The sequence below is a fragment of the Pseudomonas sp. LD120 genome (genome assembly GCF_009861525.1).
Taxonomy (GTDB): domain Bacteria; phylum Pseudomonadota; class Gammaproteobacteria; order Pseudomonadales; family Pseudomonadaceae; genus Aquipseudomonas.
Genome location: NZ_WVHL01000005.1, coordinates 1257591 through 1312172, shown reverse-complemented (window position 1 = coordinate 1312172; position 54582 = coordinate 1257591). Strand labels below are relative to the sequence as shown.

The 54582-nt window shown below is 62.5% G+C and carries 57 protein-coding genes and 5 pseudogenes (1 of these 62 cut by a window edge); 25 read left to right on the top strand and 37 right to left on the bottom strand.

The annotated features are described in order from the left end of the window. Window positions 1–36: 36 nt before the first annotated feature. Together PLD_RS20310 and PLD_RS20305 are read left to right on the top strand one after the other, a co-directional pair. Window positions 37–1488: a mannose-1-phosphate guanylyltransferase/mannose-6-phosphate isomerase gene (locus tag PLD_RS20310; protein ID WP_159895854.1), complete on the top strand. Its 1452-nt coding sequence runs from the start codon at window positions 37–39 to the stop codon at window positions 1486–1488. Between the two features lie 341 nt (window positions 1489–1829). Beyond that, on the top strand, window positions 1830–2105 hold the full coding sequence (locus PLD_RS20305) for a short-chain dehydrogenase (protein WP_159895852.1): 276 nt from the start codon (window positions 1830–1832) through the stop codon (window positions 2103–2105). A 65-nt stretch (window positions 2106–2170) separates the two neighbouring features. Here the strand turns inward: PLD_RS20305 and PLD_RS30765 are convergent. The 7 genes and pseudogenes from PLD_RS30765 to PLD_RS20275 form a co-directional block, all read right to left on the bottom strand. Then, a pseudogene (locus PLD_RS30765) lies at window positions 2171–2251 on the bottom strand (pyocin immunity protein); the annotation flags it as partial. A gap of 77 nt (window positions 2252–2328) precedes the next feature. Further along, entirely contained in the window at window positions 2329–3243 is a 915-nt protein-coding gene (locus PLD_RS20300) for a DMT family transporter (protein WP_159895850.1), read from the bottom strand. A gap of 48 nt (window positions 3244–3291) precedes the next feature. Further along, on the bottom strand, window positions 3292–4107 hold the full coding sequence (gene trpA / locus PLD_RS20295; RefSeq protein WP_159895848.1) for a tryptophan synthase subunit alpha: 816 nt from the start codon (window positions 4105–4107) through the stop codon (window positions 3292–3294). Next, a complete protein-coding gene (gene trpB / locus PLD_RS20290; RefSeq protein WP_178116194.1) occupies window positions 4104–5300 on the bottom strand; it encodes a tryptophan synthase subunit beta in 1197 nt (398 codons plus the stop codon). The genes trpA and trpB overlap by 4 nt, the downstream gene beginning before the upstream one ends. Window positions 5301–5454: 154 nt before the next feature. Beyond that, a protein-coding gene (locus PLD_RS20285; RefSeq protein WP_218575874.1) for an IS3 family transposase occupies window positions 5455–6569 on the bottom strand; the annotation gives its coding sequence in 2 pieces (ribosomal slippage) (window positions 5455–6362 and window positions 6362–6569; 1116 coding nt in all). A 29-nt stretch (window positions 6570–6598) separates the two neighbouring features. Beyond that, window positions 6599–7864 carry a type II toxin-antitoxin system HipA family toxin gene (locus PLD_RS20280; protein ID WP_159895844.1) on the bottom strand — a complete coding sequence of 422 codons (1266 nt, stop codon included), beginning with the start codon at window positions 7862–7864 and terminating at the stop codon, window positions 6599–6601. Beyond that, the gene (locus PLD_RS20275; protein WP_371929075.1) at window positions 7861–8139 is read right to left on the bottom strand and encodes a helix-turn-helix domain-containing protein; all 279 of its coding nucleotides are present in this window, start codon (window positions 8137–8139) and stop codon (window positions 7861–7863) included. Before PLD_RS20275 ends, PLD_RS20280 begins: the two co-directional genes overlap by 4 nt. A gap of 233 nt (window positions 8140–8372) precedes the next feature. Here PLD_RS20275 and PLD_RS20270 point away from each other — a divergent pair, with 233 nt between their 5' ends. From PLD_RS20270 to PLD_RS20260, 3 genes are all read left to right on the top strand, one after another. After that, on the top strand, window positions 8373–8837 hold the full coding sequence (locus PLD_RS20270; RefSeq protein WP_159895840.1) for a multidrug transporter: 465 nt from the start codon (window positions 8373–8375) through the stop codon (window positions 8835–8837). 35 nt (window positions 8838–8872) lie between these two features. Next, the gene (locus PLD_RS20265; RefSeq protein WP_159895838.1) at window positions 8873–9697 is read left to right on the top strand and encodes an SDR family oxidoreductase; all 825 of its coding nucleotides are present in this window, start codon (window positions 8873–8875) and stop codon (window positions 9695–9697) included. Between the two features lie 300 nt (window positions 9698–9997). Continuing rightward, a complete protein-coding gene (locus PLD_RS20260; RefSeq protein WP_256674699.1) occupies window positions 9998–11023 on the top strand; it encodes a sel1 repeat family protein in 1026 nt (341 codons plus the stop codon). 108 nt (window positions 11024–11131) lie between these two features. On the opposite strand, the gene PLD_RS20255 is transcribed toward PLD_RS20260, so the two are convergent. Genes PLD_RS20255 through PLD_RS20240 form a run of 4 tightly spaced genes read right to left on the bottom strand, consistent with a single transcriptional unit; the run spans window position 11132 to window position 15923 of the window. Further along, window positions 11132–11992 carry an HlyD family secretion protein gene (locus tag PLD_RS20255; protein ID WP_159895834.1) on the bottom strand — a complete coding sequence of 287 codons (861 nt, stop codon included), beginning with the start codon at window positions 11990–11992 and terminating at the stop codon, window positions 11132–11134. A 10-nt stretch (window positions 11993–12002) separates the two neighbouring features. Then, a complete protein-coding gene (locus PLD_RS20250; RefSeq protein ID WP_007930063.1) occupies window positions 12003–12203 on the bottom strand; it encodes a DUF1656 domain-containing protein in 201 nt (66 codons plus the stop codon). Continuing rightward, window positions 12193–14400, bottom strand: a complete 2208-nt coding sequence (locus tag PLD_RS20245; protein WP_159895832.1) for an FUSC family protein — start codon at window positions 14398–14400, stop codon at window positions 12193–12195. The genes PLD_RS20250 and PLD_RS20245 overlap by 11 nt, the downstream gene beginning before the upstream one ends. A gap of 11 nt (window positions 14401–14411) precedes the next feature. Next, entirely contained in the window at window positions 14412–15923 is a 1512-nt protein-coding gene (locus PLD_RS20240) for an efflux transporter outer membrane subunit (protein ID WP_159895830.1), read from the bottom strand. Window positions 15924–16192: 269 nt separating this feature from the next. Between PLD_RS20240 and PLD_RS20235 the strand changes: the two genes are divergently transcribed. Further along, a complete protein-coding gene (locus PLD_RS20235; protein WP_159895828.1) occupies window positions 16193–17149 on the top strand; it encodes a LysR family transcriptional regulator in 957 nt (318 codons plus the stop codon). Between the two features lie 330 nt (window positions 17150–17479). Then, window positions 17480–18454, top strand: coding sequence for a D-glycerate dehydrogenase (locus tag PLD_RS20230; protein ID WP_159895826.1), 975 nt, complete (start codon window positions 17480–17482; stop codon window positions 18452–18454). Here the strand turns inward: PLD_RS20230 and PLD_RS20225 are convergent. Beyond that, on the bottom strand, window positions 18429–19379 hold the full coding sequence (locus PLD_RS20225; RefSeq protein WP_159895824.1) for a DMT family transporter: 951 nt from the start codon (window positions 19377–19379) through the stop codon (window positions 18429–18431). The two genes, PLD_RS20230 and PLD_RS20225, sit on opposite strands and share 26 nt — an antisense overlap. A 156-nt stretch (window positions 19380–19535) precedes the next feature. Between PLD_RS20225 and PLD_RS20220 the strand changes: the two genes are divergently transcribed. Continuing rightward, window positions 19536–20411 (top strand): helix-turn-helix domain-containing protein, encoded by an 876-nt coding sequence (locus PLD_RS20220; protein WP_159895822.1) that lies wholly within the window; start codon window positions 19536–19538, stop codon window positions 20409–20411. Between the two features lie 32 nt (window positions 20412–20443). On the opposite strand, the gene PLD_RS20215 is transcribed toward PLD_RS20220, so the two are convergent. From PLD_RS20215 to PLD_RS20190, 6 genes are all read right to left on the bottom strand, one after another. Next, complete coding sequence (locus tag PLD_RS20215) at window positions 20444–22882, bottom strand: TonB-dependent receptor (RefSeq protein ID WP_159895821.1); 2439 nt, start codon at window positions 22880–22882, stop codon at window positions 20444–20446. Window positions 22883–23079: 197 nt separating this feature from the next. Beyond that, window positions 23080–24069 carry a FecR family protein gene (locus PLD_RS20210; RefSeq protein ID WP_159895819.1) on the bottom strand — a complete coding sequence of 330 codons (990 nt, stop codon included), beginning with the start codon at window positions 24067–24069 and terminating at the stop codon, window positions 23080–23082. Next, a complete protein-coding gene (locus PLD_RS20205; RefSeq protein WP_159895817.1) occupies window positions 24066–24644 on the bottom strand; it encodes an RNA polymerase sigma factor in 579 nt (192 codons plus the stop codon). The genes PLD_RS20210 and PLD_RS20205 overlap by 4 nt, the downstream gene beginning before the upstream one ends. 11 nt (window positions 24645–24655) lie before the next feature. After that, entirely contained in the window at window positions 24656–24982 is a 327-nt protein-coding gene (locus tag PLD_RS20200; RefSeq protein WP_159895815.1) for a DUF3325 domain-containing protein, read from the bottom strand. After that, complete coding sequence (locus tag PLD_RS20195; protein WP_159895813.1) at window positions 24983–26569, bottom strand: PepSY domain-containing protein; 1587 nt, start codon at window positions 26567–26569, stop codon at window positions 24983–24985. Further along, window positions 26566–26871, bottom strand: a complete 306-nt coding sequence (locus tag PLD_RS20190) for a DUF3649 domain-containing protein (RefSeq protein ID WP_159895811.1) — start codon at window positions 26869–26871, stop codon at window positions 26566–26568. The genes PLD_RS20195 and PLD_RS20190 overlap by 4 nt, the downstream gene beginning before the upstream one ends. Window positions 26872–27197: 326 nt before the next feature. On the opposite strand from PLD_RS20190, the pseudogene PLD_RS20185 reads away from it, so the two are divergent. After that, a pseudogene (locus tag PLD_RS20185) lies at window positions 27198–27841 on the top strand (TonB-dependent receptor domain-containing protein); the annotation flags it as partial. A gap of 206 nt (window positions 27842–28047) precedes the next feature. Here PLD_RS20185 and PLD_RS20180 read toward each other — a convergent pair. Continuing rightward, entirely contained in the window at window positions 28048–28455 is a 408-nt protein-coding gene (locus PLD_RS20180) for an HPF/RaiA family ribosome-associated protein (RefSeq protein ID WP_159895809.1), read from the bottom strand. A gap of 545 nt (window positions 28456–29000) precedes the next feature. On the opposite strand from PLD_RS20180, the gene PLD_RS20175 reads away from it, so the two are divergent. Further along, window positions 29001–29318 (top strand): DUF3509 domain-containing protein, encoded by a 318-nt coding sequence (locus PLD_RS20175; RefSeq protein WP_159895807.1) that lies wholly within the window; start codon window positions 29001–29003, stop codon window positions 29316–29318. Here PLD_RS20175 and PLD_RS20170 read toward each other — a convergent pair. Then, window positions 29315–29815 carry a phosphate-starvation-inducible protein PsiE gene (locus PLD_RS20170; RefSeq protein WP_159895805.1) on the bottom strand — a complete coding sequence of 167 codons (501 nt, stop codon included), beginning with the start codon at window positions 29813–29815 and terminating at the stop codon, window positions 29315–29317. The genes PLD_RS20175 and PLD_RS20170 overlap by 4 nt on opposite strands. 342 nt (window positions 29816–30157) lie before the next feature. Between PLD_RS20170 and PLD_RS20165 the strand changes: the two are divergent. After that, window positions 30158–30397 (top strand): annotated as a pseudogene (locus tag PLD_RS20165) (YebG family protein); the annotation flags it as partial. Window positions 30398–30589: 192 nt separating this feature from the next. Here the strand turns inward: PLD_RS20165 and PLD_RS20160 are convergent. The 3 genes from PLD_RS20160 to PLD_RS20150 all read right to left on the bottom strand — a co-directional run bounded on the left by PLD_RS20160 (window position 30590) and on the right by PLD_RS20150 (window position 32396). Beyond that, the gene (locus PLD_RS20160) at window positions 30590–31015 is read right to left on the bottom strand and encodes a hypothetical protein (RefSeq protein ID WP_159895801.1); all 426 of its coding nucleotides are present in this window, start codon (window positions 31013–31015) and stop codon (window positions 30590–30592) included. Next, window positions 31012–31278, bottom strand: coding sequence for a hypothetical protein (locus PLD_RS20155; RefSeq protein ID WP_256674697.1), 267 nt, complete (start codon window positions 31276–31278; stop codon window positions 31012–31014). The genes PLD_RS20160 and PLD_RS20155 overlap by 4 nt, the downstream gene beginning before the upstream one ends. Before the next feature lie 98 nt (window positions 31279–31376). Beyond that, complete coding sequence (locus PLD_RS20150; RefSeq protein WP_159895799.1) at window positions 31377–32396, bottom strand: Glu/Leu/Phe/Val dehydrogenase dimerization domain-containing protein; 1020 nt, start codon at window positions 32394–32396, stop codon at window positions 31377–31379. Between the two features lie 184 nt (window positions 32397–32580). Here PLD_RS20150 and PLD_RS20145 point away from each other — a divergent pair, with 184 nt between their 5' ends. From PLD_RS20145 to PLD_RS20135, 3 genes are all read left to right on the top strand, one after another. Further along, on the top strand, window positions 32581–33384 hold the full coding sequence (locus tag PLD_RS20145; protein WP_159895797.1) for a SirB1 family protein: 804 nt from the start codon (window positions 32581–32583) through the stop codon (window positions 33382–33384). 72 nt (window positions 33385–33456) lie between these two features. Continuing rightward, window positions 33457–34269 carry a class I SAM-dependent methyltransferase gene (locus PLD_RS20140; RefSeq protein WP_159895795.1) on the top strand — a complete coding sequence of 271 codons (813 nt, stop codon included), beginning with the start codon at window positions 33457–33459 and terminating at the stop codon, window positions 34267–34269. Between the two features lie 56 nt (window positions 34270–34325). Then, window positions 34326–34793, top strand: coding sequence for a GNAT family N-acetyltransferase (locus PLD_RS20135; protein ID WP_159895793.1), 468 nt, complete (start codon window positions 34326–34328; stop codon window positions 34791–34793). Window positions 34794–34805: 12 nt separating this feature from the next. Here the strand turns inward: PLD_RS20135 and PLD_RS20130 are convergent, their stop codons facing one another. From PLD_RS20130 to hmgA, 4 genes are all read right to left on the bottom strand, one after another. After that, complete coding sequence (locus PLD_RS20130; RefSeq protein ID WP_159895790.1) at window positions 34806–36182, bottom strand: aromatic acid/H+ symport family MFS transporter; 1377 nt, start codon at window positions 36180–36182, stop codon at window positions 34806–34808. A 139-nt stretch (window positions 36183–36321) separates the two neighbouring features. Next, window positions 36322–36960: a maleylacetoacetate isomerase gene (maiA, locus tag PLD_RS20125; RefSeq protein WP_159895788.1), complete on the bottom strand. Its 639-nt coding sequence runs from the start codon at window positions 36958–36960 to the stop codon at window positions 36322–36324. Between the two features lie 12 nt (window positions 36961–36972). Then, window positions 36973–38277: a fumarylacetoacetase gene (gene fahA, locus PLD_RS20120; RefSeq protein ID WP_159895786.1), complete on the bottom strand. Its 1305-nt coding sequence runs from the start codon at window positions 38275–38277 to the stop codon at window positions 36973–36975. A 3-nt stretch (window positions 38278–38280) separates the two neighbouring features. Then, window positions 38281–39585, bottom strand: coding sequence for a homogentisate 1,2-dioxygenase (gene hmgA, locus PLD_RS20115; RefSeq protein ID WP_159895784.1), 1305 nt, complete (start codon window positions 39583–39585; stop codon window positions 38281–38283). A 167-nt stretch (window positions 39586–39752) separates the two neighbouring features. Here hmgA and PLD_RS20110 point away from each other — a divergent pair, with 167 nt between their 5' ends. Next, window positions 39753–40553 (top strand): IclR family transcriptional regulator, encoded by an 801-nt coding sequence (locus tag PLD_RS20110; RefSeq protein WP_159898179.1) that lies wholly within the window; start codon window positions 39753–39755, stop codon window positions 40551–40553. On the opposite strand, the pseudogene PLD_RS20105 reads toward PLD_RS20110, so the two are convergent. The 7 genes and pseudogenes from PLD_RS20105 to PLD_RS20075 form a co-directional block, all read right to left on the bottom strand. Next, window positions 40535–40752 (bottom strand): annotated as a pseudogene (locus PLD_RS20105) (response regulator transcription factor); the annotation flags it as partial. The gene PLD_RS20110 and the pseudogene PLD_RS20105 sit on opposite strands and share 19 nt — an antisense overlap. 434 nt (window positions 40753–41186) lie before the next feature. After that, entirely contained in the window at window positions 41187–41543 is a 357-nt protein-coding gene (locus PLD_RS20100; protein WP_159895782.1) for a hypothetical protein, read from the bottom strand. 184 nt (window positions 41544–41727) lie between these two features. Continuing rightward, complete coding sequence (locus PLD_RS20095) at window positions 41728–42639, bottom strand: SDR family oxidoreductase (RefSeq protein WP_159895780.1); 912 nt, start codon at window positions 42637–42639, stop codon at window positions 41728–41730. A gap of 150 nt (window positions 42640–42789) precedes the next feature. Further along, complete coding sequence (locus PLD_RS20090) at window positions 42790–43692, bottom strand: alpha/beta fold hydrolase (RefSeq protein WP_159895778.1); 903 nt, start codon at window positions 43690–43692, stop codon at window positions 42790–42792. Beyond that, window positions 43692–44474, bottom strand: a complete 783-nt coding sequence (locus tag PLD_RS20085) for a class II aldolase/adducin family protein (protein ID WP_159895776.1) — start codon at window positions 44472–44474, stop codon at window positions 43692–43694. Before PLD_RS20085 ends, PLD_RS20090 begins: the two co-directional genes overlap by 1 nt. Window positions 44475–44619: 145 nt before the next feature. Continuing rightward, window positions 44620–45306: an LrgB family protein gene (locus PLD_RS20080; RefSeq protein ID WP_159895774.1), complete on the bottom strand. Its 687-nt coding sequence runs from the start codon at window positions 45304–45306 to the stop codon at window positions 44620–44622. Beyond that, window positions 45296–45682: a CidA/LrgA family protein gene (locus PLD_RS20075; protein ID WP_159895772.1), complete on the bottom strand. Its 387-nt coding sequence runs from the start codon at window positions 45680–45682 to the stop codon at window positions 45296–45298. The genes PLD_RS20080 and PLD_RS20075 overlap by 11 nt, the downstream gene beginning before the upstream one ends. Before the next feature lie 98 nt (window positions 45683–45780). Here PLD_RS20075 and PLD_RS20070 point away from each other — a divergent pair, with 98 nt between their 5' ends. Beyond that, window positions 45781–46677, top strand: a complete 897-nt coding sequence (locus PLD_RS20070) for a LysR family transcriptional regulator (protein ID WP_159895770.1) — start codon at window positions 45781–45783, stop codon at window positions 46675–46677. Here the strand turns inward: PLD_RS20070 and PLD_RS20065 are convergent. Further along, entirely contained in the window at window positions 46658–47113 is a 456-nt protein-coding gene (locus PLD_RS20065; protein WP_159895768.1) for a flavodoxin, read from the bottom strand. The two genes, PLD_RS20070 and PLD_RS20065, sit on opposite strands and share 20 nt — an antisense overlap. Before the next feature lie 154 nt (window positions 47114–47267). Here PLD_RS20065 and PLD_RS20060 point away from each other — a divergent pair, with 154 nt between their 5' ends. Both PLD_RS20060 and PLD_RS20055 read left to right on the top strand, forming a co-directional pair. Beyond that, on the top strand, window positions 47268–47735 hold the full coding sequence (locus tag PLD_RS20060) for a PAS domain-containing protein (RefSeq protein WP_159895766.1): 468 nt from the start codon (window positions 47268–47270) through the stop codon (window positions 47733–47735). A 55-nt stretch (window positions 47736–47790) separates the two neighbouring features. Then, window positions 47791–48396 carry a hypothetical protein gene (locus tag PLD_RS20055; protein WP_159895764.1) on the top strand — a complete coding sequence of 202 codons (606 nt, stop codon included), beginning with the start codon at window positions 47791–47793 and terminating at the stop codon, window positions 48394–48396. Between the two features lie 12 nt (window positions 48397–48408). Here the strand turns inward: PLD_RS20055 and PLD_RS20050 are convergent, their stop codons facing one another. Then, window positions 48409–49368, bottom strand: a complete 960-nt coding sequence (locus tag PLD_RS20050; RefSeq protein ID WP_159895762.1) for a MerR family transcriptional regulator — start codon at window positions 49366–49368, stop codon at window positions 48409–48411. A gap of 211 nt (window positions 49369–49579) precedes the next feature. On the opposite strand from PLD_RS20050, the pseudogene PLD_RS20045 reads away from it, so the two are divergent. The 6 genes and pseudogenes from PLD_RS20045 (at window position 49580) to PLD_RS20020 (ending at window position 52660) form a co-directional block, all read left to right on the top strand. After that, window positions 49580–50149, top strand: a pseudogene (locus PLD_RS20045) (antibiotic biosynthesis monooxygenase). 121 nt (window positions 50150–50270) lie between these two features. Next, window positions 50271–50981 carry a dihydromonapterin reductase gene (gene folM, locus PLD_RS20040; protein WP_159895760.1) on the top strand — a complete coding sequence of 237 codons (711 nt, stop codon included), beginning with the start codon at window positions 50271–50273 and terminating at the stop codon, window positions 50979–50981. A 22-nt stretch (window positions 50982–51003) separates the two neighbouring features. Next, window positions 51004–51564, top strand: coding sequence for a GTP cyclohydrolase I FolE (gene folE, locus PLD_RS20035; RefSeq protein WP_159895758.1), 561 nt, complete (start codon window positions 51004–51006; stop codon window positions 51562–51564). 2 nt (window positions 51565–51566) lie between these two features. Further along, window positions 51567–51938 carry a dihydroneopterin triphosphate 2'-epimerase gene (gene folX, locus PLD_RS20030; protein ID WP_159895756.1) on the top strand — a complete coding sequence of 124 codons (372 nt, stop codon included), beginning with the start codon at window positions 51567–51569 and terminating at the stop codon, window positions 51936–51938. A gap of 94 nt (window positions 51939–52032) precedes the next feature. Further along, window positions 52033–52329, top strand: a complete 297-nt coding sequence (locus PLD_RS20025; RefSeq protein ID WP_159895754.1) for a DUF1244 domain-containing protein — start codon at window positions 52033–52035, stop codon at window positions 52327–52329. Continuing rightward, window positions 52322–52660: a HopJ type III effector protein gene (locus PLD_RS20020; RefSeq protein WP_159895752.1), complete on the top strand. Its 339-nt coding sequence runs from the start codon at window positions 52322–52324 to the stop codon at window positions 52658–52660. Before PLD_RS20025 ends, PLD_RS20020 begins: the two co-directional genes overlap by 8 nt. Before the next feature lie 151 nt (window positions 52661–52811). Here PLD_RS20020 and trxB read toward each other — a convergent pair whose 3' ends face one another. Further along, complete coding sequence (gene trxB, locus PLD_RS20015) at window positions 52812–53774, bottom strand: thioredoxin-disulfide reductase (RefSeq protein ID WP_060837566.1); 963 nt, start codon at window positions 53772–53774, stop codon at window positions 52812–52814. A 309-nt stretch (window positions 53775–54083) separates the two neighbouring features. Here trxB and cysZ point away from each other — a divergent pair, with 309 nt between their 5' ends. Next, a protein-coding gene (gene cysZ / locus PLD_RS20010; RefSeq protein ID WP_159895750.1) for a sulfate transporter CysZ crosses the window boundary here: on the top strand, window positions 54084–54582 show its 5' portion. It continues 251 nt past the right edge of the window; 499 of the gene's 750 nt are visible here — the first part of the coding sequence; the start codon lies at window positions 54084–54086; its stop codon lies beyond the right edge, outside the window.

The following is a 54582-nucleotide window of genomic DNA, read 5'->3' as shown; positions in this document are numbered from 1 at the left end:
AGCTCTAATCCATACGATGTTTGAAGGAGTAACAACATGATTCCGGTGATCTTGTCAGGTGGTAGCGGCTCACGTCTTTGGCCGCTTTCGCGCAAGCAATTCCCCAAGCAGTTCCTCGCCCTGACCGGCGAACACACCCTGTTCCAGCAAACCCTGGAGCGCCTGGTGTTCGAAGGCATGGACACCCCGATCGTGGTCTGCAACAAGGACCACCGCTTCATCGTCAACGAACAGCTGACGGCGCGTAAGCTCGAATCCCAACGCATCCTCATGGAGCCCTTCGGCCGCAATACGGCCCCGGCCGTGGCCCTGACCGCGATGATGCTGGTCAACGAAGGCCGCGACGAGCTGATGCTGGTGCTGCCCGCCGACCACGTCCTCGACGACCAGAAAGCCCTGCAACGGGCCCTGGCCCTGGCCACCGTGGCCGCCGAGCGTGGCGAAATGGTGCTGTTCGGCGTCCCGGCGACCAAGCCGGAAACCGGCTACGGCTACATCAAGTCCACCAACGATGCGCTGCTCCCGGAAGGGGTCAGCCGGGTCTCGCACTTCGTCGAAAAACCCGACGAAAAACGCGCCACCGAGTTCGTCCAGGCCGGCGGCTATTTCTGGAACAGCGGGATGTTCCTGTTCCGCGCCAGCCGCTTCCTCGAAGAGCTGAAGAAACACGACCCGGACATCTACGACACCTGCCTCTTGACCCTGGAACGCAGCCAGCAGGACGCGGACACCGTAACCATCGACGAAGCCACCTTCGCCTGCTGCCCGGACAACTCCATCGACTACGCGGTGATGGAAAAGACCCAGCGCGCCTGCGTGGTGCCCCTGAGCGCCGGCTGGAGCGATGTCGGCTGCTGGTCGTCGCTGTGGGACGTGCATGAAAAGGACGCCAACGGCAACGTCAGCAAGGGCGATGTGGTGATTCAGGACAGCCACAACTGCATGATCCACGGCAACGGCAAACTGGTGTCGGTGATCGGCCTGGAAAACATAGTCGTCGTAGAAACCAAGGACGCCATGATGATTGCCCACAAGGACAAGGTCCAAGGGGTGAAACAGATGGTCAACACCCTCAACGAACAGGGCCGCAGCGAAACCCAGAACCACTGCGAGGTCTACCGCCCGTGGGGCTCCTACGACTCGGTGGACATGGGCGGACGCTTCCAGGTCAAGCACATCTCGGTCAAGCCGGGGGCCTGCCTGTCCCTGCAGATGCACCACCACCGCGCCGAACACTGGATCGTGGTCAGCGGCACCGCCGAAGTCACCTGTGACGAAAACGTATTCCTGCTCTGCGAGAACCAGTCCACCTACATTCCGATTGCCTCGGTGCACCGCTTGCGCAACCCGGGCAAGATCCCGCTGGAGATCATCGAAGTGCAATCGGGCAGCTATTTGGGCGAGGACGATATCGAGCGGTTTGAAGATATCTACGGCCGCTCTACTCCGGTGGAGCGTGGCGTCTCGGTGAAAACCATAGCTCAGTAACAGCGGCAAGTTTCAAGCGGCATGCTGCAAGAAAAAGCAGGGAGTCGTGTTGGTAAGACCTTTGTGTTCCCCCTTTCCAGGTGCCTGCGTCCCCTATCCGCAGGCGCTTGGACAGGGGGATTTTTTTCAGAAGCAGCGGCAAGGGGCAAGCTTCAAGCGGCAAGCCAGATCAACAGCCATCTGTGGATACAAAAGGTCGTTTAAGGCTACATATCTCGGGTTGACCGCCCTCTTCTCGCTCCCTAACCTCGCGCCTGTCACGACTCATTCGTGATCGAGGTTGACGGCTCGGTTGTTTTCTCAGGAACGCAGTTTTCCAGCACTGTTTTTTGGAGCACACCATGACCGACCGTATCGCGCTAACCAGCAACGAATCCTCCACTTCCACCCTGTTTATCGACACCCACGCGCCTTTGGACGAACTGCATGCCAGCGCCGCCTACCGCATCCTCGCGGTGACTCAACTGATGGAAAGCATCGTGCACATGGACAACCGCCACGCCGATGCCACCGACCTGACACAGATCGCCCACGCCAGCGCCATTCTGTTGCGCGATGGTTGTGATCTGCTGGACGTGTTGGGGCGGCGGATTCGTGGCAGTCAGTACCTGAACTAAAACGCCCTGTGATCGTTCCCCTTCAAACACGGGGGAACGATCGGCGTAGTTTTAAAACTGCACAGAAGATACATACCGGAAGAAATCATTTCGGGGTAAGTGCGTCCAAGGCTTTTAACTAGGTCATCGATCATCGCTGCGTTCATATCAAGTGCTCCCTGGCCCAAAGGTCACTGCAGATTCTAAGCACGTGATTTTTCGTTCAATTCAAACACTATCTCCTCTACTTCCATTTTGGCGTTGTATTTAAAAACCGCCCTGTTGCGCGCACCACAGGGCTTGCTGCCCTCAGGATGAGGATGGTCGCCAGAATAATCATCGCACCGCCCGCGATGACGCCGAATGTCAGCGTCTCCCCCAGGAAGAGAATGCCCCAGGCAATGCCGAATAGTGGCGTGAGAAAGGCCACCATCATGGCGCGGGGCGGACCGATGTCGCGCACAAGTCGGAAATACAGCACAAAGCCCAGCGCGCTGCTCAGCAGACCCATCGCAAGCACGTTGAGCACGATAGTCATATCCACAGGCCCCTGAGGTGGCGCCGCCAGCCAGAATGGCAGCAGCGCCAGTGCAGCAAAGAGCTGGGCGCAGCCTGCCGAGCCCAGCGGGTTCAGATGGGGTGCATTGCGCTTGATGTAGATGCCGGCGCCCGCATAGGATGATGCGGCCAGCAGGCACGCCAAGATGGCCGAGACGAAGGTGCCCGATGCCGCTGCCGGCATGCTGACACCGGTGATTGTAGCCACGCCGGCGATGCCAAGCACCAAGCCGATGCCTTTGGTGGGCGTCATGGAATCACCCAGCCACAGGATGGCGAACAACATGCCAAACAGCGGCGTGGTGGCGTTGATGATCGCCGAGTAGGACGCCGGAATGTACTGCGCGGCATACGAGAACAGCAAAAACGGCAGGCCGACGTTGAAGGTTCCTATCACCGCGTACTGCCGCCAGTGCATGCGCCAGCCGGGATTGAAGCGGATAAGGGTAAAGTACAGCAGCAGCGCGCCGCCACCGACGGCCACGCGCAGGTCGGCGGTGACCACCGGCCCCAGCACGGGGGCGAGCACCCGCATGAAAATGAAGGACGCTCCCCACACAGCGCTCAGCACCAACAGCCTAGCCCAGTCTTCACTCCGCATCTTTGCCTCCCCGTCTCGCACCCGTTGCGGTGCAGCTGCTTTATCGCCCTAGACAACGCCTGGAAGGCTGTCGTGCAACTTGGCCTCTCGAACCCGGCCGATGAACTCCCGAATGAAGGACTCTACCGTTGCCAAGTCCGACAAGTGGCGCTCAATACTCAGGCTGAACAGGCTGCCAACGATGACGCCCTGCGCACCGCTGTGCCAGAAGCTGCGAACCTGCTCAACCTTGCTGATGCCGAAGCCGACCACGATGGGTTGGCTCGACGCCTGGCTCAAACGCTCAATACGCTCGGTGGAGTCCTGCTCGAAGTGTTCGCTGGTGCCTGTGGTGCCAAAACGGCTGATGACGTAGGTGAACGCCGAAGACTGGGCGAGCAAGAACTTCGCCCGTTCGAGCGGGGTGTTCGGGGCGACCATCTGAATGCTGCCCAGGCCATGAGCAGACAACTGCGCCATGTGCGCCTTGCTCTCCTCAAACGGCAGATCTGAGCAGACAACGGCGTCGATCCCCACCTCGGCCAACTCGCGGTACGCATCATGTCCACGCATGTACAGCAGGTTGTAGTAGAGCAGAAGTCCAATGGGTAATTCCGGGTACCGGCTGCGTATGCGGCGCAGCAAATCCAGGCAGGTCGCGTAGGTGGTGCCGGCGTCCAGCGCACGGCGCATGGACCGCTGATTCACCGGACCATCGGTGATCGGGTCGGAGAACGGAAACCCCAATTCGACGGCATCGGCCCCGGCATCCACGGCGGCGCAGATCAGATTGAAGCTGTCCTGCGGATTGGGATCACCCAAGGTGAAGAAAGGGATGAAGGCGCGGCACTGGGGCCGGGCAAAAAGTCGGTTGAAGCGGTTCATTGGGCCAGCCCCCTGATCTTCCAGTATTCGTCCAGATCCTTATCTCCGCGCCCAGACAGACAGACCAGCAAGTTGCTGCCCTCGGGGAAATCGCTGCTGGTCTTGATGGCCAGCGCCAAGGCATGCGCCGATTCGAAGGCGGGAATGATGCCCTCAAGGAGACATAGCCTCTCAAAGGCACTGAGTGCCTCTTCGTCGCTGATGGCGGCATAGCGGGCTCTGCCAGACTCCTGGAGTGCGACCAACTCGGGGCCGACACCTGGATAATCCAGACCTGCAGCAACAGAATGCGTGCCCGAAATCTGGCCTTCTTTGTTCTGCAGGAACAGCGATTGCATGCCATGGAACACGCCGATGGTTCCTTGGGTCAATGTAGCGGCGTGTCGCGCCGAGCCGTCTGCCAGGCCGGCTGGTTCTGCGCCGTACAAGGTAACTCCCGGGGAGCTCTCAAATCCAGAGAACAGCCCCACGGCATTGCTTCCACCACCAATGCAGGCATAGACCGCTGCAGGCGGCCTGCCGGTCTGCTCAAGAATCTGCCAGCGAGACTCGGTCCCGATGACCGACTGAAAATACTTAATCATCGAGGGGTAGGGATAGGGCCCTGCCGCAGTCCCAAAGCAGTGGTAGGTACTGCCGACATTGGTGATCCAGTCCCGCATGGCTTCGTTAATGGCGTCTTTCAAGGTGGCCTGGCCAGCGTCAACAGGATGAACCGTTGCACCGAACAGCTCCATGCGCTTGACGTTCTGCTGCTGGCGTTCGATATCGACGGCTCCCATGTACACCTCGACCGGCAGGCCCATGGCTGCGCCCGTCATCGCAGTAGCTACGCCATGCTGGCCGGCACCGGTTTCGGCGATAATGCGTGTCTTTCCCATGCGCTTGGCGAGCAGCAACTGACCTAAAGTGCTGTTTGTCTTGTGGGCCCCGCCATGCAGGAGATCCTCGCGCTTGAGGTAAATGTTTCGGCCAAGCTGTTTTGAAAGGCGCCTGGCATGGGTCAGCGGCGTTTCCCGCCCCGCGAAATCGCGCATCAGTGTCTCCAGTTCGGTGACGAACTCGGGATCATGTCGCGCTTCGTCGAAAGCCTTCTCGACTTCTTCGAGCACACTCACCAGACTTTCGGAGACATAGCTGCCCCCGAATTCTCCGGCACCGAATTTCCTGATCAGCTCCACCTCTGCGAACATTGGCGTCTCCTTGAGTCGGGCCTGCAATCTGCTATTGACGTACGTGGGATGTGTCAGTCCATTCTGGAGCGCGCAGTTGTATCCTCGCAGCAAGATCGGTCTGAAAAATTACGCGGAACTCTCCTGTTTAGTGACATGTGCCCTCCTGTAGTGGTCAACAATTTCCGGACACAGAATTGAGTTTTTCCTCAACAACCGCTGGCGGCACGAAGCCGTTGTACTGATGTGGCCGTGTCCAGTTGTATCGCTGCATGAGGTATCGGCCGATGTCCTGCTCGGCCAACGCCGTCGTCATGTAGCCCACCGTCGGCACCCACTCGGTTTTCAGGCTATGAAACAGCCGCTCCATTGGCGAGTTGTCGTAGCAGTTTCCCCGTCTGCTCATGCTTTGAGTCATCCGATAGCGCCACAGTCGCCGTCGGAAACTGCGGCTGCCGTATTGGCTTCCCTGATCGCTGTGAAATAGGACTCCCCGTGGTCTGCCACGCATTTCATACGCCCTGTCGAGCGCCTTGATGACCAGATCGGCATCAGGCCTGGAAGACATTGCCCAACCCACCACCCTGCGGCTGTACAAATCCAATACAACGGCCAGGTAATGCCATCGCCCTTGCGCCCAGATGTAGGTGATGTCGCCGCACCAAGCCCTGTTCGGCGCTGCCACGGCGAACTGCCGATCGAGGAGGTTGGGAATGTCAGGACGTTCAACCGTGGCTTTCTTGTAAGCGTGAGAACCGGGCTGCTTGCTGATCAATCCTTGTTCCTTCATCAAGCTTCTGACCTTGAAGCGTCCCACCTCGACGCCCTCGTCGCGAAGCATGGCAACGATACTGCGGCTGCCGGCAGAACTACGGCTTTGGCTGAACAGTTCGTTGATGCGGCTGCGCAGGCTCACCCGGCGAACATCGATACGACGCCGCCGGGCCAAATGGGCGTAATAACAGGATCGGGGCAGCTCGAACACTGAACACAACAGCTGGACGGGATAGTGCTTGGCCAACTGCCGAATCGACTTCAACGTCTGCGCCCGTGTTCCTCGGCCATCAAGAGCGCAGTGGCCTCCTTTAAGATTTTTTTCTCAAGCTCCAGCCGGTTGATGCGGGCCTGAAGCTCCTGAATCGTCTGCTGCTCCGGTGTAAGCGCCTTGGCAGTCGGCGTAACGCCTCTACGCTCCAGTTGCAACTGGACAACCCAGCGCCGTAATGCGGTCTCACCTACGTCGAGGGATTTGGCGGCCTCAGGGCAGCTATAGCCTTGGTCGAGCACCAGGCTGGCAGCCTCACGTCAGATCCCGTTGTTTAGAGATGCGCATGAACATCCTCAAGCGTTTCAAAGATCTCCTGCCCATCGGCCTGCAGAATACCCAGTTCGGCAAACAGCGTTTTCCAATTGTCCAGCGCCTCCAGCGTCTGATCAATGTAGTCATCCGGCTTGAGAAACTTGTAGTCCGCGCACAAGCGCCTGATCGCCTTTCTGGACGGACGCCCCTGGCCGTCGAACGCAGTGGTGTGCTCCCCCATTCCAGTGGAGAAAGTCAGGTCGTACGCAGGCGCAAGAACCCATTGCCCACTCAAGCCGTCACGCCCCTCTTCATAGAGAAAGGCGAAGTTCTTCGCATGATCGTCGTAGTTGTGCGCCAGGCCGTTGAACACCATGAGCCGGGCCATTTTTTCCACTTCCTTGGCGCTCTTGGTCAACGCAAAGGTCAGCCGCAGCAAGTCCTTGTAGTCCAGGCAGGGAATTCTGAAGTCCGCATGCAGAATGCCGGCAGCGGTCATCATGTGGATTTTCTCGTTGTGCCTGCGATCAAAACGCCGGGTGGCAAAGAAACGCTCGTTCCATCCCTGTTCTGAGGGCACCGTTATCAACTCGCAATGCGCCATATCGACCCCAGCCGCGCGGGCCATACGGGCGTAGGCATATTCAATCGCGCCCGTCGACCAGGGCTCCTGCAGGGCCCTGAATTTTACTATCCAGTGCGCGTAGCCCTCAGGTAAGGGATCGAAGGCCGAAACCACCTGCGACAGATCCTCTGAAAGGGCAACGGCGGCCTTGGGCCTGGCGCCACCTGGGGAGCCACCGGCAATTCGCAGCGCCGTCAGGACGTCAACCGTCTCACCTACTTGGACCTGGACCGAAGCCTCATACAACAGTGAAAGACTGATGGGCTCCTGGACCACTTTTTCCGCCATGGGGTAGTACTCCAAGGCGCCCATCCCACGGTTGCCAATGTAGGCAAGCCGATCGAGTTGAGTCAGGCCATTGGCGACCCGCGATCCATACTCAGCAGTGAAAAAACGCTTCATCAGCAGCAAACCCCAACCATCGGGAAGGGAATCAGCGAAGGCCCCATGAATGCCCAGGAACAATTGGCTATCGGGTTGCTGCGGCTTCTCGTCGAAGGTCAGTTGCGGCGAAAGGTTGAATCCCTGGTTCAGCCACGCCTTGACGTAGGTGAAGTAGCAGCCCTGACGATTCCAGCTCAGCACTCCCACCTGTCGGCCATGCATGAAGACGCCCAATTCCTCGATCGGCTGGTATTTCCTGGTGCCTCGTTCCGTCATCGGGTGCCCCTCTGGCGTTTTGAGTTTTGCAGCTCAAACAGCGTGTTTGGCGCAGGTGGCTTGAACAACCTGAGCAGCGGATCGAGCTCATCCAAAGCCGCCGCAATCAGCACCATCGACTCAAGGGAGATGGCCCCTTGCAGCTCGAAACGCTTGATGGTCGAAGCGGGCACCCCGGATTTTTCGGCCAGGGTTTTGCGCGACAGATTTTTTGACAACCTGAGGGCCTGTGCGTTTTTCCCGATCTTCGCCGTGATCTCGGACGGGGTGTACATGAAACGAGTAAGGGACATGACGCTGCGCCTGCCTCCGGCCTGCTGATGACTCTGCCCAACTAGGGACAACATGGGCCCCATTATAGTTAAAAAATGCCAATAACGGACCTTATATTGTCCACAATAAATCCACTTCCAGAACGTTGAGCAAACACACTCACCGGGCCTCCTCCATCGCCAACCCCACCTACGCTTAGGTAGGATGTCCCCTCCTTTTCCCCGAGGCTCGCGTCATGTTCATCGGCGTTCTGCTGGTCATCACTTGGCTGGTCCTGCTTCTGCGCTACCCGGCCAAAGCCCTTCCCGTGTCCCTGGCCGCCGCGTTCGGCCTGGCCCTGGTGGCCTGCTGGGTGGTCTGGCTGGACAACCGCGAAGCCCAGCAACTGGCGCGCCTGGATCTGCGCCTGAGCTACGCCCCCGAACACTGCCCCGCCGACCGACCGTTGCAGGTCAAGCTGAACAACGGCAACAAGGTGCCCCTGGTCGAGCTGCGCTGGCGGGTCGCCGCCTATGCCCCGGGAGATACGGTCAACCTCGCCGACAACCAGTACAGCGCCCCGCGCTACCGCGGCCCCGGCGAGTTGCAGGCCGGCGCCAGTTGGCAAGACTGCCTGCCGCTGCCACCGCTGCGCCCCGGCTATCGTCCGCAAACCCTGGAGTTTCGCGCCGAACGTTTGCAAGGTAGCTTCTCCGACTGATTTCCCCTTCCCCCTCACAGCACAAGGACCGCGCCATGCCCGTAGCGTTGATCACCGGTTGTTCCAGCGGCATCGGCCGCGCCCTGGCAGACGCGTTCAAGAACGCCGGCTTCACCGTGATTGCCAGCGCCCGCAAGGCCGAGGACGTCAGCGCCCTGCAAGCCGCCGGTTTCAAGGCCGTGCAACTGGACGTGAATGACGGCCCGGCCCTGAGCGCCTTGAGCGAAGAGATCAACCAGCAGTACGGCGGCCTGGATGTGCTGATCAACAATGCCGGCTACGGCGCCATGGGCCCGCTGCTCGATGGCGGCGTGCAAGCCATGCAGCGCCAGTTCGAAACCAACGTGTTCTCGGTGGTCGGGGTAACTAGGGCGATGTTCCCGGTGCTGCGCCGCAGCCGTGGCCTGGTGGTGAACATCGGCAGTGTCTCCGGGGTGTTGGTGACGCCGTTTGCCGGCGCCTACTGCGCCTCGAAAGCCGCGGTGCATGCCTTGAGCGACGCCCTGCGCATGGAGCTTTCGCCATTCGGCATCCGGGTCATGGAAGTGCAGCCCGGGGCCATTGCCTCGAGTTTTGCCAAGAACGCCGGGCATGAAGCCGAGCAATTGCTCAACGAGCAATCGCCCTGGTGGCCGCTGCGCGAAGGCATCCGCGCCCGGGCCAAGGCCTCCCAGGACAAGCCGACCTCGGCCAGCGACTTCGCCGCCGGCTTGCTCAAAGCCGTGCAGCGGGACCAGCCGCCGCGCCTGGTACGCATCGGCAATGGCAGCCGCGCCCTGCCGCTGCTGGCCCATCTGCTGCCCAAGGGGTTGCTGGAGAAGGGGTTGATGAAGCGCTTCGGATTGGGCGCCAAGCTCTGACCTCCCACGCCTGCAAGCCAGCCGGGTGTAGCGCCTGCCTCCCGTAGGAGCCGGCTTGCCGGCGAAAGGGCCCGCAAGCCTTGCATCACCCATGCCGGCGCCTTCGCTGGCAAGCCAGTTCCTACAGCGGTGGCGCGGTTCGGGTTGTAGCCCCTCGCATTCCCAGTAGAATGCGCGCGCTGCATGGAATCGCCGGCCTCGACACCCAAGCACGGATTTGCTCAGGCTCCACCCTCTCCCGTCCTGTCATTGCCTGACTTCATGCGCGACTTTTTTCATTCGCCGATCAGGGAATACCCATTGAAATTGTTCAACACGCTGCCACTGGCCTTGGCTGTCTTGCTGGCGGCCTGCGCCTCCAAGGCTCCGGAAAACACCGAACCGAAAGTCCCCGACCTGAATGACACCCTGCCCAAACTGACGCTGGACAGCGTCTTGCCCAAGGTCAGCGCCAACGAGTATTGCAACCCGGCCATGGAGGCCGATCTGCTGTACGGCATCGGTTACAAGCTGAACGAGATCGAGGACTACAAGAACGCCAAGGGCTGCTTCGCGATGGCCGCGCCGCACTACACCCGGGCCTTCTGCTACTTGTCCACCACCACCGACATGGAAACGGACAAGCCCAAGGCCGAGCGCGACCGCGAGTCGTTCAACTACATCGCCTACTCGGCGTCGCAGAACGATTGGTGCGCCGAGTACGGCATGTACGCCACCTACTGGTTCGGCGACAAGGACATTCCCCAGGACCGGGACCTGGCCCTGCGCTGGCTGGAGCGCTCGGCGCTGCACGGCAACCCGGAACCGCAGCAGAGTCTGGCCGACGCCGCCGAAGAGTCCGGCGACCTGGTCAAGGCCTACGCCTGGCTGAAGGTCATCGACAACACTGAAGACACCAGCCAGCTGGATGCCTTGAAAGGCAAGATGAGCCCCGAGCAACTGGCTGCGGGCGAACAGCGCTTCAACGAGCTGAAGGCGCAGGTGACCAGCAAGCAGGTGATGTACGACGAAGCACGGGATGAGGAAGTGGCGATTTTCTCGGCCGAGATTCATTTCGATCTTCCCGACCTGTTCCAGGACATGACCACGGCCGAGCGCCAGGCCTTTGTCAAAACGGCCATCGCCAAGGCGCGGGACAGCGGCCAGTTCAAGCTGCATTACGCGGTGACCCAGTACGTCCTGGTCTCGCGACTGGCTCAGTTGCATTACCCCGGCGTCGACGTGCTGCAAAACCCAAAACTGGTGGTCGCCATCAACCACATCAAAGACGGCCTGGAAGCCACGGCGAAGAAGTCCCTGGCGATCATGCAGAAAAGCTACAAATAACCGCACCCCACTGTCGTAGGAACCGGCTGGCCGACGAAGAGGCTCGCAAGCCAGGTGCAAGGCTGAAGGTCGCTTTCGCTGGCAAGCCTGCTCCTACACAAGCCGCGCCTACAGGGGGGCGGGGTTGACCACCACGGTGCAGGTGATGCCGGCGGCCAGCAGCACGCCGTCCGGCACCTCGTCGATGTGGATGCGCACCGGTACGCGCTGGGCCAGGCGCACCCAGTTGAAGGTCGGGTTGACGTCGGCGATCAGTTCGCGGCTTTGCGGGTTGTCGCGGTCGTAGATGCCGCGGGAAATGCTTTCCACATGCCCCTTGAGCACTTCACCGCTCATCAGTTGCATGTCGGCCTTATCCCCCACGCGCACGTGGGGCAGCTTGGTTTCCTCGAAGAAGCCGTAGACCCAGAACGAGTTCATGTCGACCACCGCCATCTTCGCCTCGCCGATGCGCGCATAGTCGCCGCGGTGCACGTTGAGGTTGGTGACGTAGCCGTCCACCGCCGCCCGTACCTGGGTGCGTTTGAGGTTCAGCTCCGCCGCTTCCAGCTGGGCCTGGGCGTGCTGGTAGTCGGCCAGGGCCGAGTCGGCGATGTTGCCGGCGTCGTCGCGGTTTTCCTTGGAGATCACCAGGTTGTCCATATCGGCGCGGCGCTTGGCGTTGACCTTGCGCATCTCCCAGGTGGCCTTCTTCGAGGCCACCTGCGATTGCGCCTGCTTGACCGCGATCTGGTAGTGCTCGGGGTCGATCTGCATCAGCAGGTCGCCCTTGCGTACCAGTTGGTTGTCCTTGACCGGCACGTCCACCACTTCACCGGTGACGTCGGCGGCGACGTTGATGATGTCCGCGCGCACCCGGCCGTCGCGGGTCCAGGGGGTGTACATGTAGTGCTCCCACAGGGTGCGGCCGATCCACAGGGCCAGGGCCAGCACGAGCAGGGTGGCGAGCAGGCTGAAAAACTTTTTCATTGCGGGGATCTCAACGGTAGACAGTGAGCGCCATGGCGCCGAACAGACAGCAGAACAGGCTCAGGCGCAGCAGCGCCGGGTGCCAGAAGAAGCGATACAGGTCATAGCCGGAGATGAACCGGTCCAGGGCCCAGGCCAGGGCCGCGGCGATGAAGAACATCAGGGTCATGGTGGGCATGTAAACGCCGTGGAAGGCGATTTCACGAGGCATGTTCAGGTCCTTGGAGTGCAGGCGCCGCCGGCTTGGCCACGGCATAGGCCGCCAGCGGCGATTGCGGGTCGAGCAGTGACGTGCGGATGAAGTGCAGGTAGCTCTTGACCCGGCGCAGGGCCGAGGTGTCGAAGTGCGGGGCGAAGGGCTCGTCGGTGGCCTGGACCCGGCTGATGGCGTGGTCCACGGCGATCAACCCGCGCTCCAGGTTGCTCTGGCTGGGCTGCAGGAACAGCCGCACCAGGGAGCGGCCCATGACCCGGATCGACTGGCGCCAGGGCTGGGATTCGGCATAGGCCGGGTGCACCGGGAGGATCGCCTGCTCCTTGCGCAGTTCGATGATAGCGTGGCCGACTTCCAGCACCACGAACATCCAGCGCAACAGCTCGCTCTGTACCTTGGGCTGGCCCACCGCCAGGCCATAGGCCTGGTGCAGCAGGTCACGGGTGCGGCTCTCGAAGCTCGACGCCAGGCCCTTGAGCTTGCCGCTGATGGCGTACACCACCTGGCCGCGCAGGTCCTGCTCCAGGCGCCGCCACAGCCAGCGGCTGTTGGGCGGCAGGATGATTGCCCCCGCGGCGGCGCAGACCAACATGCCCATGACCATGGCGATGTAGTCGTTGATGAAGGTGTAGGGGTTGTAGATGGTCAGGTTGTCCGGCACCGAACCGGTGCTGAAAAAGATCAGCAAACCCAGGCCGACCCCGGCGTACTTGGGCCTGGACGCGAGGAACGAGCCGAACACGATCACCGGCGCCAGCATCAGGCACAGCAGCGCAAAGCCATCGATCCTGGGGAACACGAAGAACATTTCGACGAAGCCCACCAGGGCCCCGATCAAGGTCCCGCAGGCCATCTCGAAGGCCATGCGCTTGGGGTTCGGCGTGGCGGCCGAAAGGCCGATGGTGGCGGCGGCGATCAGGGTCATGGTGGCACCACTGGGCCAGGCGGTGGCCACCCAGTAGCTGCCCAGCACCAGCAACACAAAAGCGGCACGGATGCCCGAGGCGGCGCAGGCTAGCCCATTGGTCTGCGGGGTGTAGGGTTCGTCCCAGCGCTCGCGCTCGTGGCGGTGATCGGCCAGGGAGGCGTGGGTCTGGGCGTAGCTGTGCAGCTCGTCGACGAAGCGGTACAGCAATTCATAAGCGGTGTGGAAATCCAGCTGCTCGGCGTCGCTCGGCCCGCTCTCCTGGAAGGCCGCCCGCAGGCTGCGCACCCGCGCCGGCAGCTCGCTCTTGTAGGCCGCCAGGGCCGTGGCCAGGCGCGCCGCATCAGGGCTGGTGAGGGCGCGGCCGGAGAAACCGTCGAGCAGTTCCGCCAAGTCCTGCAGGCCCGGCTTGATCGCCGCCACCACATGGTCGGCCTCGCTGCTGCGCAGGCGTTCAAGCAACTGGTGCAGGGCGTTGAAACGCGTGGTGATGCCCATGAACTCGCTGTTCAGGCGGCTCAGGCGACCGTTGCGCCGACGCATGTGCGGGTCTTCGAACACGGTGACGCTGCGCAGCCCTTCCAAGCCCACGGCCTCGGCGATGAAACGCACGTTGCTGGCCTCGAAGGCCTCGCGCCGGCTGCGTCCACGCAGGCCATCGGTGACGAACAGGGCGAACACCCCGAAACGCTGGTACAGGGCGTTGCGCATGGCGGCGCTGGCAGTCTGCGGCAGGATCGCGGCGCTGACCAGGGTCGCGCAGAGAATTCCCAGGGAGATCTCCAGCACCCGCCACATCGCCGCCATGAACGCTCCGTCCGGGTGCGCCAGGGCCGGCAGGCCGACCATGGCCGCGGTGTAGCCGGCAAGAACAAATCCGTAGGCGCGAAAGTTACGGTAGCGCGCGGCACCGGCCGAGCAGATGCCGACCCAGATCGCCAGAGAGCCGAGAAACAACTCGGTGTTCTGGGCGAACAGAGCAATCAGCGCCACCATCACCGCCGAGCCGGCAAGGGTGCCGAGAAAACGGTAGAAACTCTTGGCGAACACTTGGCCGCTCTGCGGCTGCATGACGATGAACACGGTGATCATCGCCGTGCGCGGTTGCGGCAACTCCAGGCGCATGGCCAGCCATAGGGTGAGAAACGCCGCGGCCAGGACCTTGAAGATATACACCCAGGTCACGCCGTCGCTGCGCGCCCAGTCGAAGAAACCCCGGCGCCATTCCAGGGAGTACAGCCAGCGCAACGGGGCGGGCAAGGTCGTCATGGGGGCCTGCTTCAGTGGTCAAAGACGGCCAGGGCCGCCGGGGTTTTGGGGGCCTGGGTGCGGTTTTCCGCCGGTACGTCGCGGCCGGCTTCCAGCCCGCCGCCCAGGGCCGTCACCAGGTCCGCCTGGGCGGTCAGGCGCGCGGCCTGCACTTGCTGCTGGATCTGCTGCTGATGAAACAGCAGGGTTTGGGCGTTGAGCACATTCAGGTAGTCGGTCAGGCCACGCTGGAAAGCCACGGTGGCGATGTCGTAGGTCTTCTGCGCCGCGGCCACCGACTCGGCGGCAAAGGCTTGCTGCTTGTCCATGGACTCGCGGCGGATCAACTGGTCGGAAATGCTTTTCAGCGCGTCCACCAGGGTCTGGTTGTACTTGGCCACGGCCAGGTCGTAGCCGGCCGCGGCTTCACCCAGTTCCGAACGCAGGCGGCCACCGTCGAAGATCGGCAGGCTGATGGCCGGGCCGACGTTGTAGTTGAGTTTCTTGCCGGTGAGGAACTCCAGGGCGCCGCCGCCGGTGGCCATGAAACCGATGCTGCCCACCAGGTCGACGTTGGGGTAAAAGCCGGCGTGGGCCACATCGATGCCACGGGCCTGGGCCGCCACTTGCCAGCGGCTGGCGACCACGTCCGGGCGCTGGCCCAGCAGTTCGGCGGGCAGGGCCGAGGGCAGTTTCAGCGCGGCGCCCAGGGACAGGCTCGGTCGCTGCAACTGCGCGCCCTCCCCCGGGCCCTTGCCGGCCAGGGCCGCCAGTTGGTTACGGGTCAGGGCGATTTCTTCGTCCAGGGCGTCCAGTTGGCGATGGGTTTCCGGCAGCGGCGCCTCGGCCTGGCTGACTTCGAAATGGGTGCCGAGGCCGCCGTCCAGGCGCCGTTGTGCCAGGGCCAGGATCTGTTGCTGCTGCTTCAGGGTGGCGGCCACGATATCGCGCTGGGCGAAGTGCAAGGACAGCTGGATATAGCTGCGCACCACGTTGTTCACCAGTTCCAGCTGGGCCTGGCGGGCTTCGGCCACGCTCATGTGGGCCAGGTCCACGGCGCGCTCGGTGGCGTTGCTTTCACGGCCCCAGAGGTCCAGGGCGTAACTGAAGCCCAGGGCGGCGTTGTTGTCCCAGGTGGTGGTGTTGGCCAGGGCGCCGGGGCCGTAGAACTGATCGGTGGGCCAGTTGTGGCGCTTGAGGGTGGCGTCGCCCTTGATCTGCAGCGACTCGGCCGACTCGGCGATACCGGCCAGGGCCTTGGCTTGGCGCACCCGGGCGGCGGCCATGGCCAGGCTCGGGCTGCCTTGCACGGCGAGGCTGATCCAGCGGTTCAACTGCGGGTCGCCGTAGGCCTGCCACCACTGGGCACTGGGCCAGTGGGCCTCTTGCGCGGCGCTCTTGATCGCCTCGTCGGTGGCCAAGGTATTAGCGGGAAGTGTCTTGCCTTGTGGGGCAATGCCTCCGGTTCCGATGCAGCCGCTGATTGCTAACGATAAAGCCCAAACACTGAGGGTCTTGAACCCTCTGCTGATGCGACGCGGCACTGCTGCGAATTCCTGAAAATCGGGGGGAGGGAGTATTTCTCTCGTAGAAGTCGGCCGGCCGGCGCAGCGATACGCCTGCTACACCGCGTTGCGCGGATCGCCGGCACGCCGACTCCTACGGATCGACGTAATTCTAGGGGGCGACCGTTACGGCGATAAGCCAGGATTCCTGTGAATCTTTGTTACCGTAAACGCGATAATCCCTTGGTCGCCTATCCAAGCCCCCGTAACTTCGTGTCACAATTTGCCATCTCCCTAGAGAGCACCCCATGGACACCTTGCAAAACATGCGCGCCTTCTGTTGTGTCGCCGAAGCCGGCAGTTTCACCGCCGCCGCGGTGCAACTGGATACCACCACGGCCAACGTCTCACGCGCAGTCTCCAACCTTGAGGCTCACCTGCAAACCCGCCTGCTCAACCGCACCACCCGACGCATCGCCCTGACCGAAGCCGGCAAGCGCTACCTGCTGCGCTGCGAACAGATCCTGGCCTACGTCGAAGAAGCCGAGGCCGAGGCCAGCGACGCCCATGCCCGCCCCGCCGGGCAATTGAAAGTGCACACCATGACCGGCATCGGCCAGCACTTCGTGATCGACGCCATCGCCCGCTACCGCAAGTCGCACCCGGACGTGACCTTCGACCTGACCATGGCCAACCGCCTGCCGGACCTGTTGGACGAGGGTTACGACGTGTCCATCGTGCTGGCCAGCGAACTGCCGGATTCGGGCTTCGTCTCCCAGCGCCTGGGAATTACCTACAGCATCGTCTGCGCCTCGCCGGCCTATGTGAAAGCCAATGGCTGCGCGCAAAAGCCCAGCGACCTGCTGAACCACGCTTGCCTGCGCCTGGTGAGCCCGGTGATTCCGCTGGAAAAATGGCTGTTCGATGGCCCGGAAGGCCAGGAGATGGTCACCATTAACAACTCACCATTCCTGGTGAACTCCGCCGATGCCATGAAGACCGCGATCATCAGCGGCATGGGTGTTGGCGTGTTGCCGGTGTACGCGGCCATCGAAGGCCTGCGCAACGGCACCCTGGTGCGGGTCATGCCCCAGTACCGCTCCCAGGAACTGAACCTGTACGCCATCTACCCATCGCGCCAGTACCTGGACGCCAAGATCAAGACCTGGGTCGAGTACCTGCGCGGCTCACTGCCGGAGATCCTCGCCGCGCACCAGGCGGAACTGGCGGCCTATGAACTGAGCGGCGCGCGCCTGGCCACCTGACCGCAGACGCGCTGCGCCCCAACCACCGCCCCCCCCCCGTAGGCGCCGGCTTGCCGGCGAACAGGCCCGCCAGCCCTGCGCAAGCCCCGACACCGCGTTCGCTGGCAAGCCAGCTCCATGATGTCCGGTCTCCCACCAGCGACGGCCTCGCCTTAAGCCAGCCTGCCGGCGAACAGGCCCGCACGTCTGGCGCAAACCTGGATGCCGCGTTCGCTGGCAAGCCAGCTCACACGCCAGCGCCTGTGCCAGCCTGGTGCGGGGCGCTTTGGCGGCGGCGGCAAAAATGTTAGCTTGCTTGGCACTCACACCCGCCCGACGAGTCTTCCCGCGATGAAAAAGACGGTACTAGCCTTCAGCCGCATCACCCCCGAGATGACCGAACGCCTGCAACAGGACTTCGAGGTCATCGTTCCCAACCCCAAGCTGGGGGACATTGCTGCGCAGTTCAATCAAGCCCTGCCCCACGCCCACGGCCTGATCGGCGTCGGCCGCAAGCTGGGACGCGCGCAACTGGAAAACGCCGCACGGCTGGAAGTGGTGTCGAGTGTCTCGGTGGGTTACGACAACTACGACCTGGCCTATTTCAACGAGCGCGGGCTGATGCTCACCAACACCCCGGACGTGCTCACCGAAAGCACCGCCGACCTGGCCTTCGCCCTGCTCATGGGCAGCGCCCGCCGCGTTGCCGAGCTGGACGCCTGGACCAAGGCCGGACAATGGCAGGCCAGCGTCGGCCCGGCGCTGTTCGGCTGCGATGTGCACGGCAAGACCCTGGGGATCGTCGGCCTGGGCAACATCGGCGCGGCCATCGCCCGGCGTGGACGTCTGGGGTTCGGCATGCCGATCCTGTACAGCGGCAACAGCCGCAAGCTGGCGTTGGAGCAGGAGCTGGGCGCGCAGTGGCGCAGCCTCGATCAACTGCTGGCCGAAGCCGATTTCGTCTGCCTGGTGGTGCCGTTGAGCGAGCAGACCCGGCACCTGATCAGCCACCGCGAACTGGCGTTGATGAAGCCCAGCGCGATCCTGGTGAACATTTCCCGCGGCCCGGTGGTGGATGAACCGGCGCTGATCGACGCCTTGCAGCAGGGCCAGATCCGTGGCGCCGGCCTGGATGTGTACGAGAAAGAGCCACTGGCCGAATCGCCACTGTTCCAACTGAAAAATGCGCTGACCCTGCCGCACATTGGCTCGGCCACCCATGAAACCCGCGACGCCATGGCCGAACGCGCCATGGGCAACCTGCGCAGCGCCCTTTTGGGCGAACGCCCGCAGGATCTGGTCAACCCGCAGGTGTGGAAGGGCTGATACAGCCTGCACACCTGTTCACCTGTTTTCCTGTAGCCGCTGCCGAGCCTGGCACAGCCTTGGGTTTGCGGAACACCAGGACGTTGCCCAGCATCACCAGCACCAGTCCGGTCAAGGCCGGGGCGGTCCATTGATAGCCTTCGACCACCGCCGAGACATTCAGCGCCACCACCGGAAACAGCACGGTGCAATAGGCCGCCCGCTCCGGCCCCATGCGCCCCACCAGGGTCAGGTAGGCGGTAAAACCGATCACCGAACCCGGTATCACCAGGTACAGCAACGAGCCGATGTAGCGGGTGGTCCACTCCACGTCGAAGGCAATGCCCTGGGCCAGGCAGTACACCGCCAGCATCGTCGCGCCGTAGGCCATGCCCCAGGCATTGGTGGTCAGCGGCTTGAGCCCGGCTTTCTGCTGCAGGCTGGAGAGCATGTTGCCCGCCGAAAAACACAGGGTGCCGAGCAGGGCCAAGCCCAGGCCCAGCAGGGTTTGCGGGCTGGCGCTGTGGCCTGCCAGTTCGGGCCAGAACAGCAATCCCAGCCCCAGCAGCCCCAGGCCGCCGCCCAGCAGCACGTTGCGGGCGATCTTCTGGCCAAAGAACACCCGCGCATTCAGGGCGTTCCACAAGGTCGCGGTGGAAAACACCACGGCCACCAGCCCGCTGGGAATCCACTGGCTGGCGTGCAAAAAGCACATGAAATTGATGCAGAACAGGCACAGGCCCTGGGCCAGGCAGATCAGGTGGCCACGGCGGTTCATCGGCTGCAGCTTGCGGCTGAGCAGCAGCAGGGCGAACAGCACCAGGGCCGCCAGGGCGAAGCGATAGACGATGGACACTGGAATCGCCACCCACCCCAGTTGCAGTTTCAGGGCAATCCAGGTGGTGCCCCAGATCAGCACGGTCAACAGGTACAGCGATAGGTTCATGGCACGACTCCTCGGTAAGGAGCGCAGTGTCGAGCCCAGCCGACCTGGGAGGCTTGCATAAACTTGCGCTTTTTATCAGCCCCGGGCTGGCGGCGAACCGGCGAGGGAGTAGCATGCAAACGACCGGAAACCGGACCCCTTAGCGATTCGAACAGCATGCCCGCACTCAATACCCTGCAAGTCTTCCAAGCCCTGAGCCGCTCGCCCAATGCTCGCCTGGAGCACAGCGCCGAGCTCGATGACGGCTTGTCCGCCGCCTTGTGGAGCAACCATCACGACGCCCAGGAATATGAGGCGCCCGGCCATCACACCCTGTCGTGCTATGTGGCCGGCGGCACCGGCACCTTTCGCCGCGACCAACCGGGGAGCAAAGGCGGCCCCGGCAAATTGTGCGTCCTCCCTGCCGAGCACCAGTCAGCTTGGGTGATCAATGGCAATATCCGCCTGGCCCATGTGTATTTCAGCCCGCAGCAGTTCGCCCTGGGCTGCGTCACCCTGCTGGACCGCGAGCCCCGGGCGCTGCAACTGCGCGAGAGCACTTTTCTCGACGATCCCGAGCAGACCCGGCGCTTTGCGCAGTTGATCCGCCTGAACTGGGACGAGCCCGGCGAGCGCCTGCTGACCAGCAGCCTGGCCCACGAGATGCTCAGTCATGCCTTGCTCAATCATGTGGGCCTGCGCCAGGGTGCCCGGTTCAAGGGCGGGTTGGCCGCACACCAGCGGCGCCTGCTGGTGGACTACATCGACAGCCAATTGGAGGCCCCCCTGAGCCTGGGCCAACTGGCGGGGCTGTGTGCGCTCTCCGAATACCACTTCGCGCGCATGTTCCGCGAAAGCTTCGGCCTGCCGCCCCACCAATACGTACTGGCGCGACGCTTGGCCCGAGCCCGGCATCTGTTGCGTCACAGCGCCCTGCCCTTGGGGGAAATCGCCCTGGCCAGCGGTTTTTCCAGCGCCAGCCACTTCACCAACCGTTTCCGCCAGGCCCTGGGGGGCAGCCCTGGCGCTTACCGTCAGGCCTTTGCCGGTTAGGCTGCCGGTCGCCAGGGCACTGAGCTCTTGCCTCAGAACTCCAGGGTGCTGGACAGCGACACCTGGCGCGCATCGCCCATGGACACGAAGAACTTGCTGGCCGACGAGGTGTAGTAGGTCTTGTCGAACAGGTTCTTCACGTTGAGTTGGAGCTTGACCTTCTGCCCTTCGACCTGGGTGTCGTAGCTGGCGAAGGCGTCGGCGACGGTGTAACCCGGCAAGTCGAAGCTGTTGGGCGCATCACCGGCACGCTGGCCAACATAACGGGCCCCGGCGCCCACCCGCAGGCGATCACCGCCGATCAGGCTGCCAAAATCGTAGACCGCCGACAGCGAGCCACTGTTCTTGGCCACGTTCTGCAATTGCTTGCCTTGGTACTGAGTGTCCTTGGTCACTTCGGCATCGGTGTAGGCGTAACTGCCGATCAGGCTCCACTGCTCAGTAAGCTGCCCGGTCAGGTCCAGTTCCAGGCCCCGGGAGCGCACCTGCCCGGCGACGCTGGTCACGGTTTCGCTGGCCGTGGCGGTGGACACCAGCACATTGCGCTTGGTGATATCGAACAGCGCCGCGCTGGCAGTGATGCCCCCGGGGATGTCCAGCTTGGCCCCCAGTTCCCAGGACTTGGCCTCTTCCGGGGCGATGGAACCGTCGAGCACCGCGGTGCCACCGGCCAGGTCAGCGATGCTGGAGTTGGGCTTGAACGACTCGGTGTAACTGCCGTAGAGCGATAACTGATCGGTGTAGCGATACACCAGCCCGACACGCGGGACGAATGTCTGCCCGTTGCTGTTGGTATTGACCCGGAACGGGCGGCCCTTGCCGGCGTACTGGTCGTACGTCTGGAAACGCCCGCCACCCACCAGAATCCACTGGTCGGTGAGGTGGATGGCGTCCTGGAAAAACAGCGAGTCGCTGCGCAACAGATCGGTCTGAGCGCTGTCCTTGGCACTGACCGTGGTTCCCGCCACTTCCCGGCCATAGACCGGGTTCAGGTAGTTAAAGGTGGTCAGGCTTTTCTGCCGGATCAGGTCGGCGCGGTAGATCTTGCGGTACTCGTCGTCCAGGCCGAACACCAGGTCGTGCTGCATCCCACCCCACTGCACCGTGCCTTCCAGGCTGACGGTGGCATAGCGGTCGGTGGTCAGGGCACCCTGAGTGCCGTCCATGGCGCGGGTCAGGGTGCCGTTGTCATTCACCTTGGTCAGACGCACCTGGCTGGCATCGTAGGTTTCGCGGTTCCAGCTGTAGCCGAAGTGGGCTTTCCAGTCGTCGCTGAGCTCATGGTCGACCTCGATGCGATACAGGTCCGAGCGCCCTTGCATGTTATTGAACGGCTCGTCCAGGCGCCGGGTGGCAGGGATGTTCAACGGATGATTGGTCTTGGGATCGATGGCCGTCCCCCGGTCAAACGGGGTGAGGAACTCGCGGTGTTCGTAGGCCAGCAGCACCTTGGTGCGCTCGCCATACCAGGCCAGGGACGGCGCCACCAGGGATTGGCGGAGGGTGCCGAAGTTGCGCCAGTAATCTTCGTCTTCATGGTCGACGATCAGTCGGTAGGCCAATCCGGAATCACCGAGCGGCCCGGTGGTGTCGAGACTGCCGCCGCTGCCGTTCCTGCCCGAGCCGTAGCTCGAGCCGCGCACGCTCAAGGCAGTGGCCTGTTGCAGTTGCGGCTTCTTGCTGACGATGTTGACCACCCCGCCCGGGTCCTGAATGCCATACAGCAGCGATGACGGCCCCTTGAGCACTTCCACTCGATCTGCGGTGACGCTTAACGCTCGTCCCTGTACCACCGGCATGCTGTCGCGCATGATCGAGCCATTGCGGTTACCGCCAAACCCCCGCAGCAGCACCGCATCCTGAGTACCGCCCAGGGTGTTGGTCTGGGTGATGCCGCTGACATTGGCCAGGACGTCGTCCAGGTTACGCGGGGTCTGGTCGCGCAGCACCTGGGCCGGGACCACGTTGATGATCTGCGGGATTTCCTGGTTCAGCGCCTGAGAGCGGGCCACCGAGGTGCTGGCCGGCGGTTGGTAGCGGGTGCTGTCGTCCGCCCCCGGGGCGGTGATGCTGGTGGTGCCCAGGGTCAGTTCGCCCGCGTTCGGCACGGGCTCCAGAACCAGGGTGTGGGCATCGCTGTGCCGGTAGGTGAACCCGGAATGGCCCAACAGTCGCTGCAAGGCCTGTTCAGCACTGAACGGGCCGCTGACAGCCGGCGCCTTGAGGCGGTAGGGCGCCGGGTCGGTGTAGACCACGCTGATCCCGGTGACCCGGGTGAAGTCGCTGAGGGCCTGAGGCAACGGCTGGGCCGCAATGGCAAAGTTGAACAGCGCGCGGTGTTGCTCAACACCGTCCTGAGCCGCCTGCACCACACTCAAGGGCAGCAGCGCCCACCCCGACACCACCAGCGCCGAAGCACCGAACCAGCGTTTGACCGAACCGTTTGCCACCGAATGTGCCCTGGACTTCATGCTTGAGACTCGTGTGTAAAAGCGTCGTGAATGCGAATTAGTCGCAGTTTCAAGCACTACACGAACGTCGAGCGCAAAGACCTCACCTGTTTTTTGAAAATAATTGCGCAACCGTGAAAACGCCCAATCTCGTTCATGCCTGACGGTGTACAAGACGCCCCCGCGCAGGCGTGATCGGTCCACGCGCAACACGTACCTCAGCGCAGAACGATGAGCCGCCCCAGCACATGGTGCTGCTCAAAGCCCAGGGCCGCCTGCAAAGCATCGAGCACCGCCTGCGGGTCCTTGCTGGGAAAACGGCCACTGACCCGCCGCGCCGCCAGCTCGTCACTGAGCAGCACAATGCGCCCGGGGAAATAGCGCCGCAGGTCTGCGACCACGTCGGCCAGGGGCGCGTGATAGTAGTTCAGCCAGCCTTGGCGCCAGGCCAGTTGCGCCTCGCTGTCGACACTGTGGCGTTGCTGCGCGTCGCCATTGCCATAGGCCATTTGTTCACCGGCGCCGAGCACCTGTTGCGGAGCGTCCTGGGCCGCCGTGACCCCGACGCGCCCGGACAACACCGTGACTTGGGCACCATCGGTTTGCAGACGCACTTCGAACTGAGTGCCCAACACCCGCGCCTCGCCCTGCCCTGCCGCCACCACGAAGGGCTGGGCGTGGTGGCTCACGTGGAAAAACCCCGCCCCGCGTCGCAGTTGTACATGCCGCTCGCCATGACTGAAGTCCACGGCAATGGCACTGTCGGCGTCCAGAGTCACCTGGCTCTGGTCGGCGAGGGTCACCGTGCGCACCTGCCCCGGCGCCGAGACATAATCGGCTCCCAGGTCTTCAACCCAACGTCCTGGTTGCCAGCCGGCACCCAGCGCGACCGCCAGCAGCATACTGGCCGCCAGTGCCAGACCGGTCGACCAGCGCCGTCGGGTCCGCAGCTTGGACCGGTCCATGGCGTGCAACAGCCCTTGCAGGGCAATGGCGTCTTCAGCGGCCAGGGTACGCGCCGGTTGCTCGCTCAACTCCCACACCACCTGAGCCTGCGCATAGGCTTGGACATGGGCCGGATCGGCCTGCAGCCATTGACTGAAGGTGGCCTGATCACCACTGCTGGGTTGATCATGCAGCAAGCTGAGCCAGGCCAGGGCAGCCTGTTCCTGGGCGGGCGTGGGCGTGACGCTGGAGCGCTGGTTCACGGGGCAATCCTTGGCGGACCCGGGGTCGAGGACTCCCGCAGGCTGGCCTTGCAGGCGTCGAGGGCGCGCATCATATGTTTCTCCACCGCGCTTTGCGACAGCCCCATGGCCTGGGCGATTTCGGCGTATTTACGCCCGTGAATACGGTTGAGCAGGAAAATCTGCCGGGTACGCTCCGGTAGGCCACGCAAGGCAGCCTCCACATGCCGCAGATCATTGCCGGCTTCCAGCGCCGCCTGAGGCTCGATGCTGCGGTTGTCTTGCTGCTCCGGCAACCAGCCTTCGCTGACCCGAACCCGCGCGCCTTCGCTGCGCAGATGATCGATAGCGATATTGCCGGCACAGCGCAGCAGGTAGGTGCTGAGTTCTTCGACCTGCACCAGCGGCCGGCGCCAGAAGCGCAGGAACAGGTCCTGCACCAGATCCGCGGCGGTGGCCCGGCAACCGACCCGGCGACTGACCAGGGCTTCCATCTGCGAACGCTGGGACAGGAACACCTGAAGGAAATGCGCGCGACTGCCCTGTGGGTCAGCGTGATCCCGCTCAGAAGGCTCCGGTGGCAGGGTGCTCATCATCGTCCGCTCGCTCAGCAATGGGCCAGGGCGACGAGCGGGCTGGCCAGCAGGCTGACCCCCGCCATCGACAGCACCCAACGCGGTCGATACGGCAACAGCAGCACCAGCAGCAAGGCGCTGCACATCAGCAGCGCACACCATTGCACCAGCCCAAGGCTCCAGCCGGTATCGAGTACCGCCGCCGCCAGCGACAGGCCGAGCAGCAACCAGCCGCCCAGACGCAGGCCGTGACGGCGCACGGTCGAAGGCTTATGCCCGAGCAGTTCCGCGTGATGCCGGTCCAGTGACAGGCACAGGCCGGTGAAACCGGCATAACACAGCAACAGCGCCAGGAGCATTCAATTCACCTCGGTTTCAGCGGCCAACGGGCGTTGTCGGGGCGGACGCGGCTTGGCGCCGGCCGGCACAATCGCGGCACGCTGCAGCTTGCGCGCCGCCCAGGCGAGGAACAGGCCGCTGCACAGGCACGCCAAATCGAAACCGGCGATGCTCCAGTCGCCGCGGACCATGAAGCCATCCGTGAGGCTTGGGCTGGTGAGGACACTCAGCACCGGCACACCGGCAAACAGCACGGCCCCCAAGCCCAGTTGTTCAATCCAGGCACGACGGCCGGGGCGGACGCAGGCGTGCAACAGGCTCAAGCCCCAGGCCCAGAAGAAGCTGTTGACCTCCCAGTCGGCGCGCTCGGCGAAAGCCGCCGGCAACAAGCGGTTGCTCCAGAAGAATGCCGCCACTGCCAGCACCAGCCCAGCCATGCTGGCGATGTTCAAGATTTCCACCAGGCGCAGCTCGAACGGCTGCACGGCACACTTGGCATGCTTGAGCTGGCGCTTGCCGAGCCAGATCACCAGCCCGGTGCCAATCATCGCGGTGCTCGCCAGCCCGCAGACGAAGTACAGCCAGCGCAGCAGCGGCCCGGCGAACAGCCCCATGTGCAAGCCATAGAAACTGCCGCTGATGGCCTTGGGCAGGGATTGTTCCGGGCTGACCTGCAACAGTTGGCCGTTGACCCCGTTGAACGACAGGGTGCTGCCCGCGTCGCGCACCACCCGGTCGGCGCTGTGGCGCATGACGTTCACCGAAGCGTTGGCATCCCCCGGGTGGTTGATCACCAGCCGCTGCACCCGCCCCCCCGGCCAATGTTCCAGGGCCTGTTTGAGCAGTGGATCGAGAGCGGTCAGGGGCGCCGCCTGACCGGCCGCCGGGGTGCTGTTGCTGGCCGGTCGCAGGTCCTTGAAGTAGGCATTGCTGTCGCCCTTGTAGGCCACCAGGATGCTCGCCGGCATAACCATGGACATGAAGATCACCAGGCTGCTGTAGGTGATCATCAAATGGAACGGCAGCACCAGCACGCCTACCGCGTTGTGCCCGTCGAGCCAGGTGCGCTGGCCCTTGCGCGGGCGGAAGGTGAAGAAGTCCTTGAAGATTTTCTTGTGGGTGATGATGCCGCTGATCAGCGCCACGAACATCACCATGGCCGCCATCGTCGACAGCCAGCGGCCCCAGGGATAGGGCATTTGCAGTTGGAAGTGGAAGCGGTAGAAGAACTCGCCGCCACGGGTATCGCGCACGTGCAGTTCGCTGCCGGTGCCGGGGTCCAGGAGCTTTTCCGTGAACACGCCACGTTCGCCGGGGGCGCTCGGCGCCTGCCAGGCCACCGCCAGCAGCGGCTGGCGCGGGTCCGGCAGGTCGATGAACCAGCGCTGGGCACCCTGGCCGTGCTGTTCCAGGTAGCGCTGGGCCAGATCCAGACTGACGTCGGCATTCAGGGCGCGGGCCGGCGCCTCGGGCTGCATCCAGTGGGTGATTTCCGCCTTGAAGTAGGACAGGGTGCCGGTGAAGAAAATCGCGAACAGCAACCAGCCCAGCAGCAGCCCACCCCAGGTGTGCAGCCAGGCCATGGACTGACGCAAGCCCTCCTTCATGACCAGACCGCCCGGTAGACACTGCCGCTCACCAGTGCCAGCACCAGGCTCGGCAGCAATACGCCGGCCCAGGCCTGCCAGGCACTGCGACAGGCAAAGCACCAGAGCACCGCCAGCAGGTAGAACACAAAGGACAGGAGCATCCCGCTGAGCACGGCATCGACTCTGGGGCCGGGCAGCAGCAGGGTCAGGCAGACACTGGACAGCGCCGCCAGCAGATAGCCCCCCAGGAGTGCGGCACAGACCCGCGAGGCAACCGCCAGACGATAGGAAGCGGGGAGCCCGCCGGCCTTGCTTTTCATGTTTGGACCTGGAAACGAGGGGAAGAAGCCCGGGATGCCATACAAGCGCCCGGAGCCAACAGGCGCACGATAATAATGATAAATATTCTCATATGCAAAAAGCGCAGGGAAAGCCACGCGCTGGTGGTGATGCGAGCTGATTGCCGAATGCCAGGTAGCGACACCACATTACGAACAATTCTTGTTCTCTTGTGCGCCCTGTGGGTGCAGGAGCGTCCCGCTTGTCCCATTGCGCTACCGTCGAAGGTCTCTACCAGGCTCATCACAGCTGGCTGAACAGCTGGTTGCGGGGTCGGCTCAGCTGCCCCCACAGCGCCGATGCCCACCGCGTGGCCAGCGGGGTCAAACCGGAAAAGGCCCGCGCCTGGGAACTGGGCACCCGCTATGACGATGGCACCCTGCGGGCGGAGATCGGCGCGTTCCTGATCAACTTCGACAACCAGTACGACAGTCACCAGACCAACGACACGGTGATCCCCCGGGACGAAACCCGGCATCAGGGCATCGAAAGCAGCATCAACTACGCCCTGGACGGCATTGATCCGGCGCTGGCCGGTTTCAATGTCTACACCACCTATGCCTACGTCGATGCCAGCATGCGTGAGGATGGTCCGAACAAGGGCAACCGCCTGCCCTTCTCTTCCAAGCACAAGGGCACCCTGGGGGGGAGCTACACCGTAGGTCCGTGGACGCTCAATCTCGACAGCAGCTACCCGAGCAGCCAATTCGCCGACAACGCCAACACCTCAACGCACAGTGCCGATGGCAGCAACGGCGCATCCCCGGCTACAGGCTGTTCAGCACCCGCGCCGGCTACGACTTCGGCCCACGGCTGTCAGACCTCAACGTCGCGGTGGGGGTCAAGAACACCTTCAACCAGCAGTACTTCACCCGCTCCTTCGACAACAACAAAGGCAAATACGTGGGTGAGCCGCGCACCCTCTACGTACGGACGTCCGTGGCCTTCTGACGCTTCTCGACGAAGCTGATGCGACGCCCGGCACAGCCGCTCCAATGGCCACAACCACACGCCAACAACCGAGGTGCAAACCTGGCCGCACCGCGCGACACACGCCTGGCGCAAACAACTCCCTGGCTCCCTGAACGGGTTCATTGGCAAAAAAAAACGGGCCTGCAATGCAGGCCCGTTCGCGGGGGGGGGGTGGAGCAGCGCCGTCAGCTGTTGAGCGCGGCTTGTTGGTTCTCCAGGAATTCTTCTTCGAGCAGGGCGTCGGCCTCACTGCCATCGGTGCTGGGTTCAGCCGCCGCGCGTTTGCCGCGCAGTTTGCCAAACATGTGTTCCAGAGCACTTTCCATCTTGATGGTGGCGCCGTCGATGGCCTGCTCCAGCGTATCGGCCTTGTGGGTCACGGAAATGGGCTGGTGGCCTTTAGGACGGGCTTCCAGCTGACAGCGCATATCGTCTGGACCTGACTTGCCACCGTTCTCATCGCGCAGGTGGACCACTATTCGGGTCAGGTCTTCTTCGTAGCGTTCGAGCGTGCTTTCAACGGTGCTACGCACCCACTCCTCCAACCTAAGGCTGCTTTGAATATGGTTATCGCTATGGACTTGGATTTGCATAGTTCTTCCCTTATTTCAGCGTGCTCGTAAGAGGGTCAAGGCAATGCGTTGGAACCTGCATTTCGTGACCTCTTGATTACACAATTAGGCACCAAGACGAACATTTCAAGCCCTGAAAAAAGATAAATATTCCTACGCAAATAAAGCCGGACAAACTACAAAAGCACTGTTACTGTCGGGAGTTGGCTCGCTGAGTTCACCCCCTCTCAACCGTCCTGATGAGCGCTGTTGCCAGCCGCCCTTCCATCAGCGCCAAGCAAGGCAGCTTCCTGCTGTTGAACGGTCTTGCCGCACCGTCTGCGGTCATTTCTCGACGAACGCCCCGAAACAGACCGGCAACAGAAAAGCCCCCCCTGTGGTGCGCTTTTTTCTCCCCGAATTCATTGCTTGGCGCGATTCCCGGCATGTCCCTTGCTTTGTTCTGCCCTGAACAATACGGACATTGGCAACCCTGTGCGCACGACTGGCCGGTGGTCTGGAATCGCGAACTAAATCCGCCACCTGCCAGTCAATGACAGCACGATCCCATCAGGCGGTAACGCATCATGGACAACCCTTTTCAACTGATCACCGACACCTTCACCCCGGAGTACCAGGTCAACCTGAGCCTCCAGGGCCTGGACGGCTGCATCATGCTGACCCTGTCCCAGGCCGGCCGGGTGGTGGCCAAGCGCATGATCAGCGCCGCTCAACGCAATGACCCACAGCGCATCAAGCGCTTGGTGCAAAGCATTCAGTTCGGGATAGCCATCGAACAAGGGCACAGCGCCATGGCGATTCTCGAAGCCATGACCAACGGCGATCGCCTGCCGCTGCCGCCACCGACAGGCCAGCCACCTGCGCCCCAGGTCTTGCGCGTTTAAAGCTCGCCCTTTTCCACTTCCGGATGCTCGCCGGAGCCCGCGCCAACCTTGCGCTGCGGATGCTCGATCTTCACCGAGGGAAACTGCGACGAGGCGTAGCGCACCACCAGAATGGCGAAGGCCAGCAGCAGAATGCCGCCACACAGGTAAATGATCCCCAGGTCCGGCGGATTGTGGTGCGACACGTTGGAGATCAGCAATCGGGTCAGCGCGGTGATCGCCACGTAGATCAAAAAGCGCACCGGCATGTGGTTGGTCTTGAAGTAGATACCGACCATCGCCCCCAATTCCAGGTAGATGAACAGCAGCAGGATGTCATCGATCTTGATGTGCCCCGCCTCGATCATCTGCAAAAACTCCATCACCGCCGCCCAAGCGGTCACCGCACCGATGGCGAACAGCGCCAGGTAATGGAATGACTCGACAAACAGATTGCCCAGGGATTCGGCCAGTTGATGCACGTTCTGCCGCAGGTTCTCGGCCCAATTGATTTTCACGATGGTACTTCCTTAGGTCAGTTCGACCGGATGATGCGGATTGGACGTGACGGTTGTTCTGCATGCAGAAAAAAGGCCAGAAGCCCGTCAGTGAGATGGAGACCGCCGTTACCGAGGCACGTCTGGCCCCTTGCTGGAGCCGGCTTATCGGCCAAGGGCAGCCAACTCCTGTAACGCCTTCGCCGGCAAGTCGGCTCTGTACGCGGGGGCGGGCGGAAAAAAAAACGGCGTCTACATTAAAAAGCCACTATCCAAGGGAAAAGGTTTCGCCTATTCTCTCGACCTGTATATAGATACAGTATTTATACAGACCCATTATCGTGAAGGCATGTGAGGTGGTGAATGGCCGTCGAAGTGGTATACCGCAGCAGCCGAGATCTGGAGCGCTTGTTCATGGATAAAGCCGAAGCTGACCGTCATGACAAAATGCTCGAACTGGCTGAAGTGCTGGCGCAAGTGTTGCAAAAAGCCGTGCCGTCGTTGAGCGAGCAGCAGGTGGAAGAAGCCGGGATCTACATGGCGAAAAATCGCGATGTTTTCGCCAAGGCGTTCAAGAGCCAGCCGGATGCGTTGTCCGAGTTGCTCAACGTCCCCGCGCCCGTGCTGGAAGCGGTCGAAGCGCAGCAACCTGCCGAAGCCGAGGCGCCGACCAAACCGGCGAAAGCGGCCAAGGCAGCGAAATAGGCTTTACGCGAATTGAATAAGCTCTGTGTCCATGGCACAGGGCTTTTTTCATGTTTGCCGATCAAGGAGTGCCCGTGATGCAGCCGCCGGTCAAACGACTGCCGCGCCTTTCGGCTCGGGCAAATCGATCAGGTTGCGACGCAATATCGCAGTGATCTTGCCCATGAAAATCACGGGCAAATCGGTCGCGCCTCCATACAGGTCGACCATTCCAACCTCAACCGCGCTGTCGACGATACTGGAGAACGCCTCGATATCTTCAGGCGCTATCAAAGCAACAAGGCTTTGTGGCCAATCATCCCGTCGACCATTCAATGCCAGTTGCGCTCCGGCCCTGTCCCAGGCCAGTAAACGATCTTTTTCCGGATAGTTCTCAAGGTGCTTGAGCAAGTCATCTAAAGCAGGATGAGCAATACCTTTGCTCAGGCAGTAAGCCTCCAGGCACGCCGCAGCGTACAACTGCAGGTCCCTGACAGAACACCCGATCAATGGTTTGTCGGTATGGGCCTCGGTCATGGCGCAACCTCCCACACCCTGCAGCCTGGCGAGCAGTATCCGGACGCTATACCCATGGCTTCCAGGATTCTGTCTTCAAGTTCTTCAGATGCGTCATGCCTGAGCGACGCCAGATAGTTGTACACCGCCTGCGCGCCAAAGCCCCGATCCCGGTACCGCTCAAGAAGCTGGCGTATCGATTGAATATCCGCACCTTTGCGCAACAGCGAAGCCAACTGCTCATCCAGACCACTATCGAGCACTTGAGGCATCGTCGAATTCATTCCTTGTCGTTGGCCTTTGAGGGATCGGGCTCAGCGCGGCAACCTTTCCCGGGCCCTGATACTACAGAGGGCGAGCCAACGGGATAAGACACAGATACCTAGCGGTACAGCACCCGCTCCGCCAGTTCGTCCGCGACCCGCGCCGGAGAGCGTTTTTCCGCCTGGGCGTGGGCGAAGATCTCCGTCAGCCGCAGGCTGATCTTCGACAGGTGCGCGGTGATCACCGAAAGCTCCTCATTGCGATGCTTGAGGGACACATAGATCAGGCCACCCGAATTGATCACGTAGTCCGGCGCATAGAGAATCCCGCGCCGCTCCAGTTGATCGGCCACTTGCAGGTTGGTCAGTTGATTGTTGGCCGAACCGGCCACCGCCGCGCAGCGCAACTGGGCCACGCTGAGGCTGTTGAGCACGGCGCCAAGGCCGCAAGGGGCGAGAATGTCGCAAGGGGTGCTGAGCAACGAATCGTTGGCGACGGGATGCGCCCCGAGTTGCTCCATGGCCAACTGCACCTTGCCGGCATCGATGTCGCTGACCAGCAGTTCGGCCCCTGCGGCGTGCAGTTGCTCGGCCAGGGCAAAGCCGACGTTGCCCAGGCCCTGAATCGCCACTCGCAAACCCTCAAGGTTGTCGCTGCCCAGGCGAGCCATGGCAGTGCTGCGAATCCCGGCGAACACCCCCATGGCCGCGTGGGGGGCCGGGTCTCCGGCGGCGCTGGTACTAGTGACGTAACGGGTCTGCTGGGCGATGCAGTCCATGTCGGCCACCGAGGTGCCACTGTCGATAGCGGTTATATAGCGGCCGGCCAGTTGTTCGACACAGCGGCCAAAGGCTTCGAACAGGGCGGCGCGGCTTTCCACATGGGCCGGTCGAATGATCACCGCAGTGCCGCCCCCCTGAGGCAAGCCGGCCAGGGCCGCCTTGTAGCTCATGCCCTGGGCCAGACGCGCAGCGTCTTCCACCGCACTGGTGGTGTCGGGGTAGGCCAGATAACGGCAACCGCCCAAGGCTGGCCCCAGGCTGTTGTTATGGATGGCGATCACTGCCTTCAACCCGGTGCTCGGGTCGACGCTAAGGTGTAGCGATTCAAGGCGGGTGTTGTGCATGAGAGCGAACATCGACGGGCTCCCGAATCACTTTTCGTGTAGTCGCCATTATAGGCGCGCGCCCGGAATTTGCTGCACCGCGCAGGAATAAGCCGGATGGCCTTTCAGGCTTTGGGAAATAACCTGCTACCACGTATGTCTACACTGGACGAAGCTGCGCCGCGAGGATAAAACGAGGCATCCGTCGGAGGTTGAGATGAATCCGCGCCAAGCTTTTTTCACCTGCCTGCACCGCTCGCCGCCCGCCCTGCTGGAAGCGGCCCTGTGGATTGCCGCCGAACACGCACCGCAACTGGTCCCCGAACGCCAGTTGGAAGCCTTCAAGGAGATCCAACTGCAGATCGGCAACAGCCTGCCCTCTCTGCCGGCGAACGAACTGGGCCAGCCGCTGTTGCGCCGGATGAACGACCTGGGCTTCCAGCAGGACGAACACCTGCCCCTGCGCCCCCAGGCGGCGCTGATGGACAAGGTCCTGGAGTTGCGCCGTGGGCAGCCCCTGGCCCTGGCGCTGATTGCTCTGGAACTGGCCCACCGGCTACAGATTCCCCTGGTGGGCGTGAACTTCCCCGGGCACTTCCTGCTACGGGTGCCCGGCGCCGATCATTTGCTGGATCCCTGCGGCGGGCGCCGCTTGTACCCCAACGACTGCCGGGAATTGCTGCAACGCCAGTACGGCGCCCATATCAAGCTCAAGGCCGAGCACCTGGCCAGTGCCGAACCGCAGCAAATGTTCCAACGCCTGTCGCGCAACCTGCGCCAATTGCACCTGTCCTACGACGACAACCTCACGGCCCTGATCAATGCCGAACGCGTGCTGGAATTGGGTAACGGCAGCGCCGCCGACTACCTGGCCCGGGCCAGCCTCTATCAACGCCTGGAGTGCCCGAATGCCGAGCGCTTCGACCTGGAGCACGCCTTGCTGCTCAGCGACGACCCGATCCAGCGCCTGCGCCTGACCGAGCGCCTGGGGCATCTGCCGCCCAACACCGTCGTGCACTGAATCACCCGCCGCTCCCGCGCCTGCCGTGCAACAATCCCTGCCGCTTCCTCTCTGCTGCAAGGATGAAAAAGCATGAACAGCGCCGAACGCTTTCTCCAGGATTTCCACCAGCGGCGCCCCGGCACCACGCCGCCGGCCTTCGCCGGGTTGAGCCTGGCTGGACGCGGCTCCTCCTACGACATTCTGGCCGCCACCCTCGATCCTTTGCCGCCTGATGCACAGGTGCTGGACCTGGGCTGCGGCGATGGCTTCCTGCTCGAACAGCTGGCCCGGCGCTACCCCACGGCCCGGTTGCTCGGCGTCGACATGAGCGCGACCGAGCTACAGGCGGCGCACACCCGTCTGGCGGGCCGTGCTCTGCTGCTCAACGAGCGGGCGCAATCCCTTTCCCTGGCCAGCGCCAGCGTCGACGCGGTGCTTTCGCACCTGGCGCTGATGCTCATGAGCGATATCGAGCAGGTGCTGCAGGAGGTTCATCGAGTGCTGGTTCCTGGTGGCCGACTGTCGATGGTGGTCGGCCGGGAATTCCTCCTGGGGGAACTGGGCCAGCACTACCTGCACGCATTCCGCGCGGCGGCCCGGCGCGACGGCCTTGCGCCCCTGCCCCTGGTGGACCCTCGGGCACAGTCGCAGGAGGGCTGGCGACAACTGCTGGGCCGGCACTTCAAGTCACTGCACTTCGAGGCGCTGGACCTGCCCTGGACGCCCACCTTCGAGGCGCTCTGGGACGCCCTCGGCGACACCTATGACCTGGATCGCCTGACGCCAGCCAACCAGGCCCAGATAAAAAACCAACTGCACCACAGCACCCGGCACCTGCAACGCGCCGACGGCACCTTGCCAACCGGCTGGGGGCTGTGGCTGATCCAGGCCAGGGCCGCATGACAGCCGCGCAGGCGCTCTGACAGGATGGGCGGCTCACGCCAAGGAACGGAAACAGCATGCTTATCAGAAAAGCTCACAGCGGCGACGCGCAGCGAGTCTTCGACATTCGCAATCAGGCCATCAACCACCAGTGCGCGGGCCACTATCCCGAAGCGGACCTGGCGGTCTGGACCAGTGGCGAACTGTCGGACTACTTCATCGAGGTGGTGGCGAACACCGGCCATGTCGCGGTCGTCGACGACCAGGTGATCGCCAGCGGTTTGCTCGACCTGAAGAGTGGACAAGTCGACGCGGTGTTTGTCGATCCGGCCTACATGGGGCGCGGCATTGGCCGCCGGATGATGGCATACCTCGAAGAACAGGCGCTGCAGGCCGAGTTGCCGCACCTGATCCTGGATTCGACCTTGAACGCCGCCGACTTCTATCGCCATTGCGGTTTCGTCGGCGAGCGCGTCGCCCAGTACCAGTCACCTCGAGGCCTGACCCTGGCCTGCGTGCCGATGATCAAGCACCTGGCACGCTGAGCCTGTCCCTCTTCAGGACTTGAGCGGTGCCTGCCGCTCCACGGCGGCTCCCGCAGCCGCTCCTGCACCATCGGCATCGGACGGCGAACGCACCTGAATGATCAGCAACGCCGCGAGCACCGCCGGAATCGCGCAGAAGAAGAAAATCTGCTGCACCGGAATGTGCATCGCCAGCAACAGGCTGCCGAACAGCGGGCCGAGGATCGAACCAAAGCGCCCCACGCCCAAGGCCCAACCGGTGCCGGTAGCGCGCACCTGGGCCGGGTAGAAGTTGCTAGCGAAGGCGTTCAGGGTCAGCTGGCCGCCGATGATGCAAAAGCCCGCGGCAAACACGAACAGCACCAGGTAGAGCGGATTGTCGTGGTTCAGCCCCAGCAGCACGGTGCACAGCGCAGCCGCCGCGAGCACCACCGCCAGCAGGCGCACCTTGCGTTTCAGGCGGTCGGCGATCCAGGCCATGCCAATTGCGCCGAGGGTGCCGGCGAAGAGGAACATCGAGGTCACCAGGTTGGCCTGCTTGAGGGCCAGGCCGCTCTCCAGCAGCAACGTTGGCAGCCAACTGATCATGAAATACAGCAGGATCAGGCTGACGAAAAAGGTCGACCAGATCAGCAGGGTCGGCCGCGCATAGCCGTGGCGAAACAGTTCCAGCACCGTGAGCTTGCTGTCCGCCTGCGCGTCATCGCGACTCAGCTCGGCAGCCGGCGGTTGCCAGCCTGGGAGCATCTGCGCAGTGACTTTGCGCAGGCGCGCATAGGGCGGTGCGTCCCGCAGCAGACGTGGCAGGGATTCAGGCAGGCGCCAGAGCAAAAACGGAAACAGCAGCAACGGCGTGATGCCACCGGCGAGGAACACCGCCTCCCAGCCAAAGCGATCGATAAACCCGGCAGCGACAAAACCACCGGCGGCGCCCCCGAAGGAAAAACCGCAGGCCGCCAGGGTCACCATCAGGGTGCGCAGGCGCGGCGGCGAATACTCGGACATCAGCGCCATGGCGCTGGGCATCGCGCCGCCCATGCCAATGCCGCAGATAAATCGCGCGGCCATCAGGCTGTTGAGGGAATGGGTGAACACCATCAGCACCGTCAGAGTGGCGTAGATCAGCACGCAGCACAGCAAAATTCGCCGCACACCAAAACGGTCCGCCAGGGGCGTCACCGCCAGGGAGCCTAGGGTCAGGCCCAGCAGGTTGGCGCTGAATACCGGGCCGAAGGCGGCCTTTTCCAGGCCCCAGTCCTGAGCCAGGGCCGGCACCACATACCCCAGAACCTGGGCATCGTAGCCATCGGTGACCAACAGCAAGGCGAGAAGCAACAGGAGCAACCACTGGTAGCGGGACACCGGGCGGGCGTCGAGCGCAGCGCGAAAACTGGCAATCTGGTTTTGCATCACAAGGTACCTGTTCGGTTTTTTATGGTTATGGGCAGCGCTGTTGCACCGATCACGGGCCGTGACCGCTCGGGCTCCATTGCGGAGCCCGGGTGATGCGGATGCCGCGCGGCCCCGAATGCCGGGGCCGCGCGCAGGCTCAGGCCGGGGTGTCCGGCTGGTTGGCCGGGTGCGCGGCCTGGAACGCCGGATGCTCGGCGGCCAGGGCCGCGACCCGGAGAATCCGCGGATAGGCGTCCAGCGACACGTTGAAGCGTTCGGCCGCATACAGCTGGGGAATCAGGAACACATCGGCCAGCCCCGGCTGCTCGCCAAAGCAGAACCCCTGATCGCCGATCAGTTGCTCCAGGGCTGCCAGACCCTGGCTGATCCAGTGGTCGATCCATACCAGCAACTGCTCTTCTTCATGCCCCCACTCGCGCAGCAGGTTGAGGGTGCTGGAGTTGTGCAGCGGATGGACGTCACAACCAATGATCGCCGCCACGGCCCGTTCCCGGGCACGGCGGACCAGGTCTTTGGAAAGCAACGGCACCTGTGGATAAGATTCTTCCAGGTACTCGATGATCGCCAGGGATTGGATCAGCAGCTCGCCGTCCTCGGTACGCAGCGCCGGCACCCGCCCCTGGGGGTTGATGCCCAGGTATTCCGGCTGGCGGTTGGCGCCGCCCTTGGGCACCAGCAGGTTGACCGGAATCGCCTGGAACTCCAGGCCCTTGAGGGCCAGGGCAATCCGCACCCGGTAGGACGCGGTGGAACGGTAGTAGGTATAGAGCTGCATGGGACGCTCCTCTTAGCGAGCCGGCTGTACGGTGCCACGGCATTCGCCGAAGCCGATGGAGGCGAAGCCTTCACGGCGGCAACGCCCACGCAGGATGATTTCATCGCCGTCTTCGAGGAACTTGCGCACCTCGCCGGAGGCCAGCTCGATGGGTTTCTTGCCGCCTTCGGTGATCTCCAGCAGGCTGCCGAACTGGCCGCTCTGCGGACCGGACAAGGTGCCCGAACCAAACAGGTCGCCTGCCTGCAACTGGCAGCCGTTGACGCTGTGGTGCGCGACCATCTGCGCCACGGTCCAGTACATGTACTGGGTGTTGCTCAGGGTCAGGCGGTGGGCCGGCAGCCCCTGCTCGCGCATGGCCTGGGTGATCAGCAGCACTTCCAGCTCGATGTCGAAGCCGCCAGCGGCCTGGTCGCGCGGATCCAGCAGGTACGGCAGCGGTTGCGGATCGCCTTCCGGGCGCGGCGCCTGGGCCTGGCGGAACGGCTCCAGGGCTTCGGCGGTCACCACCCAGGGCGAAATGCTGGTGATGAAGCTTTTCGACAGGAACGGGCCCAGCGGCTGGTATTCCCAGGCCTGGATGTCCCGCGCCGACCAGTCGTTGAGCAGACAGAAGCCGGCGATGTGCTCGGCTGCATCGCCAATCGCGATGGGCTCGCCCATTTCGTTGCCCGGCCCTATCCAGATGCCCAGTTCCAGTTCGTAGTCCAGACGGGCGCAGGGGCCGAAGGTCGGCTCGGTCTGTCCGGCCGGCAGGGTCTGGCCCTTGGGCCGGCGCACCTCGGCGCCGGAAGCGCGAATGGTGGAGGCGCGGCCGTGATAACCGATGGGCACGTACTTGTAGTTGGGCAACAAAGGGTTGTCGGGGCGGAACAGTTTACCGACGTTCTGCGCATGCTCGATGCCCACATAGAAGTCGGTGTAATCGCTGATTTTCGCTGGCAGGTGCATCTGGCAATCGGCCGCCAGGGGCAGCAGTTTCGCACCCAGGGCCTCGATCTTGCCGCGCAGGCTGCTGCCTTCGCCGAGCAGTTCCAGCAGGCGCTCACGCAGGGCGGCCCGGGCCGGGCGCCCAAGCTGGAAGAAAGCGTTCAACTGACCACCAAGGGCGGCTTGCACCGCGGCCTTGGCCTGGCCTTCGAACAGCCCGGCCTCCAGCGCCGCTTCCAGGTCGAAAATCTGTTCGCCGATGGCGACCCCGCTGCGGGGTGCCGAACCCTGGGTGCTAAAGACGCCCAGGGGCAGGTTCTGCAACGGGAAGTCGGGGTGACCGTTGGCGGACTCGACCCAGCTACGGGTGATGGTGGACAAGGTCATGGGTTATCTCCGATTCGGGTTGAAGGTGACGGGCAGCGAGGCCCAGCAAGCATCGTAGTCGTTCTGCAGTTCCGCGCATTCCAGGGCGAACTGGCTGGGGCGCAGCACCTGGCTGGTTTCGAACATGAAGGCCATGGTGTTGTCGATCTTGGCCGGCTGCAGCTCGACGTTGATCGCCTTGGTGCAGGTCTCGCCGTCCGGGCCGTGGGCGCTCATGCAACTGTGCAGCGACGCGCCGCCGGGCAGGAAACCTTCGGCCTTGGCATCGTAGGCGCCCTGGATCAGGCCCATGAACTCGTTCATCAAGTTGCGGTGGAACCACGGTGGACGGAAGGTGTTCTCGGCCACCATCCAGCGTGGCGGGAAGATCACGAAGTCCAGGTTGGCCAGGCCCGGCACGCTGGTGGGCGAGGTCAATACGGTGAAGATCGATGGGTCCGGGTGGTCGAAGCTGACCGTACCGATGGTGTTGAAACGGCGCAGGTCGTATTTGTACGGTACGTTGTTACCGTGCCAGGCGACGACGTTCAGCGGCGAGTGGTCGAGCTCGCAGCCCCAAAGTTCGCCGAGGTACTTCTGGATCAGCGTGGTGGGCTGGCGCAGGTCTTCGTAATGAGCCACCGGGGCCAGGAAGTCCCGGGGGTTGGCCAGGCCGTTGCTGCCAATGGGCCCGAGGTCCGGCAGGCGCAGCGGTGCGCCGTGGTTCTCGGCCACGTAGCCACGGGCTTGCGGGTCCAGCAGCTCGACGCGGAATTTCAGGCCGCGGGGCAGCACGGCAATTTCCAGCGGCTCCAGCGCCAGCACGCCCAGCTCGGTGACGATGCGCAGGCGGCCCAGTTCCGGCACCAGCAGCAGCTCGCCATCGGCGTTGAAGAACACTCGCTCCATCGAGCGGTTGGCACGGTAGTGATAGACGCTGATACCAGCCGGATTCTGCGCCGCCGAGTTGGCCACCATGGCCACCAGGCCATCGATGAAGTCGGTGGGCTCGCTTGGAATCTGCAGGGGGCTCCAGCGCAGGCGGTTGGGGGTGACTTCACCCAACGGGCCGCCTGCCAGCTGCCGCGCCAGCTTGGCGAAAGCCGGGTGCTTGGCCGAAGGCTGGATGCGGTACATCCAGGTACGCCGGGCTTCACTACGGGTCATGGTGAAGGCGGTGCCGGAAAACAATTCGGCATACAGGCCGTAAGGGGCTTTTTGCGGGGAGTTCTGGCCAACGGGCAGTGCGCCCGGCAGGGCTTCGCTGGCGAATTCATTGCCAAAGCCCGATTGGTAGCTGAGGGCCGACGCCGAAGATTCGAGGTTCATGGAGCCTCCTGGAAGTTGCAATAGGCAGGGGCCCACCACTCCTTCGCAAGAGTTATCGGCACGCCTGGGTTATTTTTATCGTAATCCAATTACGCATAACGTAATTTGATTGCCCGGGAGCGTCAAGCTATAAAGACCGCCACTTGTCACGGGACCCCGACACCTCCATGGAAAAGCCGCGCAGCACCAGCGACAGCACCGGTAAACAGAAAGTCCGCTCGGCCGAAGTCGGCACCGACATCCTCAAGGCCCTGGCCGAACTGTCACCGGCCACTTCTCTTTCACGCCTGGCCGAACATGTGCAGATGCCGGCGAGCAAGGTGCACCGTTATCTACAGGCGTTGATTGCCAGCGGTTTTGCCGAACAGAATAGCGCCACCAACCATTACGGCCTGGGTCGCGAAGCCCTGCGGGTCGGCCTGGCGGCCCTGGGCAGCATGGATGTGTTGAAAGTTGGCGCCCTGCCCCTGGCGGAACTGAGGGATGAGCTGAACGAAACCTGCTTCCTGGCGGTGTGGGGCAATCAGGGCGCCACTGTGGTGCACATCGAGCCGGCAGTACGGGCGGTGACCGTGGTCACCCAGCTGGGTTCGGTGCTGCCGCTGCTCAGTTCCTCCACCGGGTTGGTGTTCAACGCTTACCTGCCGCGGCGCGAAACCCTCGACCTGCGCCAGCAGGAGCTGCTGGCGAACAGTGCTCATCCGCTGGCCGACAAAGCGGCCGACGATGCCCTGGCCCAGGCGATTCGCCAGCGCGGCTTGCACCATGTCCACGGCTTGTTGATGCCCGGAGTCGACGCGCTGTCGGCGCCGGTGTTCGATGCCATGGGCAAGATCGCCGCCGTGCTGACGGTGGTTGGCCCGACCTCGTTGTTCCACGCCGATGAACACGGCCCGGCCGCCCAACGCTTGCTCGCGGCCAGCGGTGCGGTGAGCTGGCGCATGGGCTATCAGCCACCATCGGCGTAAACGCAACTCATCAACCCCAGAGCCTGAGCCTTGGCCACCGCCTGGGCGCGCCGCTCCCCCCCAGCTTGCTGTGAATCCGGCGACCGTGGGGATTCACCGTATGCAAGGACATGAACAACTGCTCGGCGATCTGCTGATTCGAGCAACCCTGGGCAATCTAGTCCAGCACTTGCCGTTGACGCTGGCTGAGCAGGCTGTCGTGGACCGCTTTGAGTGCGCCCTCTGGGGACCGGCGCCTCTGGCCTCAGCCTCGCCTGGTACAGGCGTAGCGGTGTAGGGCCTGCGGCTGGATACACGCCCATCAGGAACATCGATACAGGCCTGGCGTCAGCCGTTGGCACTGTTGCTCAAGCGGTAACAGTCCTTGTCTTGAATCGCTATGTTTCCAGGGTCTGCCAAGGCTTATTCTTCGCCCGCACTCACGGCACAGCGCCAGACTGCACTGAAGCAGAAGGTGTCGAACACGATCCTTTCAGCAACTGATTTCCAGCAGGCGTGAAGTCACTCTGTTCAAGCCGCTGCCCCAGGTTCACCGACGTTGATTTTGTAGCTCCTTGATCTAACGTCTTGCTTTGGCCGCTGCTCTTGCAGCGGCCTTTTTTATGCCTGACGTATTAACAAAGCACGTTTCGCTTACTGCGAATCAGCATGCTCGTCATAATGAAACTTGTGCAGGAGACGGTGCGCCACCGGGGACAGGATCAAACCCAGGGTGGCGGCAAACACCAGATTGGTATAAAGCCCGTAAGTGGCAAAAAACAGTTTGCCACCAGGGGTTTGCGGCATGTTGATTGGACCGATGCCGCCAAGGATCATGGCCGCGTCATACAAGGCGTCATGAAAGGCAATGCCTTGTTCGAAGTACAACAAGCCGCTGATTCCCAACAGCACCGAAAAGGTGATCAGCGCCAGCACCACCAACCCATGCACACATAACCGACGGATAAACAGCAGCCGCGACAATACCGGCTGATCCTTTGACTCATACATACGGAGTACTCCCTGTTCGTTCGCGGAACGTCGAGCATAGAGACGAACACGGCAGGAGTAAAACCGCCGGTCCCTAAGGCCCGGCGGGGTGCTGAAGCAAGCGCGGAAAACCCGGCGCATTTAACGCCAGACGCCGGCCCGGATCACCCAGGCACGGGCGAAAAGCCGCGGATCGAGAAGTGTTTCAGAGTGCGTATTTTTGCAGATTCTGCATCATCTCTTTCAAGGCTTCGATGTTGTCCTGGGGATGGGCCGCACCCTCAAAATCACAGATCTGCTGCCAGTGGGCCGCCACCTCTTCTGGGGAGAAGCCCTGGCGCGGATCGAAACCGGCGCCCAGGCTGCGCTCCCAACGCACCTTGCCGATCCAACCACCGCCGACTTCGAACAGGCCGGCGGTTTCCTCGCACTGTTCACTGCCCAGATACACCACCAAGGGACTTACCAGTTCTGGTTTGAGCTGCTCAAACACCTGCGGCGGGATCAGGCCCTCGGTCATGCGCGTGCCACCGGTAGGGGCGATGGCGTTGACCAGGATGTTGTTCTTGCGCCCTTCGATCGCCAGGGTCCGGGTCAGGCCGTACAGCCCCAGTTTGGCCATGCCGTAATTGGACTGGCCGAAGTTGCCGTAAATGCCTGATGTGGAGGCGGTGAAGATCACCCGTCCGTACCCCTGATCCCGCAGGTGCGGCCAGGCGGCGCGCGTGACCTTATAGGCCCCTTCGACATGCACCTGGTACACCAGGTCCCAATCGGCGTCTTCCATCTTGTGGAAAGTCTTGTCCCGCAGGATGCCGGCATTGTTGACCACCACATCGACCCGGCCAAACACATCCAGGGCGTTCTGCACGATCTTTGCGCCATCGGTGACCGAATCGTGGTTGGCCTCGGCAATGCCGCCCGCCTCGCGGATCTGCGCCACCACCCGATCTGCCGCCGACGCGCTGGCGCCTTCGCCCTGGGCCGAGCCCCCCAGGTCGTTAACCAGCACCTTGGCCCCGTGTTTGGCGAACAACAAGGCATGGGAGCGTCCCAAGCCGCCGCCGGCTCCGGTGATGATCACGACTTTATCTTCCAAGCGCACAGACTCACTCATATCGAACTCCAGCAAGGCCAATGGACAATGAGCTCGAGTGTCGGACAGTCAGCCGGCGGTCACAATAAAAACGTCTAGACCTGAATAGTACGCAATAAGGCTGCGGGATAATCGCCGCGCCCGCTCAACATTGCGGGTTCCCAGGTTCGGTCAGGAACCCACTGCCCGACGCGGCGGCGACTGCACATTGTCGCGAAAGGCCAGGTAATGCTTGAGCACTAACAGCGGCGCTTCGATCTGCGGGTAATGCCCGATCCCCGGCAGCAGCACCGTATCGGGCTGAGCAATCAATTGCCGATAGCGCTCCACCATGTGCGCCCCGGAGATCGGATCCTGGGCCCCATCGATCAACCGTAGCGGCACCTCGTCGCGCTGCATGGCGCTGACCCAGCGCTCGCGCAGGGCCCGGCGCTCGGGAATATAAGCCATCAACTTGTGCAGGATTCGTGGTCCGTTGTTGCTCTGCACCAGGCTCCAGAAATCGTCCAGGACCGTCTCGCTGGGACGGGTCTGAGGGCCGAAGATCTGCTGAAAGCTCTTCGCCAGTCCCTGACGGCTGAACGCGCGTCCGAACATCCAGCCCAGTGGGCTGAGCAAGAGCTTCTGGGTCAACACCGGGCGATGGGTTTCCGGGAACAGGCCGCCGTTGAGAAATACACAAGTGGCGACGTCGATCCGCTCTTCGTAGTGCCGGGCGAGCAGTTCCTGCGCCACGCTGTCGCCGTAGTCATGGGCGAACAGATGCACCGGTTCGGCAATGCCCAGGTGCTCAAGCAACGCCTGCTGCAAATCCGCCTGTTCCAGCAGGCTGTAATCATGTTCCTGGGGCTTGGCCGAGTCGCCGAAGCCGAGCATGTCGCAGGCAATCACCTGATAACTGCGCGCCAGGGGTTGCCACAGGTAATGCCAATCCCAACTGGCCGTGGGGAAGCCGTGAATCAGCACCAATGGCTCTCCTTGCCCCGCCACCCAATAACGAATGCGCTGGCCACGAAACACAAAGTTCTGACCGCGCTTGCGCCAGATACACAGAGGAATTTCGGAAATAGGCATCAGCGTTTATAACCTGGGTCGAGTTGATCGAGTTTGCGCAGCAAGGCCGGCCAAGCCAGCCCGCCCCCCATGCCCTGAGCACTACGGGTGACCCCAGCAATCATCGCCTTGGCCCCGGCCAGGATCGACGCCGGGATGCAGATCAATTCGGCGCCGCCGTTCTGCGCCAACACCTGGATCTCACAGGCACGCTGGAAGGTGAACATCATCAAGAAGGTATCGGCGATGCTCGCGCCGCAGGTCAGCAAACCGTGGTTGTGCAACATCAAAAAGCTGTTGTCGCCCAAGTCGGCCTGCAGCCGGACCTTCTCCTCGGGGTTTAGGGCCACGCCCTCGTAAGGGTGATAGCCCAGACTCGACAGCACGAACAGCGACTGCTGACTGATGGGCAACACGCCTTGTTTCTGCGCCGATACCGCCACCCCGGCCGCCGTATGGGTATGCATAACGCAGACCACATCGTGACGTACAGAATGCACCGCGCTGTGTATGGTGTAGCCGGCCGGGTTGATCTCGTAAGGACTGTCCATCAGTTTGTTGCCGGCCAGATCGACCTTCACCAGGCTGGAAGCGGTGATTTCGTGAAACATCATGCCGAACGGGTTGATCAGGAAATCTTCGGTGCCCGGCACCTTGGCGGAAATGTGGGTAAAGATCAGGTCGTCCCAACCATGCATCGCCACCAGGCGATAACAAGCGGCCAAATCCTGACGGGTTTGCCATTCGATGGCGCTGACCTGGTTTTCTACACTCGGTGTCGATTGAACGGGGGCTAGGCTCACGGCAAGGACCTCGGTGGCGGTTCTTATTAGAGGACAGAGCATGAGAGTCTAGTCAGCCCGTGCGCCGTGGGGAGTTTCATTGGCAGCCAGCTTGATGACTGAGCGGGTCAGAACGCAATCGAGGCTCTGGCCCAAGGGTTTGCTGTCAAAGCAACGACGCCAGTAAAGGGGCGGCGAACAGGTTCAGCAACCCCGTAAGCACCATCACCAGGCCGGCCACCGAACCCTCTTCCCCCCCCACTTCGTGGGCCCGGCTGACCCCTGCACCGTGGGCCCCGACACCAAACAGCGCGCCCCGAGCCAGGGCGCTACGCAGCGGCAACCAGCGCAGTAGTACACCGCCGAACATAGCCCCCAGTACCCCGGTGAACATCACAAATACCGCCGTCAGCTCGGGCACACCCCCCAGGTCATGGGCCAGGGGCATGGCGAAGGGCGTGGTGATCGAGCGCGGCACCAGCGACAAGGTCACCGAACTGTCCAAGGCCAGGGCCTTGGCCAGACCGAAGGAACTGCCGATGGACGCGGCGCTGCCCGCCAGCATGCCCACCAACAACGCCGACCAGTGGCGCATCAGCAACTGCCGCTGCTGCCAGATGGGAAGGGCGAAAGCCACGGTCACCGGCCCCAGTACCCCCATCAACCAGTGCGTGTTGGTGGCGTATTCGGCATAGGCGGTGTGCAGCGGCACGGCAAGCGCCAGCAACAGCGTCGGCACCAGGATCAGCGGCGACAGCAGGTAACGGCCGGTGCGCCGGTAGATCCAGCGGCTGAACAGATAGGCCCCGAGGGTCAGGATCAGCCAAAACATCGGCATCAGTTCAAGCTTCATGGCGCATCCTCCAGCGGCACACCCACTCCACCGTCAGCGCGGTCACCAGCATCACCAGCAAGGTGCTGACGCCAATCACCAGCAGAATCCGCCAGCCGTCCTGACGCAGGAGGCTGCCGTAATCCAGCAGACTCATCAGCGCCGGTATGAAAAACAGCAGCATCTCGGCCATCAGCAAACCGGCCCCTAATTGCAGCGCGGCCGGCTTGACCCAGCCCAACGCGAAGGCCAGCAGCAACAGCGCCAGGCCAACCACCCCGCCAGGAATCGGCCAGGGCAGCCAGGCGGCCACCCAACACCCCAAAAAATAGATCGCCAGCAGCACCGCCAATTCGCAGATCAGACGGCTCAGGCGTTTGCACGTGGAAATGTTCATGATGGTCAGGTCCTCTCAGGCGCCTATTTTATGAAAAGACCCTCCATCACCGAAGCGAATTGTTAGACTCAAACCCATTCCAATCTGGAATCATCAGCATGGATTTCAAACAACTGCGCAGCTTTGTCGAAGTGATCCGCCAAGGTGGTTTCACTCAGGCCGCCAAGACCCTGCATATCAGCCAATCGGCGGTCAGCAAACAGATCGCCCAACTGGAGTACAGCCTGGGTACGCCCCTGCTGGAGCGCCAGGGCTCGCACATTCACCTCACCGCCGCCGGCAACGTGGTCCTGCAACGGGCCGAAGGCATGTTGCGCCTGCGCAATGAGCTGCTCAGCGAACTGGATGACCTGAGCCAACTGGCCCGGGGCGAACTGCGCCTGGGCCTGCCACTGCTGGGCAGCGATGCACTGTTTGCCAGCCGCTTCGCCGAATACCGCCTGCGCTACCCGAATATCCAGGTGCAATTGCTCGAAGGTGGCAGCCTCAACGTGGAACAGGCGGTGCGTAATGGCGAATTGGAACTGGGAGGCAGCCTGACCCCCAAGGACCCGGCATTTGCTTATCAGCCTTTCTGCGATGAACCGCTGGATGCCTTGCTCCCCGCCGACCATCCCCTGGCGCAGAACGCCCAGGTGCGCCTGGAAGAACTGGCGGACACGCCCTTCCTCCTCTACCAACGCAGTTTTGTGCTCAATGACCGCCTGCTGCAGGCCTGCCAACAGGTAGGTTTCACGCCCAAGGAGGGCGGGCGCAGCGGTCAGGCGGACTTTCTCGCGGCCCTGGTGGCCGCCGGCCAAGGCGTGGTGCTGCTGCCCAGTGTGGTCGCCCGTGGCCTGGTGCGGCCGGGGGTGGTGCGCCTGACGCTCAAGGCCCCGGATTACCTGCGCTGGGACATTGCCTTCATCTGGCGCCAAGGCGCTTATCTGTCCAAGGCAGCGCAAGCCTGGCTCGCGCTGCTACAAGAACAGCCGGTCAGCCCCGCAGGGCACTGATCAGTTCAGCCAGCCAGGGCTCGGCATCGGTCTCCGGGGTCACGCTCTCGCTGGCATCCAGGCGCAACATCGGCAGCACCTCATGCACCCCCAGTTCAACGAACAACTCACGCATCTGCTCACCGCCACCACAGAAGGTATCGCCATAGCAGGCATCGCCCAGACCAATCACCGCCCCTGGCAGCCCCCGCCAGGCGGCGGGCAATTGATCGCGGATCGTGGAGTACAGCGGCAGCAAGTTGTCCGGCAACTCGCCCATGCCGGTGGTCGAAGTCACGGCCAGCAACGCCTGCGGAGCAAACGCCTGGACCTCGGCCAGGGTTGCCCGCGGCTGGTGCCAGGCCTCCAGGCCTGCGGCGTTAAGGAGTTTGGCGGCGTGCCGAGCGACTTCTTCAGCCGTGCCGTACACCGAGCCGGAAAGGATAGCGACTTTCATCAATCTGTTCCTGAAGCTGACTAAAAGACTGGGATATTAACAGCTACGGAGTAAAATCCCGTTTCTGGCAGCACATGCCCTTACAAGGTCAAGTGGACAGCTTGCCAGCATGCCTTAAAATCCAGCACTCACTGATCAATAGCGGAACCTCGGGATGATCAACGCTCATCTGCTGCAACGGATGATCAACGCCTCCAACGACGGAATTGTGGTCGCCGAACAGGAAGGCGAAGACAACATCGTGATTTATGTGAATCCGGCGTTTGAGCGCCTGACCGGCTACAGCGCAGATGAAGTGCTGTACCAGGACTGCCGCTTCCTGCAGTCTGGTGATCGCGACCAGCCGGGACTGCTGAGAATTCGCCAGGCCCTAAGCCAGGGCCTGCCGTGCCGTGAAGTGCTGCGCAATTATCGCAAGGACGGCAGCCACTTCTGGAACGAACTGTCGATCACTCCGGTGTTCAACGACAGTGATCAACTGACCTACTACATCGGCGTGCAAAAAAACGTCAGTGAGCAGATCAAGGCGCAACAACGCCTGCTCCAGTTGGAACAGCAGTTGGCCGATGCCCAGTCTGAACTGGCTGCGCTCAAGATGACCAACGGCGCTAATAACTCATAGATTCAGTGGTCTTAGTATTGCCCACCGATTTTATTCTCACTCTTCGAGCAACATCATGCAGCGTGACAGCCTTCTCACTCAGGATGAACTGGACTTCATCCAGACCATGCAGCACAACCCGCAGCTCAATGTGCGCGACGCCACATCGAGCCTGCTGGTCAATGGCGGCGCGCAGATCCGAGACCTGCTGACCCGGTTGGCGGCTAACGAAAAAGTCACCCTGCAGGCGCATTTCGACAATCAACAAATGACCTTCCCCCTGCATCTGGTGGAAGACGAGTTCCATGCCCTGCATCTGCGCCTGGGGGTGCCGAGCATCTTTGAGGAAGGGCCGATGGTACGGCCCTGGCGTTTGACGCTGACAGAGCCGGTGCCGCTGGAAAATGCCAAAGGCCAGCCCGGATGCCTCTGGGTGCGGGAAGTGTCATTCAAGGGGGTATTGCTGGAAATCCGCAACGGCACCCGTGCGCCGAAGCAGTTCGCCCAATGGTTCAGCCCTTCGGGGTATGAGCGGATTGCCCTGCACGGACGCTTTGAGCGCCAGACCGAAGCCGGCTTCTATGCCTACCGCCTGGATCAGCGTGATGCGGAAGAAACCGAACGTCTGCGCCAGTTCATTCTCCAGCAGCACCGCCAGAGCCACCCTGCGCTACACGCTTGAGCGCCTGCCGGCTCAGGTATCCAGGCCACCGCGTAAAAACTGCCGCAACCGTTGCTGCATCAGGCGCCCATCGCTCCCCAGGCACGCCACTGGCGAACCCGCCAGACGGTCCTGCGCCAAGTCCGCCGTATCCCCAGCGAGCATCAACGGACAATCCAGAGTCAGCGCCAGGCGCTTGAGTCGCTTGGATAACTCCGCAGTCGGCGCCAGGTTGGAAAACACCACCAGCGCCGCCGGCTTGAGCTTTTCGCAAACCAACGTCAGCTCATCCAATGGCGCTACTGGTCCCAACAGGCGCACCCCCAGCGAGTCATGCCCGAGCATCAGTGCCGCCACCAGCAGCTCCAGTTCGCGACACGATTCATTGAGCCCGGTCAGCAGCAGTTGCTGGCTTTGGGTGGCGCGCTGCAGCAACAGACGCTGAGTGATCCGCGCCCGCAGAAAACCATCGAGAAACAACCACTCGCTGGTCTGACCGAAAGCACTTGGCTCCTGCAGCAACTGCTTCCAGAACGGCAAGAAGATGTCTTGGAACACCACCGGTAAGGCATAGCTGGAAAAAACCTGCCCGTAGAGACGCTCCAACTGCGCTTCGTCGAAGGCACTGACGGCCTGCTTCAACTGCTCGCGCCACTGGCTGTATTCGCCTTGCAGGGCATCGTTCACCGGGGCCTCGACCTGGGCTTGGGCGGCGCGGCTCTTGGCCAGGAGCTTGCCCACCTTGCTCACTGCCACGCCGCGCTCGATCCAGCCCAGGATCTCGCGCACCGCCTCAACATCGCGCATGGAATACAGGCGATGCCCGCTTTCGGTGCGTGTCGGTTGAATCAGACCGTAACGTCGCTCCCAGGCTCGTAGGGTCACCGGGTTGATACCGGTCAGACGCGCCACTTCACGAATCGGAAACAACTCATCCTGACAGGCGGGGTCAAGAGCGCGAGCGACAGGGGCAAGTTCAGTCATGACGGGCATCAGGGGAGCGCACACCGATAAACAAAGTGATCGACATTCTACTCCCCCGAGGGGCCAATGCTTCAAGCAGCAGAAAAACCGACCACGGGCATTGGTAGCAAGGCACCGATCAGGAATAATCCTTGCTTGGTTCTGACACGGCCCAACACCCCGGTGCCACGTCAAGCGATTGCCTTACCCAGGCAACGCACTGGTTTTACGGAGATACATAATGTCTACCTCACCCGTCACCTTGATGGTTGCCCGGCGCGTTGCCGACGGCCGCTACCAAGACCTGATCGCCTGGCTGCGCGAAGGCGAACAACTGGCCACCGACTTTCCCGGCTACCTGGGCTCCGGCGTTCTGGCGCCGCCGCCAGACGATGACGAGTTCCAGATCATCTTCCGCTTCGTCGACGAACACACCCTGCATGCCTGGGAACACTCCGCCTCGCGCACCGCCTGGCTGGCGCGGGGCAGCGACCTGTTCGCCCACCCCTCGGAACATCGGGTCAGCGGCCTCGGCGGCTGATTTGGCGGCGTCGGACAGCGCCCTCCACGCTGGAAGCAAGCGGTGGCCATCTGGCTGGCGTTCTTTCCGGTGTCGCTGCTGTTCAACTTCGTCCTCGGCCCTTTACTCAATGACCTGAGCCTGCTGCCGCGAGTGTTTGTCAGCACCCTGGCCCTGACCCCGCTGATGGTTTATTGCTTTATTCCGCTGTCCACCCGATTGCTCGCAGGTTGGCTCAACAGCACGCCAGCGCGCGTGCTGCCGGCCGTACACTCGACACAGAACTCGTAAACTCACCGGTTCGCCGGCTCCTGAGTCAACCCCGGGAGCCGCTGACCAGCCCCCTTGGCGCCACAGGCACGACGCATCACCCGCTGGTATAGTTTTGCCCTACCTGCGAGGTGAGCCCTTCATGACCCCATCTATCGCCCCAATCCTGATCACGGGTGCCAGCCAACGTGTCGGCCTGCATTGCGCCCTGCGCCTGCTCGAAGATGGGCAGCCGGTGATCATCACCTACCGCAGCGACCGCCCCGGCCTGCAAACCCTACGTGACAAGGGCGCGACGCTGCTGTTCGCCGACCTGTCCAGCGAAGCCGGGATCCTGGCCCTGATCAACGCGGTGAAAACCCACACCGACTGCTTGCGGGCCATCGTCCACAACGCCTCGGAATGGCTGGAAGAAAGCCCCGACCAACCAAGCGCGGCCTTTACCCGGATGTTCAGCGTGCACATGCTCGCGCCCTACCTGATCAACCTGCAGTGCGCCGAGCTGCTACAACGCTCCAATCCGGCGGACATCATCCACATCAGCGACGACGTGACCCGCAAGGGCAGCAGCAAGCACATTGCCTACTGCGCCAGCAAAGCCGGGCTGGACAGCCTGACCCTGTCCTTTGCCGCCAAATACGCACCGGCCATCAAGGTCAACGGCATTGCCCCGGCCCTGCTATTGTTCAACCCCGAAGATGACGCAGCCTACCGCGCCAAGGCCCTGGCCAAATCCGCGCTGGGTATCGAGCCCGGCAGCGAAGTGATCTACCAGAGCCTGCGCTACCTGCTCGACAACCCTTATGTCACCGGCACCACCCTGACCGTTAACGGCGGGCGGCACGTCAAGTAAGCCGGCCCCGCGAGGACCCTGCATGAGCCTTTCCCTGCCCCAGCACTACCACGAGATCCTCAAGGGTCTCGGTGAAGACCCAGAGCGCGAGGGTTTGCTCGACACCCCGAAACGCGCGGCCAAGGCCATGCAGTACCTGTGTCACGGCTACAGCCAGTCGCTGCCGGAGATCGTCAACGGTGCACTGTTCGCCTCCGACAACGACGAAATGGTGATCGTCGCCGACATCGAGCTGTATTCCCTGTGCGAACATCACCTGTTGCCCTTCATCGGCAAGGCCCATGTGGCTTATATTCCCACCGGCAAAGTGCTGGGGCTGTCGAAGATCGCACGGATCGTCGATATGTTCGCCAGGCGCCTGCAGATCCAGGAAAATCTCACCCGGGAAATCGCCGACGCGCTACAGAGCGTGACTCAAGCCGCCGGCGTCGCAGTGGTGATCGAAGCCAAGCACATGTGCATGATGATGCGCGGCGTCGAAAAGCAAAATTCCACCATGCATACCTCGGTGATGCTCGGCGCCTTCCGCGATTCGAGCACCACTCGCCAGGAATTCCTGCAATTGATTGGACGGAGCAAGTAGCAATGCCACAACTTCAGCCAGGAATGGCTCGCATCCGAGTCAAGGACCTGCTCCTGCGGACCTACATCGGAATCAACGAGGATGAAATCCTCAACAAGCAGGATGTGCTGGTCAACCTGACCATCCTGTATGCCGCCCAAGATGCGGTGCGCGACAACGACATCGACCACGCGCTGAACTACCGCACCATCACCAAGGCAATCATTGCCCACGTCGAAGGCAACCGCTTCGCCCTACTGGAACGCCTGACCCAGGAACTGCTGGACCTGGTGATGAGCAATGTGTCGGTGCAATACGCCGAAGTCGAAGTGGACAAACCTCACGCCCTGCGCTTTGCCGAGTCGGTGTCGATCACATTGGCGGCAAGTCGCTAGCGCCAAGCGGCCAGTCAACGCGATTCGGCTTTGCCTGGCCGCTGGCAGCTTGTAACTTGCAGCTGTTCCCATCCTTCTACGTGCAGTGAGTCTTATGTCCCCTCAACAACGCCTGGAACTGGAAGCCGCGGCCTTTCGCCGCCTGGTGGCCCATCTGGACAGCCGCAAGGACGTGCAGAACATCGACCTGATGAACCTCGCCGGGTTCTGCCGCAACTGCCTGTCCAAGTGGTACAAGGCCGAGGCCGATGAACGCCAGATCGAGCTCAGCCTCGATGACGCCCGTGAAGTGGTGTACGGCATGCCCTACGCCGAATGGAAAAATCTCTACCAGAAAGAAGCCAGCGCCGAGCAGCAAGCGGCGTTTGCCAAAGGAAAACCCCATGACTGACCTGAACACCTTGCGCGCCAGCCTGAACAGCGGTGAACACGCGTTTGCCGATACCCTGGCCTTTATCGCCGAAGGTTATGACTACCAGCCACAAGCGTTCAGCAATGGCGGCGTGGAAAACCCTGCCGGGCAGAACGAAGGCTCGTGCAAGACCCTGGGCCTGGCCCTGCTGGAAGGCCTGAGTGACACCGAGGCGCTGCTGGCCTTCGGCGAGCACTACCGCTCGGTGCTGGCCACCCCTGAAGGCAGCGACCACGGTAACATCCGCGCCCTGATCGCCCACGGTCTGGCCGGGGTGAAGTTCGCCGCCCAGCCGCTGACTCGCCGCTGATCCAGACCCGGATCCTGTAGGCGCTGGCTCGCCAGCAGAAGCCCCGGCACGGCGAAGCAAGGCTCACGGGCCTCTTCGCCGGCAAGCCGGCATCTGCAGTGCGACACCCATAAAAAAACCGGCTGGCGCCGGTTTTTTTATTGCCTGGGAATCAGTGTGCCGCGTTCTGCAAACCGTCCAGGTAACGCTCGGTGTCCAGGGCCGCCATGCAACCGGCACCGGCCGAGGTGATGGCCTGACGGTACACGTGGTCGGCCACGTCGCCGGCGGCAAAGATGCCTTCGACGCTGGTCGCGGTAGCGTTGCCGTCACGGCCGCCCTGCACCACCAGGTAACCGTCCTTGAGGGTCAGTTGGCCTTCGAACAGCGAGGTGTTTGGGGTGTGGCCGATGGCGATGAACACGCCGTCGACTTTCAGCTCGTCGAAGCTGCCATCGTTGTTTTTCAAGCGGGCACCGGTCACGCCCATGTTGTCGCCCAGGACTTCGTCCAGATTGGCATTGAGCTTAAGGATGATCTTGCCTTCGGCCACGCGGGCGTTGAGCTTGTCGATCAGGATCTTCTCGGCGCGGAAGGTTTCGCGACGGTGGATCAAGGTCACGGTGCTGGCGATGTTGGCCAGGTACAGAGCCTCTTCAACGGCAGTGTTGCCGCCGCCGACCACCGCCACTGGCTTGTTGCGATAGAAGAAACCGTCGCAAGTGGCACAGGCGGAAACGCCTTTACCCATGAACGCCTCTTCCGAAGGCAGGCCCAGGTAACGGGCGCTGGCACCGGTGGCGATGATCAGGGCATCGCAGGTGTAGGTCGCGCTGTCGCCGGTCAGGGTGTAAGGCTTGGCAGCGAAGTCCACGGCGTTGATGTGGTCGAAGACGATTTCGGTTTCGAAACGCTCGGCGTGCTCACGCATCCGCTCCATCAGCGCCGGGCCGGTCAGGCCGTGCACGTCGCCAGGCCAGTTGTCGACTTCAGTGGTGGTGGTCAGTTGGCCGCCGGCCTGCATGCCGGTGATCAGCAGCGGCTTCAGGTTGGCCCGGGCGGCATAGACGGCGGCGCTGTAACCGGCAGGGCCGGAACCGAGAATAATCACACGCGAATGGCGTACTTCAGACATGACTCACTCCTATCGACCGGCCTGGGTGACCTGGCACGGAACGCCGGATTGCCGGCTGGAATAAAAAAGGACGGCGATACCTTGGGGAAGGCTTGAACTCATCCGTCCAAAAATAATGGGCGAAGCGTATAGAGGGGGCGAAGATTAAGGAAATACGGTTTAACAATCCAGCTCATAGGCGGTCTCTATCCTCAGCGGACTCATTTGAAAGGGTCTTTGTTACCGTTGATGTCGAGCTGATCGCACCGCTTTCGCCCCCAGGGCAAAGCCGGTAAGGTCGGCGCGTTTTCCATCTGCTCGGAGCGTTCTATGCCCGCCTCTGTTCTGTCAGGCCCGCAATATCTGCGTGAAGGCCTGAAGCTGATTCTTACGCCAGGCCTGCGCCTGTTTGTGCTTCTGCCCCTGCTGATCAACCTGTTGCTGTTCGTCGGATTGATCTACTTCGCGGGTCACCAGTTCAGCCTCTGGGTCGACTCCCTGATGCCATCGCTGCCGGAATGGCTGAGTTTCCTCAGCTACATCCTCTGGCCACTGTTCGTGGTGCTGGTGGGGTTGATGGTGTTTTTCACCTTCACCATGCTGGCCAATATCATCGCTGCCCCCTTTAACGGATTCCTATCGGAAAAAGTCGAAACCGTGGTGCGTGGCACCGATAATTCGCCGCCTTTCAGCTGGGGCGAGCTGATCGCCATGGTCCCGCGCACCCTGTCCCGGGAAATGCGCAAGCTCGGTTACTTCCTGCCTCGGGCCATCGGCCTGTTCATTCTCTCGCTGATCCCGGTGGTCAACCTGATCGCCGCCCCCCTGT

Coding starts and splice junctions, on each gene's coding strand:
- PLD_RS20075 (WP_159895772.1), bottom strand. CDS start 45,682: ATGAACATTTCCACGTGCAAACGCCTGAGCCGTCTGATCTGCGAATTG.
- PLD_RS20055 (WP_159895764.1), top strand. CDS start 47,791: ATGCAGCGTGACAGCCTTCTCACTCAGGATGAACTGGACTTCATCCAG.
- PLD_RS20280 (WP_159895844.1), bottom strand. CDS start 7,864: ATGACGGAACGAGGCACCAGGAAATACCAGCCGATCGAGGAATTGGGC.
- PLD_RS20160 (WP_159895801.1), bottom strand. CDS start 31,015: ATGACCGAGGCCCATACCGACAAACCATTGATCGGGTGTTCTGTCAGG.
- folM (WP_159895760.1), top strand. CDS start 50,271: ATGACCCCATCTATCGCCCCAATCCTGATCACGGGTGCCAGCCAACGT.
- PLD_RS20150 (WP_159895799.1), bottom strand. CDS start 32,396: ATGTTCGCTCTCATGCACAACACCCGCCTTGAATCGCTACACCTTAGC.
- maiA (WP_159895788.1), bottom strand. CDS start 36,960: ATGCAGCTCTATACCTACTACCGTTCCACCGCGTCCTACCGGGTGCGG.
- PLD_RS20265 (WP_159895838.1), top strand. CDS start 8,873: ATGCCCGTAGCGTTGATCACCGGTTGTTCCAGCGGCATCGGCCGCGCC.
- PLD_RS20050 (WP_159895762.1), bottom strand. CDS start 49,368: ATGCCCGTCATGACTGAACTTGCCCCTGTCGCTCGCGCTCTTGACCCC.
- PLD_RS20145 (WP_159895797.1), top strand. CDS start 32,581: ATGAATCCGCGCCAAGCTTTTTTCACCTGCCTGCACCGCTCGCCGCCC.
- PLD_RS20215 (WP_159895821.1), bottom strand. CDS start 22,882: ATGAAGTCCAGGGCACATTCGGTGGCAAACGGTTCGGTCAAACGCTGG.
- PLD_RS20270 (WP_159895840.1), top strand. CDS start 8,373: ATGTTCATCGGCGTTCTGCTGGTCATCACTTGGCTGGTCCTGCTTCTG.
- PLD_RS20180 (WP_159895809.1), bottom strand. CDS start 28,455: ATGCAAATCCAAGTCCATAGCGATAACCATATTCAAAGCAGCCTTAGG.
- PLD_RS20140 (WP_159895795.1), top strand. CDS start 33,457: ATGAACAGCGCCGAACGCTTTCTCCAGGATTTCCACCAGCGGCGCCCC.
- PLD_RS20090 (WP_159895778.1), bottom strand. CDS start 43,692: ATGCCTATTTCCGAAATTCCTCTGTGTATCTGGCGCAAGCGCGGTCAG.
- PLD_RS20130 (WP_159895790.1), bottom strand. CDS start 36,182: ATGCAAAACCAGATTGCCAGTTTTCGCGCTGCGCTCGACGCCCGCCCG.
- PLD_RS20190 (WP_159895811.1), bottom strand. CDS start 26,871: ATGAAAAGCAAGGCCGGCGGGCTCCCCGCTTCCTATCGTCTGGCGGTT.
- trxB (WP_060837566.1), bottom strand. CDS start 53,774: ATGTCTGAAGTACGCCATTCGCGTGTGATTATTCTCGGTTCCGGCCCT.
- PLD_RS20195 (WP_159895813.1), bottom strand. CDS start 26,569: ATGAAGGAGGGCTTGCGTCAGTCCATGGCCTGGCTGCACACCTGGGGT.
- PLD_RS20065 (WP_159895768.1), bottom strand. CDS start 47,113: ATGAAAGTCGCTATCCTTTCCGGCTCGGTGTACGGCACGGCTGAAGAA.
- folE (WP_159895758.1), top strand. CDS start 51,004: ATGAGCCTTTCCCTGCCCCAGCACTACCACGAGATCCTCAAGGGTCTC.
- PLD_RS20310 (WP_159895854.1), top strand. CDS start 37: ATGATTCCGGTGATCTTGTCAGGTGGTAGCGGCTCACGTCTTTGGCCG.
- PLD_RS20200 (WP_159895815.1), bottom strand. CDS start 24,982: ATGCTCCTGGCGCTGTTGCTGTGTTATGCCGGTTTCACCGGCCTGTGC.
- PLD_RS20300 (WP_159895850.1), bottom strand. CDS start 3,243: ATGCGGAGTGAAGACTGGGCTAGGCTGTTGGTGCTGAGCGCTGTGTGG.
- trpB (WP_178116194.1), bottom strand. CDS start 5,300: ATGTTCGCAGAGGTGGAGCTGATCAGGAAATTCGGTGCCGGAGAATTC.
- PLD_RS20235 (WP_159895828.1), top strand. CDS start 16,193: ATGGACACCTTGCAAAACATGCGCGCCTTCTGTTGTGTCGCCGAAGCC.
- PLD_RS20175 (WP_159895807.1), top strand. CDS start 29,001: ATGGACAACCCTTTTCAACTGATCACCGACACCTTCACCCCGGAGTAC.
- PLD_RS20080 (WP_159895774.1), bottom strand. CDS start 45,306: ATGAAGCTTGAACTGATGCCGATGTTTTGGCTGATCCTGACCCTCGGG.
- PLD_RS20220 (WP_159895822.1), top strand. CDS start 19,536: ATGCCCGCACTCAATACCCTGCAAGTCTTCCAAGCCCTGAGCCGCTCG.
- PLD_RS20060 (WP_159895766.1), top strand. CDS start 47,268: ATGATCAACGCTCATCTGCTGCAACGGATGATCAACGCCTCCAACGAC.
- PLD_RS20230 (WP_159895826.1), top strand. CDS start 17,480: ATGAAAAAGACGGTACTAGCCTTCAGCCGCATCACCCCCGAGATGACC.
- PLD_RS20020 (WP_159895752.1), top strand. CDS start 52,322: ATGACTGACCTGAACACCTTGCGCGCCAGCCTGAACAGCGGTGAACAC.
- trpA (WP_159895848.1), bottom strand. CDS start 4,107: ATGAACCGCTTCAACCGACTTTTTGCCCGGCCCCAGTGCCGCGCCTTC.
- hmgA (WP_159895784.1), bottom strand. CDS start 39,585: ATGAACCTCGAATCTTCGGCGTCGGCCCTCAGCTACCAATCGGGCTTT.
- PLD_RS20025 (WP_159895754.1), top strand. CDS start 52,033: ATGTCCCCTCAACAACGCCTGGAACTGGAAGCCGCGGCCTTTCGCCGC.
- PLD_RS20275 (WP_371929075.1), bottom strand. CDS start 8,139: ATGTACACCCCGTCCGAGATCACGGCGAAGATCGGGAAAAACGCACAG.
- PLD_RS20095 (WP_159895780.1), bottom strand. CDS start 42,639: ATGAGTGAGTCTGTGCGCTTGGAAGATAAAGTCGTGATCATCACCGGA.
- PLD_RS20245 (WP_159895832.1), bottom strand. CDS start 14,400: ATGACGACCTTGCCCGCCCCGTTGCGCTGGCTGTACTCCCTGGAATGG.
- fahA (WP_159895786.1), bottom strand. CDS start 38,277: ATGACCTTGTCCACCATCACCCGTAGCTGGGTCGAGTCCGCCAACGGT.
- PLD_RS20155 (WP_256674697.1), bottom strand. CDS start 31,278: ATGAATTCGACGATGCCTCAAGTGCTCGATAGTGGTCTGGATGAGCAG.
- PLD_RS20255 (WP_159895834.1), bottom strand. CDS start 11,992: ATGAAAAAGTTTTTCAGCCTGCTCGCCACCCTGCTCGTGCTGGCCCTG.
- PLD_RS20305 (WP_159895852.1), top strand. CDS start 1,830: ATGACCGACCGTATCGCGCTAACCAGCAACGAATCCTCCACTTCCACC.
- folX (WP_159895756.1), top strand. CDS start 51,567: ATGCCACAACTTCAGCCAGGAATGGCTCGCATCCGAGTCAAGGACCTG.
- PLD_RS20110 (WP_159898179.1), top strand. CDS start 39,753: ATGGAAAAGCCGCGCAGCACCAGCGACAGCACCGGTAAACAGAAAGTC.
- PLD_RS20135 (WP_159895793.1), top strand. CDS start 34,326: ATGCTTATCAGAAAAGCTCACAGCGGCGACGCGCAGCGAGTCTTCGAC.
- PLD_RS20100 (WP_159895782.1), bottom strand. CDS start 41,543: ATGTATGAGTCAAAGGATCAGCCGGTATTGTCGCGGCTGCTGTTTATC.
- PLD_RS20205 (WP_159895817.1), bottom strand. CDS start 24,644: ATGATGAGCACCCTGCCACCGGAGCCTTCTGAGCGGGATCACGCTGAC.
- PLD_RS20225 (WP_159895824.1), bottom strand. CDS start 19,379: ATGAACCTATCGCTGTACCTGTTGACCGTGCTGATCTGGGGCACCACC.
- PLD_RS20250 (WP_007930063.1), bottom strand. CDS start 12,203: ATGCCTCGTGAAATCGCCTTCCACGGCGTTTACATGCCCACCATGACC.
- PLD_RS20070 (WP_159895770.1), top strand. CDS start 45,781: ATGGATTTCAAACAACTGCGCAGCTTTGTCGAAGTGATCCGCCAAGGT.